The organism is Enterobacter sp. E1, from assembly GCF_016809815.1.
GTDB classification, from domain to species: domain Bacteria; phylum Pseudomonadota; class Gammaproteobacteria; order Enterobacterales; family Enterobacteriaceae; genus Enterobacter; species Enterobacter adelaidei.
On sequence record NZ_JAFBJM010000011.1, the window covers coordinates 1 to 57395 of the forward strand.

The 57395-nt window shown below is 54.7% G+C and carries 55 protein-coding genes (1 of these 55 running past the window's edge); 39 read left to right on the forward strand and 16 right to left on the reverse strand.

Features of this window, described 5'->3' with window-relative positions; translation table 11 throughout:
- The first annotated feature begins 349 nt into the window (after window positions 1-349).
- Window positions 350-1303, forward strand: coding sequence for a nickel/cobalt transporter (locus JGF26_RS19760; protein ID WP_028017884.1), 954 nt, complete (start codon window positions 350-352; stop codon window positions 1301-1303).
- Window positions 1304-1337: 34 nt separating this feature from the next.
- On the opposite strand, the gene proP is transcribed toward JGF26_RS19760, so the two are convergent.
- Window positions 1338-2840, reverse strand: a complete 1503-nt coding sequence (gene proP / locus JGF26_RS19765) for a glycine betaine/L-proline transporter ProP (protein ID WP_028017885.1) — start codon at window positions 2838-2840, stop codon at window positions 1338-1340.
- Window positions 2841-3488: 648 nt separating this feature from the next.
- Between proP and kdgT the strand changes: the two genes are divergently transcribed.
- Entirely contained in the window at window positions 3489-4481 is a 993-nt protein-coding gene (gene kdgT, locus JGF26_RS19770; protein ID WP_134708635.1) for a 2-keto-3-deoxygluconate transporter, read from the forward strand.
- Between the two features lie 58 nt (window positions 4482-4539).
- On the opposite strand, the gene JGF26_RS19775 is transcribed toward kdgT, so the two are convergent.
- A complete protein-coding gene (locus JGF26_RS19775; RefSeq protein WP_028017887.1) occupies window positions 4540-5415 on the reverse strand; it encodes a diguanylate cyclase regulator RdcB family protein in 876 nt (291 codons plus the stop codon).
- A complete protein-coding gene (gene crfC / locus JGF26_RS19780; protein WP_134708634.1) occupies window positions 5412-7766 on the reverse strand; it encodes a clamp-binding protein CrfC in 2355 nt (784 codons plus the stop codon). The genes JGF26_RS19775 and crfC overlap by 4 nt, the downstream gene beginning before the upstream one ends.
- 595 nt (window positions 7767-8361) lie before the next feature.
- Here crfC and JGF26_RS19785 point away from each other — a divergent pair.
- The 16 genes from JGF26_RS19785 to phnP all read left to right on the forward strand — a co-directional run bounded on the left by JGF26_RS19785 (window position 8362) and on the right by phnP (window position 20075).
- On the forward strand, window positions 8362-8697 hold the full coding sequence (locus JGF26_RS19785) for a zinc ribbon domain-containing protein YjdM (RefSeq protein WP_028017889.1): 336 nt from the start codon (window positions 8362-8364) through the stop codon (window positions 8695-8697).
- Window positions 8698-8777: 80 nt separating this feature from the next.
- The gene (gene yjdN, locus JGF26_RS19790; protein WP_134708633.1) at window positions 8778-9215 is read left to right on the forward strand and encodes a VOC family metalloprotein YjdN; all 438 of its coding nucleotides are present in this window, start codon (window positions 8778-8780) and stop codon (window positions 9213-9215) included.
- 135 nt (window positions 9216-9350) lie between these two features.
- Window positions 9351-10139 (forward strand): phosphonate ABC transporter ATP-binding protein, encoded by a 789-nt coding sequence (gene phnC, locus JGF26_RS19795; RefSeq protein WP_108089428.1) that lies wholly within the window; start codon window positions 9351-9353, stop codon window positions 10137-10139.
- Window positions 10140-10163: 24 nt separating this feature from the next.
- Complete coding sequence (gene phnD, locus JGF26_RS19800) at window positions 10164-11180, forward strand: phosphonate ABC transporter substrate-binding protein (protein ID WP_134708632.1); 1017 nt, start codon at window positions 10164-10166, stop codon at window positions 11178-11180.
- Between the two features lie 115 nt (window positions 11181-11295).
- The gene (phnE, locus tag JGF26_RS19805) at window positions 11296-12075 is read left to right on the forward strand and encodes a phosphonate ABC transporter, permease protein PhnE (protein WP_028017893.1); all 780 of its coding nucleotides are present in this window, start codon (window positions 11296-11298) and stop codon (window positions 12073-12075) included.
- A 20-nt stretch (window positions 12076-12095) separates the two neighbouring features.
- The gene (phnF, locus tag JGF26_RS19810) at window positions 12096-12821 is read left to right on the forward strand and encodes a phosphonate metabolism transcriptional regulator PhnF (RefSeq protein ID WP_134708631.1); all 726 of its coding nucleotides are present in this window, start codon (window positions 12096-12098) and stop codon (window positions 12819-12821) included.
- Window positions 12822-13274, forward strand: coding sequence for a phosphonate C-P lyase system protein PhnG (gene phnG / locus JGF26_RS19815; RefSeq protein ID WP_134708630.1), 453 nt, complete (start codon window positions 12822-12824; stop codon window positions 13272-13274).
- Complete coding sequence (gene phnH, locus JGF26_RS19820; RefSeq protein ID WP_134708629.1) at window positions 13271-13855, forward strand: phosphonate C-P lyase system protein PhnH; 585 nt, start codon at window positions 13271-13273, stop codon at window positions 13853-13855. Before phnG ends, phnH begins: the two co-directional genes overlap by 4 nt.
- Window positions 13855-14919 (forward strand): carbon-phosphorus lyase complex subunit PhnI, encoded by a 1065-nt coding sequence (locus JGF26_RS19825; protein ID WP_134708628.1) that lies wholly within the window; start codon window positions 13855-13857, stop codon window positions 14917-14919. The genes phnH and JGF26_RS19825 overlap by 1 nt, the downstream gene beginning before the upstream one ends.
- Window positions 14912-15757, forward strand: coding sequence for an alpha-D-ribose 1-methylphosphonate 5-phosphate C-P-lyase PhnJ (phnJ, locus tag JGF26_RS19830; RefSeq protein WP_134708627.1), 846 nt, complete (start codon window positions 14912-14914; stop codon window positions 15755-15757). The genes JGF26_RS19825 and phnJ overlap by 8 nt, the downstream gene beginning before the upstream one ends.
- On the forward strand, window positions 15754-16509 hold the full coding sequence (gene phnK, locus JGF26_RS19835; RefSeq protein WP_014068565.1) for a phosphonate C-P lyase system protein PhnK: 756 nt from the start codon (window positions 15754-15756) through the stop codon (window positions 16507-16509). The genes phnJ and phnK overlap by 4 nt, the downstream gene beginning before the upstream one ends.
- Window positions 16510-16518: 9 nt before the next feature.
- Window positions 16519-17199 (forward strand): phosphonate C-P lyase system protein PhnL, encoded by a 681-nt coding sequence (phnL, locus tag JGF26_RS19840; RefSeq protein WP_134708626.1) that lies wholly within the window; start codon window positions 16519-16521, stop codon window positions 17197-17199.
- Complete coding sequence (gene phnM, locus JGF26_RS19845) at window positions 17196-18332, forward strand: alpha-D-ribose 1-methylphosphonate 5-triphosphate diphosphatase (protein WP_134708625.1); 1137 nt, start codon at window positions 17196-17198, stop codon at window positions 18330-18332. Before phnL ends, phnM begins: the two co-directional genes overlap by 4 nt.
- Window positions 18329-18880: a ribose 1,5-bisphosphokinase gene (gene phnN / locus JGF26_RS19850; protein ID WP_028017901.1), complete on the forward strand. Its 552-nt coding sequence runs from the start codon at window positions 18329-18331 to the stop codon at window positions 18878-18880. Before phnM ends, phnN begins: the two co-directional genes overlap by 4 nt.
- Window positions 18873-19307, forward strand: coding sequence for an aminoalkylphosphonate N-acetyltransferase (phnO, locus tag JGF26_RS19855; RefSeq protein ID WP_049007717.1), 435 nt, complete (start codon window positions 18873-18875; stop codon window positions 19305-19307). Before phnN ends, phnO begins: the two co-directional genes overlap by 8 nt.
- Before the next feature lie 9 nt (window positions 19308-19316).
- Window positions 19317-20075 (forward strand): phosphonate metabolism protein PhnP, encoded by a 759-nt coding sequence (gene phnP / locus JGF26_RS19860; protein ID WP_134708624.1) that lies wholly within the window; start codon window positions 19317-19319, stop codon window positions 20073-20075.
- Between the two features lie 45 nt (window positions 20076-20120).
- Here phnP and yjdP read toward each other — a convergent pair whose 3' ends face one another.
- Window positions 20121-20444, reverse strand: a complete 324-nt coding sequence (gene yjdP / locus JGF26_RS19865) for a DDRRRQL repeat protein YjdP (RefSeq protein WP_028017904.1) — start codon at window positions 20442-20444, stop codon at window positions 20121-20123.
- Between the two features lie 69 nt (window positions 20445-20513).
- Window positions 20514-20963 (reverse strand): bifunctional allose-6-phosphate isomerase/ribose-5-phosphate isomerase RpiB, encoded by a 450-nt coding sequence (gene rpiB, locus JGF26_RS19870; RefSeq protein WP_134708623.1) that lies wholly within the window; start codon window positions 20961-20963, stop codon window positions 20514-20516.
- Window positions 20964-21312: 349 nt separating this feature from the next.
- Between rpiB and alsR the strand changes: the two genes are divergently transcribed.
- The 6 genes from alsR (at window position 21313) to alsK (ending at window position 27406) form a co-directional block, all read left to right on the forward strand.
- A complete protein-coding gene (gene alsR / locus JGF26_RS19875; RefSeq protein ID WP_134708622.1) occupies window positions 21313-22203 on the forward strand; it encodes a D-allose utilization transcriptional regulator AlsR in 891 nt (296 codons plus the stop codon).
- Window positions 22204-22268: 65 nt separating this feature from the next.
- Window positions 22269-23204 carry a D-allose transporter substrate-binding protein gene (gene alsB / locus JGF26_RS19880; protein WP_134708621.1) on the forward strand — a complete coding sequence of 312 codons (936 nt, stop codon included), beginning with the start codon at window positions 22269-22271 and terminating at the stop codon, window positions 23202-23204.
- Between the two features lie 76 nt (window positions 23205-23280).
- Window positions 23281-24813 carry a D-allose ABC transporter ATP-binding protein AlsA gene (alsA, locus tag JGF26_RS19885; protein ID WP_134708620.1) on the forward strand — a complete coding sequence of 511 codons (1533 nt, stop codon included), beginning with the start codon at window positions 23281-23283 and terminating at the stop codon, window positions 24811-24813.
- Window positions 24792-25772, forward strand: a complete 981-nt coding sequence (gene alsC, locus JGF26_RS19890) for a D-allose ABC transporter permease (RefSeq protein WP_134708619.1) — start codon at window positions 24792-24794, stop codon at window positions 25770-25772. Before alsA ends, alsC begins: the two co-directional genes overlap by 22 nt.
- 10 nt (window positions 25773-25782) lie before the next feature.
- Window positions 25783-26478 carry a D-allulose 6-phosphate 3-epimerase gene (gene alsE / locus JGF26_RS19895; RefSeq protein WP_134708618.1) on the forward strand — a complete coding sequence of 232 codons (696 nt, stop codon included), beginning with the start codon at window positions 25783-25785 and terminating at the stop codon, window positions 26476-26478.
- On the forward strand, window positions 26462-27406 hold the full coding sequence (alsK, locus tag JGF26_RS19900; protein WP_134708617.1) for an allose kinase: 945 nt from the start codon (window positions 26462-26464) through the stop codon (window positions 27404-27406). The genes alsE and alsK overlap by 17 nt, the downstream gene beginning before the upstream one ends.
- Here alsK and JGF26_RS19905 read toward each other — a convergent pair.
- Window positions 27360-29639 (reverse strand): hybrid sensor histidine kinase/response regulator, encoded by a 2280-nt coding sequence (locus tag JGF26_RS19905; RefSeq protein ID WP_134708616.1) that lies wholly within the window; start codon window positions 29637-29639, stop codon window positions 27360-27362. The genes alsK and JGF26_RS19905 overlap by 47 nt on opposite strands.
- A 125-nt stretch (window positions 29640-29764) precedes the next feature.
- On the opposite strand from JGF26_RS19905, the gene JGF26_RS19910 reads away from it, so the two are divergent.
- From JGF26_RS19910 to JGF26_RS19935, 6 genes are read left to right on the forward strand one after another with little or no spacing between them, the layout of a single operon-like run.
- Window positions 29765-31285, forward strand: coding sequence for a sugar ABC transporter ATP-binding protein (locus JGF26_RS19910; RefSeq protein WP_134708615.1), 1521 nt, complete (start codon window positions 29765-29767; stop codon window positions 31283-31285).
- Entirely contained in the window at window positions 31282-32277 is a 996-nt protein-coding gene (locus tag JGF26_RS19915) for a COG4158 family protein (protein ID WP_049007722.1), read from the forward strand. Before JGF26_RS19910 ends, JGF26_RS19915 begins: the two co-directional genes overlap by 4 nt.
- A gap of 30 nt (window positions 32278-32307) precedes the next feature.
- Entirely contained in the window at window positions 32308-33249 is a 942-nt protein-coding gene (locus tag JGF26_RS19920; RefSeq protein ID WP_134708614.1) for an ABC transporter substrate-binding protein, read from the forward strand.
- Between the two features lie 49 nt (window positions 33250-33298).
- The gene (locus JGF26_RS19925) at window positions 33299-33985 is read left to right on the forward strand and encodes a D-lyxose/D-mannose family sugar isomerase (protein ID WP_028017909.1); all 687 of its coding nucleotides are present in this window, start codon (window positions 33299-33301) and stop codon (window positions 33983-33985) included.
- Window positions 33986-33995: 10 nt separating this feature from the next.
- Complete coding sequence (locus JGF26_RS19930) at window positions 33996-34856, forward strand: ketose 1,6-bisphosphate aldolase (protein ID WP_028017910.1); 861 nt, start codon at window positions 33996-33998, stop codon at window positions 34854-34856.
- Window positions 34856-35860, forward strand: coding sequence for a carbohydrate kinase family protein (locus JGF26_RS19935; RefSeq protein WP_028017911.1), 1005 nt, complete (start codon window positions 34856-34858; stop codon window positions 35858-35860). Before JGF26_RS19930 ends, JGF26_RS19935 begins: the two co-directional genes overlap by 1 nt.
- On the opposite strand, the gene JGF26_RS19940 is transcribed toward JGF26_RS19935, so the two are convergent.
- Window positions 35857-36588: a response regulator transcription factor gene (locus tag JGF26_RS19940; RefSeq protein ID WP_049007725.1), complete on the reverse strand. Its 732-nt coding sequence runs from the start codon at window positions 36586-36588 to the stop codon at window positions 35857-35859. The genes JGF26_RS19935 and JGF26_RS19940 overlap by 4 nt on opposite strands.
- 256 nt (window positions 36589-36844) lie before the next feature.
- On the opposite strand from JGF26_RS19940, the gene fdhF reads away from it, so the two are divergent.
- From fdhF to JGF26_RS19955, 3 genes are all read left to right on the forward strand, one after another.
- Window positions 36845-38992, forward strand: a complete 2148-nt coding sequence (gene fdhF / locus JGF26_RS19945; protein WP_080351377.1) for a formate dehydrogenase subunit alpha — start codon at window positions 36845-36847, stop codon at window positions 38990-38992.
- Window positions 38993-39312: 320 nt separating this feature from the next.
- A complete protein-coding gene (locus JGF26_RS19950) occupies window positions 39313-39465 on the forward strand; it encodes a Hok/Gef family protein (protein ID WP_134708613.1) in 153 nt (50 codons plus the stop codon).
- Between the two features lie 121 nt (window positions 39466-39586).
- The gene (locus tag JGF26_RS19955) at window positions 39587-40261 is read left to right on the forward strand and encodes a tetratricopeptide repeat protein (RefSeq protein WP_134708612.1); all 675 of its coding nucleotides are present in this window, start codon (window positions 39587-39589) and stop codon (window positions 40259-40261) included.
- Window positions 40262-40298: 37 nt separating this feature from the next.
- On the opposite strand, the gene gltP is transcribed toward JGF26_RS19955, so the two are convergent.
- Window positions 40299-41612 carry a glutamate/aspartate:proton symporter GltP gene (gene gltP, locus JGF26_RS19960; protein ID WP_014830305.1) on the reverse strand — a complete coding sequence of 438 codons (1314 nt, stop codon included), beginning with the start codon at window positions 41610-41612 and terminating at the stop codon, window positions 40299-40301.
- A gap of 423 nt (window positions 41613-42035) precedes the next feature.
- Here gltP and acs point away from each other — a divergent pair, with 423 nt between their 5' ends.
- The 3 genes from acs to actP all read left to right on the forward strand — a co-directional run bounded on the left by acs (window position 42036) and on the right by actP (window position 46033).
- Window positions 42036-43994, forward strand: coding sequence for an acetate--CoA ligase (gene acs / locus JGF26_RS19965; RefSeq protein WP_028017917.1), 1959 nt, complete (start codon window positions 42036-42038; stop codon window positions 43992-43994).
- A 78-nt stretch (window positions 43995-44072) separates the two neighbouring features.
- Entirely contained in the window at window positions 44073-44387 is a 315-nt protein-coding gene (locus JGF26_RS19970) for a DUF485 domain-containing protein (protein ID WP_114979528.1), read from the forward strand.
- Window positions 44384-46033: a cation/acetate symporter ActP gene (gene actP / locus JGF26_RS19975; RefSeq protein WP_108089409.1), complete on the forward strand. Its 1650-nt coding sequence runs from the start codon at window positions 44384-44386 to the stop codon at window positions 46031-46033. The genes JGF26_RS19970 and actP overlap by 4 nt, the downstream gene beginning before the upstream one ends.
- A 33-nt stretch (window positions 46034-46066) precedes the next feature.
- Here the strand turns inward: actP and JGF26_RS19980 are convergent, their stop codons facing one another.
- Together JGF26_RS19980 and JGF26_RS19985 are read right to left on the reverse strand one after the other, a co-directional pair.
- Window positions 46067-46756, reverse strand: a complete 690-nt coding sequence (locus JGF26_RS19980; RefSeq protein WP_014830302.1) for an LrgB family protein — start codon at window positions 46754-46756, stop codon at window positions 46067-46069.
- Complete coding sequence (locus JGF26_RS19985; protein ID WP_049007728.1) at window positions 46749-47159, reverse strand: CidA/LrgA family protein; 411 nt, start codon at window positions 47157-47159, stop codon at window positions 46749-46751. The genes JGF26_RS19980 and JGF26_RS19985 overlap by 8 nt, the downstream gene beginning before the upstream one ends.
- A 101-nt stretch (window positions 47160-47260) precedes the next feature.
- Between JGF26_RS19985 and JGF26_RS19990 the strand changes: the two genes are divergently transcribed.
- Window positions 47261-48148 (forward strand): LysR family transcriptional regulator, encoded by an 888-nt coding sequence (locus JGF26_RS19990; RefSeq protein ID WP_028017921.1) that lies wholly within the window; start codon window positions 47261-47263, stop codon window positions 48146-48148.
- A 74-nt stretch (window positions 48149-48222) separates the two neighbouring features.
- On the opposite strand, the gene JGF26_RS19995 is transcribed toward JGF26_RS19990, so the two are convergent.
- The 4 genes from JGF26_RS19995 to soxR all read right to left on the reverse strand — a co-directional run bounded on the left by JGF26_RS19995 (window position 48223) and on the right by soxR (window position 53060).
- Complete coding sequence (locus tag JGF26_RS19995; protein WP_028017922.1) at window positions 48223-49869, reverse strand: Na+/H+ antiporter; 1647 nt, start codon at window positions 49867-49869, stop codon at window positions 48223-48225.
- Window positions 49870-50019: 150 nt separating this feature from the next.
- Window positions 50020-51369 (reverse strand): guanine/hypoxanthine transporter GhxP, encoded by a 1350-nt coding sequence (gene ghxP, locus JGF26_RS20000; RefSeq protein WP_028017923.1) that lies wholly within the window; start codon window positions 51367-51369, stop codon window positions 50020-50022.
- 294 nt (window positions 51370-51663) lie between these two features.
- Window positions 51664-52335, reverse strand: coding sequence for a glutathione S-transferase (locus JGF26_RS20005; RefSeq protein ID WP_134708611.1), 672 nt, complete (start codon window positions 52333-52335; stop codon window positions 51664-51666).
- Between the two features lie 266 nt (window positions 52336-52601).
- Window positions 52602-53060 (reverse strand): redox-sensitive transcriptional activator SoxR, encoded by a 459-nt coding sequence (gene soxR / locus JGF26_RS20010; RefSeq protein WP_023331806.1) that lies wholly within the window; start codon window positions 53058-53060, stop codon window positions 52602-52604.
- Between the two features lie 97 nt (window positions 53061-53157).
- Here soxR and soxS point away from each other — a divergent pair, with 97 nt between their 5' ends.
- The gene (soxS, locus tag JGF26_RS20015; protein WP_013095071.1) at window positions 53158-53484 is read left to right on the forward strand and encodes a superoxide response transcriptional regulator SoxS; all 327 of its coding nucleotides are present in this window, start codon (window positions 53158-53160) and stop codon (window positions 53482-53484) included.
- Window positions 53485-53490: 6 nt separating this feature from the next.
- On the opposite strand, the gene JGF26_RS20020 is transcribed toward soxS, so the two are convergent.
- Both JGF26_RS20020 and JGF26_RS20025 read right to left on the reverse strand, forming a co-directional pair.
- Window positions 53491-55056: an EAL domain-containing protein gene (locus tag JGF26_RS20020; RefSeq protein ID WP_028017925.1), complete on the reverse strand. Its 1566-nt coding sequence runs from the start codon at window positions 55054-55056 to the stop codon at window positions 53491-53493.
- Between the two features lie 340 nt (window positions 55057-55396).
- Window positions 55397-56800 carry a sensor domain-containing diguanylate cyclase gene (locus JGF26_RS20025; protein ID WP_108089415.1) on the reverse strand — a complete coding sequence of 468 codons (1404 nt, stop codon included), beginning with the start codon at window positions 56798-56800 and terminating at the stop codon, window positions 55397-55399.
- A 490-nt stretch (window positions 56801-57290) separates the two neighbouring features.
- Here JGF26_RS20025 and JGF26_RS20030 point away from each other — a divergent pair, with 490 nt between their 5' ends.
- Window positions 57291-57395 carry the 5' end (the start) of a YjcB family protein gene (locus JGF26_RS20030; RefSeq protein ID WP_028017927.1) on the forward strand. It continues 177 nt past the right edge of the window, so the window shows 105 of its 282 coding nt (coding positions 1-105); the start codon lies at window positions 57291-57293; its stop codon lies beyond the right edge, outside the window.

The window sequence follows — 57395 nt, forward strand, 5'->3', positions numbered from 1 at the left end:
TGCAACGCGGCTTTCAGCTCACCGTTGCGAGGTGGCGTATATTACGCTTTCCTCTTTCAGAGTCAACCCGTTATTTCAGGATTTTTTCTCTTCAACCGACCGGGTTGTTTGTGAAGTGATTCACATCTGCCGTGTCGATGGAGGCGCATTATAGGGAGTTCTCCGCAGGCCGCAACCGAAAAGTTGCAAAAAAATGACTGACTGCTGCATTCCCCAGCAAAACCCCGCTTTATACCTTTTTACACACAGAGTTATCCACAATTGCTCATAGATCCTGGCGTGATCCTGCGAACCGAGGAGGAAGATCAACTATACTAGCGGCAAATATTCTCCTCCGCAGGCCACCTTCATGACCACACAACGCCTCACCCGTGACTGGCGTATCCCCACAGCAGGACTGATTTTGCTGGCGATCCTCTTTGCCGGTTTTACCCTGCATACGCACTGGAATGCCTTTATCCAGTGGTGCCTGGCCACGCAAATTACGCTGCACCGTTATCTGGTGATGTATTTGCTGCAGCTTAATAACCACCAGTACAGCGGCGGATTATGGCTATTAACGGGGGCTTTCCTTTATGGCGTTCTCCACGCCATTGGCCCCGGGCACGGAAAGTTCATCGTGACGACCTACCTGACTACAAATAAGGAAAGCGAGCTGGCCGCCCGGGTTGTCCCTTTCCTTGGCAGCCTGATGCAAGGCGTCAGCGCCATTCTTTTTGTCTTTATTCTGGCAGTCGGGTTTAACCTCGCGTCAGGGGATATCAGTACCAGCCGCTGGTATGTTGAGAAGATAAGCGCAGTACTCATTGGCGCATTTGGTGCATTTATCATTTACCAGTCGCTTAAGAGCCTGCGTCCGCACAGGATGACTATTTCAACCATCAAGCCCCTCCATCAGCATGACGAACACTGTGGCTGTAGCCACCATGGTGTGGGAGCGAATCTGACACAAGGTGACTGGAAAACCCGCCTGGGTGTGATTCTGGCAATTGGCGCGCGCCCGTGTAGCGGGGCAATCATGATCCTGATGTTCTCGAACGCGCTGGGCATAGTCACCTGGGGGATGGCCGCAGTAATGACCATGTCTCTGGGAACGGCACTCTCTATTATGGGACTTTCACTGGCAGTACGTTACGCCCGTGAGCGCACAGTGGCCTGGTTTGGAGGAAGCGCCTCACTAAAATGGCTGGTACCGGTAGTCAAAATAGCCGGAGGGATAGTCCTGATCCTGTTCGCGACGATCCTGTTCCTGACAGTGATCCCCATCAGCGCCAATGGCGACTACATCGCCGCCGGATGCTAATAAAAGAAAACCCGCCGTTGGCGGGTTTCATTTATTACTCGTTGATGCGTGGATGCTGATCCACGAGTCGGGAGCGTTTTTTCTGCAGTTCTTCAATCTCTGCGTCAATATCCTCAATCTTCTGCTCTACATTATCGTAGTGCTCACGCAGGATCTCTTTCGCTTCCTGAATATCGGATGCGGCAGGCGTCGCCCCTTTCAATGGACGATTTGCCGTCTCCTTCATAGCAATACCGGTAATCAAACCAATCACCGCAATCACCATCAGGTAATAAGCAGGCATCATCAGGTTCTGCGTACTCTCCACCAGCGAGGCGGCAAGGGTCGGGGTCAGACCGGCAATCAGCACCGAAATGTTAAAAGCTGCGGCCAGCGCACTATAGCGAATGTGTGTCGGGAACATCGCGGGTAATGTGGAGGCCATCACCCCAATAAAGCAGTTGAGGATCACTGCCAGCATCAGCAGACCCGCGAAAATCAGCCCCAGTACATTACTGTTAATCAGAATGAATGCCGGGATTGCCAGGGCAAACAGACCAACACTCCCCAGGATAATAAACGGTCGACGGCCAAAGCGGTCACTTAACAGACCCATAATCGGTTGCACAAACAGCATACCGACCATAATGGCGATAATAATCAGCACACCGTGATCTTCCGAGTAATGCAGGTTATGCGACAAATAGCTCGGCATATAAGTCAACAGCATGTAGTAGGTGACGTTGGTAGAAATAACCAGACCAATACAGGTCAGCAGGCTGCGCCAGTGCTTAGTGGCAATCTCTTTGAACGACACCTTCGGACCTTCCTGCAGCCCTTCACGGTCACCCTGTTCCAGTTTTTCGACGTGCTGCTGGAATGCTGGGGTCTCTTCAAGCGCATGACGCAGGTACAGACCAATGATCCCCAGCGGCAAGGCCAGGAAGAACGGGATACGCCAGCCCCAGTCGAGGAAATTATCTTCCCCTACCACAGTTGAAATCAGTACTACTACGCCCGCGCCCATGACAAACCCGGCAATCGAGCCAAAGTCCAGCCAGCTCCCCATAAAGCCACGCTTACGGTCCGGGGAATACTCTGCGACGAAGATCGAAGCACCGGTATACTCCCCACCCACGGAGAAGCCCTGGGCCATCTTACATATCAGCAGCAGAATCGGCGCCCAGATCCCGATCGTGGCATACGACGGGATCAGGCCGATACAAAACGTACTGATCGACATAATGACGATGGTGATGGCAAGGATCTTCTGGCGACCATATTTATCGCCGAGCATACCGAAGAACAGGCCGCCCAGCGGGCGAATCAGGAAGGGAACGGAAAACGTACCCAGTGCGGCAATCATCTGCAGGCTGGGGTCAGCCCCGGGGAAGAACACTTTACCTAACGCATAGGCCACAAAGCCGTAGACACCAAAATCGAACCACTCCATCGCATTACCGAGCGAAGCTGCGGTAATGGCTTTACGCAATTTTGCGTCATCAATGATGGTGACGTCGCGAAGTGTGATGGGTTTAATCTTTTTCCTTCTCAGCATAACTATCCTCGTAGACTCGGCCCTGTCTGTTTCACAGTCCAGTTTGCGTTCTGTGAACCATGGGATCCGCTCCATGCGAATCGCCTTATTCAAGCGTAGCAGGTTTACTTACATTGACGTTTTACGTCGATACAACCGAACCTGTTGACGCCTGTCTGGGCAGTTAATGACCTTTTTACCCTACCAGCGTTTATATTTGTGATCAACTTCACACTAATTTGCGCATAAGGTCAACTGAGTTAAGTTTTTGTCAATTAGCGCCAATAAGACCTTCCTCATTCCCCCTACAAGAATATCCTCACGCGCGTCATTATTTCTTTTGTAACGGAAAAACAAACCGCATTAATTCACATTAGATTTACATAACTCCGCCCATCAAGAACCCATCCGAAAATTTACATTGAATATGTGACAAAGATAACTAAAACATCGTTTTGTTTTTGTTGAATCAACATTCCATTGATCGCATGATAAATCCAAATACAACGTTACATGTGTTTTCAAACATGGCTAAACGAGAACACACGTTTATTTTTTGCTGCATGGCTATCGAAATAAATTCACGAAAAAAAATTCAATTTATTGAATTTATTGAATTATTTTTAGCGATTATCACCCGTTTCGCGGGATCAGATGTGAGGGTTATATATGAAGATTAAGGCCACGATAGAACGCATACCTGGCGGCATGATGCTGGTTCCGCTGGTACTGGGTGCCATCCTGAATACCCTGGCTCCTGATACCGGAGCCTATTTTGGTGGTTTCACAAAAGGAATGATAACCGGCACCGTTCCCATTCTGGCAGTCTGGTTCTTTTGTATTGGAGCATCCATTAATTTGCGGGCAACGGGTACCGTATTACGTAAATCCGGTACGCTGGTGATAACCAAAATAGCAGTCGCCTGGGCTGTGGCAATGATATGTGCAATGTTCATTCCGGAGAATGGAATTCAGACCGGGTTCTTCGCTGGTTTATCAGTTCTGGCAATTGTCTCTGCGATGGATATGACCAACGGTGGATTGTATGCCAGCCTGATGAACCAGTATGGAACGAAAGAAGAGTCGGGGGCATTTGTACTGATGTCTCTGGAATCCGGCCCGCTGATGACGATGCTGATTCTGGGGTCTGCTGGCCTGGCATCATTTGAACCCCACCACTTTGTCGGCGCGATCCTGCCATTCCTGATCGGTTTCGCCCTGGGTAACCTGGATCACGACTTGCGTGACTTCTTTAGCAAAGCCACTCCAGTACTGATCCCGTTCTTTGGTTTCGCGTTGGGTAACACCATCAATCTGAATGTCATTCTCGATACAGGCCTGCTGGGTATTGTGCTGGGCGTGGCTGTCATCATCATCACCGGTATTCCGCTGATTATTGCCGACCGCGTGATTGGAGGAGGAAACGGAACGGCGGGTGTCGCCGCCTCTTCAGCCGCAGGTGCGGCGGTAGCAAACCCGGTGATCATTGCCCAAATAAATCCGGCCTTCAAACCGGTGGCCGCGTCAGCGACGGCACTGGTTGCTGCCAGCGTGATTGTTACCGCGATCCTGGTGCCCATCATCACGGCGCTGTATGCAAAACGTTACGGAAATAGGCAAGAGTCCCAGCCTGAACCGAAACCAATAGAAATGAATCATTAACACATCACATCTGCCCCCCTTTTCCCTGTGGGGAAAGGGGGGCAGATGTGTAAGGGATTCACCCAAAAATCTCTTCCATCATCCCATCCACCAACCGTTTTGCCGAACAGAGCCTCGGCATACCCAGCGCGACAGTTTGCCAGTTTTGCGTCACTGACCAGCTCACAGGATGCTTATCTGCCTGGCACCAGTCACCCAACCAGCCCAGCATATCTTTATGATCGATCAATCCTGGAGAAGCAGGCGTCGTTAACCACTGGTGATAAAAATGGCGGGTAGAGGGAGACGCATTGATGCCTTGCGCCAGATAGTTCGCCGCCATGCTGCGTAAGTTATCCTTGAGCATTGCCGACACATCTTCATTGGCCAGGCGACATGCGTCGCCAAATGCCCCCCAGCGCAGTTCTTCCAGGACGACAAAGCAGCGCCCGGCCAGAGACCAGCCATCATAGAGCCCGGCTCGCCAGCGGGTAAAAATTTGCTCACTGTGCTCACCCGCCTGCACCGTTAATCCGCGTTGGGTCAGCGCCTTTTCTTTATAAGCTGCACGTTGGGTAAAATGAGAGGAGAGTTCAGCGTACTGCTGCATCAGGCCCGGTGATTGCGGAGCCCGCGGGTGAGTCTGCTGACGCAGCGCCATCAGTTTATCGGCCATCAGCGTCAGCGCGAGATGACCGGGGTCAAGCATACCGGCCAGTTTTTCTGCCAGCCCAAGGCGCAACGCCGCATTTTCATTGAGCATTCCTGCCATTGCCCAGGGCCGTAGCCGGGTATGCGTCATGATCTCCTGAGTCAAACGCTCACGAAACTGCAGCTGTTGTGGTCCCTGGTGGGGATGACGCGGCGCATCGACACCCTGCACCAGATCGACCATAAATTTTGGATTAATACACTCCAGCGTTCTCCCGGGACCGTCCAGTAGTTGTGTTGTCATGGTTGCTCTGCCGCGAATAGAGTTTGAATGTCATCGCGTAACAGTCGGGTATCTTCCTGAATCCACGTCGCAGTAGTAATACTTTGCTTCAACAACTGGCAGAGCGCTCGGGTTGAATGCTCATTTTGTTGACGCACTGCGAGGCTATCACGCAAGCTTTCCTGTAACCCGGTCAGGCATAACGAAAATTCTGCAAAGAACGTTGCCATTCCTGCCGTAACAGAGACATCGACCTGCGCGGATAAAGCTTTACGGATTTGTTCACAAAACTGCTCAATATGTTGCTTAAATTTGTCATGTAGCTGTGCAATATCGATAACATAACGCGTGCGCGTTTCGACGTAATCATCCCAACCCCAGCCGGGGTTATTGAGCCAGCGAGAGACCGTTTCACGCATGCTACTCCCGCCAGATGATTGGCCTGCCGGAGTGTTATCCTGCGCAATGGCATCGTTAAACAGCGCCCGCGTGTTGAAGTTAAGCTGGTTAGCCTGAAACGCCGGGAAGCTAATCCGTGCGCGAAAACCGGCATGGCTCAGATGTTCTTTAATACGCGTTTCAATAGGCCGCATCGCTTCATTCAGTGAACGCGCAAGCGTAGACTCCAGCTGATCAAAACGTAACGCCAACTCCCGACAGATCTTCGTCTGCGCATCCAGCATGACCAGCTCGCAGGAGGAACGGATTTTACTCAGCACAATCTGCGCCTGTCCCTCATCTTCCAGCGTCAGCTGTTTAAGCGCTTCCGGTTCATCGCGACGAAGATTCAGCGGATCAATCCCGGCCAAATCAAGAATATTGGGACGGCTAAAAACATGACCAATCGCCTGCTGAAGCGCACTTTTCTGCAACGCCATAAAGTCATCCGTTGCATTCAGCGCCTCCTCGACTTCATGTTTCACTTCATCGCTGACCACCTGCTGACGCGTCTGCAGCTGCGCCATATCCTCTTCAATTCGCGTAATGTTAAGTTCGAGTTCCTCAAAGGCCACAGTCAGCCCCTGATAACGAAAATCGAGATACTCCCGGGCATTTTGCGCGTAGTTTAGAAGCTTATGCGACGCCGAACGCAGCGCAAATAACGACGCATTGGCATAAGCGGCGTAAATCAGTTTGCGTATCGGTTGTTCAAATAACGAGTCTTCCCACAACAGATCGGCGGCATGACGAATATGGTCGATATCATCCAAATCCGCTGTACGCCAACGACGCCCAAGGGCAGCTTCTGCAAAATCCTGAACCCAGGGCTGCTCCTGGTGATCCGGCAGTTGTCCGTGGGTAATCATCTCGTAGCGGGCGCGGTTCGCCAGATACGCCCACATTGATGAAACAGGATAGATCTGCCCGGGCGAAATATTGCCTTTCATGAGCGTGCCAGAGATCATCGCCCTGATCTGTTCTTCATCGTCGCTATTACGATCTTTCTGATCGAATTTATTGACCAGGGCATACAACGGCACTGATTTTCCCGCGACCGAAATAGCCTGGCGGACCTCTTCATCAGAAATAGATTTAAGCTGGGTGTAATCCATCACTGCCAGCACTGCCGATGCACGGGACAACTGCTCGCTAAGCATTTTTTGCAGATGCGGTTGCCCGGCCTCATTAGGCCCTGGGGTATCGAGCAGCGTCAGCTGACCGAGGTGGGCATCCAGACCCGCAAGATGTACGAACTCTACTTCGATCACCGGAATGTGTTCGATAGCCGCGTACTCAGAGAAGGGAAATTCGACACCCAGCGCCAGGGAGAGTCTGACGAGGTCATTGAGGCTTTTCAGACAATGAAATATCGGCTGCGCGCCCAGGTGATGCTTCTCAAAAGCTTCCCCTTTTTCAATTCGCTCCAGCAGCATATTCATGTCTTTATCAATTTCCAGACGCTGAGCCAGTTTCCCACGATCGTTATCGCAGAGCTTTTTCTGTAGCAGTCGGATCAAATCATCAATCGGCGAGACATGAGAGAAATGCAGTACAGGCTCCTTCTGACCCGGTGTATGACGGATCAATGTCGGTAGCGCTGTCATCGGACGATTGCGGTTCGGCAACACTTCCGTGCCCACAATCGCATTAATAGTGGTCGATTTCCCCGCTTTCATGGTACCAACAATAGCCAGAACCATTTCCAGACGCGTTATTTTCCGTAATTCATTATTCAACATTGCCTGCTGTGCTTCGACACCGCGCGCACTAAAATGCAAAGGCAAGACGTTGTTCTTTTCACCCGTAATCGCCGCCGTGGTGCTCTCCAGCATCGCCGTCGGCACTGATTTCAGCGTATCGAGATTTTGCAGGGCAAGCTGTAACAAACGCTCTGCTTCCTGGCTTAATTCAAAAATGGTCTGTGTGTGCATGATAAAAGCCTTTCCTTAACGCAAATTTATTACTTTTATTAAGCCACTGGTTTTTATTATGTTGTTCAGGCTTATATGATCACGTGTGGAAAACATGTTCGCCGAAATATAACTGATTGATGCTAATCAGAAATAATTCACTATCCTTGCATGGCGTGTGAAGCTCTCCTCCTGGCCTGACGGCCAAAAGAAAAAAGCGTAGCCCATTTTTAAGAAGCTTCAGGATATATCATCGTTATTTACCCACCTAAAAAGAGAGGTAATGCGTCACCACCATAAGATATGAATGGCGGGGAAGTCCGGAGATAAATAACAATGTGTTGCTTCACCTTATCCGAAATGAAGGAGCGTAGCAATTTGCTGCAATAAAATATTCGATATATTTAACGCCATTTCTTCCCACCGTGTTAATGGCATAAGCATCGCTTAACTGACTGACAGGAAATGTCACTCGCTATACACTTTTTGCATTTTTTTAATCAACAATGTCACCGACAACCGTGTGGATTTGCGCTATACTTGCCGCCTTTTTCGGCGCACTGCCGTCATTTAGCTGGCACTTTCCAGCGCGTTAACACTTTTTGAGGATACCGATATGCAACTCCCACACTGCCCAAAATGCAATTCTGAATACACCTATGAAGATAATGGCATGTTTATCTGCCCGGAATGCGCCCATGAATGGAATGATGCCGAGCCATCACACGATGCCGATGCACTTGTCGTAAAAGATGCGAACGGCAATCTGCTGGCGGATGGCGACAGCGTCACCGTGATTAAAGATCTGAAAGTGAAAGGCAGCTCTTCCATGCTGAAGATTGGTACCAAAGTGAAAAATATCCGTCTGGTTGAAGGCGATCATAATATCGACTGCAAAATTGACGGCTTTGGCCCGATGAAACTGAAATCTGAATTCGTGAAAAAGAACTGATTGACCTGCCCGGTGGCGCTTCGCATACCGGGCATTCAGGAACTACACTTAACGAGCTTTTCTTACGTGAGGTAAAGATTATGCCGTTAAGTCCCTACATCTCATTCGCCGGTAACTGCGCAGAGGCCACCGCCTTCTATCAGCAAGCCGTCGGTGCCGAGCTCCTCTATAAAATCACCTTCGGCGAAATGCCAAAAAGCGATAACAGCGAAGAAGGCTGTCCGTCCGGTATGCAATTTCCGGATTCGGCGATCGCTCACTCTAACGTCCGCATTGCGGGCAGCGATATCATGATGAGCGACGGGATGCCGCCGGGCAGCAACGCACAGTACGCGGGTTTCACGCTGGTACTCGATACCCAGGACGTCAATGAAGGCAAGCGCTGGTTCGACAACCTCGCCGCGGGCGGGAATATCGAAATGGCCTGGCAGGAAACCTTCTGGGCACACGGTTTCGGTAAAGTCACCGATAAATACGGCGTGCCGTGGATGATTAACGTCGTTAAACAGCAGCACTAATTTTCGGGCGGGGGCGTTCTGCCTCCGCCTGTCATCAAACTCCGCTCAACTCTTCAAACTCCCGCAACCCAGACTTAACCCAAATGTCACATTGATGCGCCAGCATGAGGCCACATTTATCGTGAGGCCCAGCATATGCAAACTGTCATCCGCGTCGAGAAACTGAGCAAGACCTTTCATCATAACAAGGCTCTGCATGCCGTTGATCTGACCGTTCAGCAGGGTGAAATGGTGGCACTGCTGGGGCCATCCGGTTCAGGTAAGTCCACCCTTCTGCGCCACCTGAGCGGCCTTATTACCTGCGATAAAGCACCGGAAAGTCACGTCGAACTGCTGGGTAACACCGTCCAGCGCGCGGGCCGTCTGGCGAGTGATATCCGTAAAAGCCGCGCGCAAACAGGCTATATCTTCCAGCAGTTCAACCTGGTGAACCGCCTGACGGTGCTGGAGAACGTCCTGATTGGCGCACTCGGCAGCACGCCGTTCTGGCGCACCTGTCTGCGCTGGTTTTCCCCTTCTCAGAAACAACAGGCGTTGCAGGCGCTGACTCGCGTTGGCATGGCGCATTTCGCCCACCAGCGTGTCTCCACCCTGTCCGGTGGTCAGCAGCAGCGCGTGGCGATTGCCCGTGCGCTGATGCAAAAAGCCAAAGTGATCCTGGCCGATGAGCCGATTGCCTCGCTCGACCCGGAATCCGCGCGCATCGTGATGGAAACCCTGAGAGACATTAACCAGAACGACGGCATCACCGTGGTGGTGACGCTGCATCAGGTGGATTACGCCCTGCGCTACTGCGAGCGCATTGTCGCGCTGCGTCAGGGGCACGTGTTCTTTGATGGCGCAAGCCATCAGTTTGATAACGACCGTTTTGACCATCTCTACCGCAGCATTAACCGCGTCGACGAGAACGCGCAGGCTGCATAACCCAACCCGATCCGAGGAAAGTACATGAGCTACAAAGCCGTTGCCGCACTGGCCTTTACCAGTATGTTCAGCATCAGCACCCTGTTAAGCCCTGCGTACGCGGAAGAACAGGAAAAAGCGCTGAACTTCGGCATTATTTCGACGGAATCACAGCAGAATCTCAAACCTCAGTGGGAACCGTTCCTGAAAGATATGGAAACCAAACTGGGGATCAAGGTGAACGCCTTCTTCGCGCCGGATTACGCCGGCATCATCCAGGGGATGCGCTTTAACAAAGTGGACATCGCCTGGTACGGCAACCTCTCTGCGATGGAAGCAGTCGATCGCGCGAACGGCCAGGTCTTTGCCCAGACCGTTGCGGCAGATGGCTCCCCGGGTTACTGGAGCGTGCTGATCGTTAATAAAGACAGCCCAATCAATAACCTCAACGACATGCTCGCCAAACGCAAAGATCTGACCTTTGGTAACGGCGACCCGAACTCCACCTCTGGCTTCCTGGTCCCTGGCTATTACGTCTTTGCCAAGAACAATGCGTCTGCCAGCGACTTTAAGCGCACCGTCAACGCCAGCCACGAAACCAACGCGCTGGCTGTGGCGAACAAGCAGGTGGATGTTGCCACCAACAACACCGAGAACCTCGACAAGCTGAAGACGTCCGCGCCGGACAAGCTGAAAGAGCTGAAGGTTATCTGGAAATCACCACTGATCCCGGGCGACCCGATTGTGTGGCGTAAAAACCTCTCCGAAAGCACCAAGGACAAGGTGTACGACTTCTTCATGAACTACGGCAAAACGCCGGAAGAGAAAGCCGTGCTGGAACGTCTGGGCTGGGCGCCGTTCCGCGCCTCAAGCGACCTGCAACTGGTGCCGATTCGCCAGCTGGCGCTGTTTAAAGAGATGCAGGGCGTGAAGGATAACAAAGGTCTGAAGGACGAAGAGAAGACCAGCAAAGTGTCTGAAATTCAGGCCAAGCTGGAAGACCTGGACCGCCTGACTGCGGCGCTGAGCGCGATGACCAGCGTGAATAAAGCGGTTCAGTAACTCAAGTCCCCTCTCCCTTGAGGGAGAGGGTTAGGGTGAGGGGGAAATGCGCACGCTGATGCCCTCACCCCGGCCCTCTCCCACAGGGAGAGGGAGAACAGATAAAGGAGCCAACATGCAAACCATCACCCTCCCGCCGCCGAAGCGCAGCTGGTTCTCGCTGATAAGCTGGGCCATTCTGCTGGCGGTGCTCGTTATCTCCTGGAAGGGCGCGGAAATGGATCCGCTCCTGCTCTTCAAAGACGCGGGCAACATGGCAACCTTCGCCGCCGACTTCTTCCCGCCGGACTTCAGCCAGTGGCAGGATTACCTTGGCGAAATGGCCATCACCCTGCAAATCGCCGTCTGGGGTACCGCCCTTGCCGTCATTCTCTCCATTCCGTTTGGCCTGATGAGCGCCGAAAACATCGTACCGTGGTGGGTTTATCAGCCGGTGCGTCGCCTGATGGACGCCTGCCGCGCTATTAACGAAATGGTCTTCGCCATGCTGTTCGTGGTGGCTGTTGGACTTGGCCCGTTTGCCGGGGTAATGGCGCTGTTCATTCATACCACCGGCGTGCTTTCCAAACTGCTTTCAGAAGCGGTTGAAGCCATCGAGCCCGGCCCGGTTGAAGGCATCCGCGCGACTGGCGCCAACAAAATCGAAGAGATTCTGTACGGCGTGCTGCCGCAGGTGATGCCGCTGCTGATCTCCTACTCCCTGTACCGCTTCGAGTCCAACGTCCGCTCCGCCACCGTGGTGGGCATGGTGGGCGCTGGCGGCATTGGCGTGACGCTGTGGGAAGCGATTCGCGGTTTCCAGTTCCAGCAAACCTGCGCCCTGATGGTGCTCATTATCATCACCGTCAGCCTGCTGGACTTCCTCTCTCAACGTTTGCGTAAGCACTTCATCTGAGAAGCGAGGCTTTGATTTCTATGCACTTATCCAGACATCCGACCAGTTACCCTACCCGCTGGCAAGAAATTGCGGCAAAGCTTGAAGTGGAACTGCGCATGCACTATCGCTGCGGGGATTACTTGCCTGCCGAGCAACAGCTTGCCGACCGTTATGAAGTGAACCGTCATACCTTGCGCCGCGCCATCGATCAGCTGGTCGAGCGCGGATGGGTTCAGCGCCGTCAGGGCGTGGGCGTGTTGGTGCTGATGCGCCCGTTCGACTACCCGCTCAACGCGCAGGCGCGCTTTAGCCAGAATCTGCTCGATCAGGGCAGTCACCCCACTAGCGAAAAACTGCTGTCGGTGCTGCGCCCGGCCTCCAGTCACGTGGCTGACGCACTGGGCATTCAGGAGGGCGACAACGTGGTGCACCTGCGCACGCTGCGCCGGGTTAACGGCGTGGCGGTTTGCCAGATAGACCACTACTTCGCCGACCTGAGCCTCTGGCCGGTGCTGCAACACTTTTCCAGCGGCTCGCTGCACGACTTCTTGCGCGATGCCACCGGTATTGCGCTTAAGCGCACCCAGACGCGCATCAGCGCCCGCCGCGCGCAGGCCAAAGAGAGCAAAGTACTGGAGATCCCCAACATGGCCCCGCTGCTCTGCGTGCGCACCCTTAACCACCGTGACGGTGAGATCAACGCAACGGAATACTCCGTCAGCCTGACCCGCGCCGACATGATTGAATTCACAATGGAGCATTGAATGCACTTTGATACCTCCACCCGCCAGCGCTGGATGCGCGTGCTCGCTCATAGCCAGCCTGCCGCGCTGCGTGGCCGCATGAATGCGCTCAGCCTGACGCCAGATTACGAAGCCATCCGCGCGCCGGAGATTGGCCTGGTGCAGATCCAGGCGCGCATGGGCGGAACCGGTGAACGCTTCTTTGCCGGAGACGCCACGCTCACCCGCGCCGTCATTCGCCTGAGCAGCGGCACGCTGGGTTACAGCTATGTGATGGGGCGCGATAAAGCGCACGCTGAACGCTGCGCGGTTATCGACGCCCTGTTGCAGGAACAACCTCATTTCCAGTCATTAATGGAAACCCTTATTGCCCCGCTGGAAGCCGACCGTGCCGCACGCCTTGCCGCGCGCCAGGCCGAAGTCAACACCAGCCGGGTCGACTTCTTTACGCTCGTTCGCGGAGACAACGCATGACGCTTCAACCCGCTTTTACCCTGGCCGTCCAGGATGCCCAACACAGTTTTCGTCGCCTGCTGAAAGCCATGAGCGAGCCGGGCGTTATCGTGTCGCTGCATCAGCTTTCACAGGGCTGGCTGCCGCTAAACCTGGCCACCACCAGCGTGCTGCTGACCCTTGCCGATAACGACACCCCGGTGTGGCTATCTGGCCGGATGTCGAACGACATCGCCTGCCAGAACCTGCGTTTTCACACCAATGCCACGCTGGTCGAACAGCCGCATCAGGCAGTCTTTGCGGTGGCAGATGAGCAGATAAGCCACGAGCAGCTCAACGCCCTGAGCGAAGGCAGCGCCGTGGCCCCGGAAACCAGCGCCACGCTGATTTTGCAGGTCTCCAGCCTGAGCGGCGGGCGCATGTTACGCCTCACCGGAGCGGGGATCGCCGACGAGCGCATGGTCGCGCCACAGCTGCCGGAGTGCATCATCCATGAACTGACCGAGCGCCCGCACCCGTTCCCGCTGGGTATCGACCTGATCCTGACCTGCGGCGAGCGCCTGCTGGCGATACCGCGAACCACCCATGTGGAGGTGTGCTGATGTACGTCGCCGTTAAAGGGGGCGAAAAGGCGATAGCCGCCGCCCATTCGTTGCAGGAGCACAGACGACGGGGTGATGAGCAGCTTCCTGAGCTGAGCGTTGCCCAGATAGAACAACAGCTGAATCTGGCCGTCGACCGGGTGATGACCGAAGGCGGTATTGCAGACCGCGAGCTGGCGGCGCTGGCGCTGAAGCAGGCCAGCGGTGATAACATCGAAGCCATCTTCCTGCTGCGCGCCTACCGCACCACTCTTGCCAGACTGGCGGTAAGCGAGCCGATTAATTCAGCCGACATGCGCTTAGAGCGCCGCATCTCGGCAGTATACAAAGATATCCCCGGTGGCCAGCTGCTTGGCCCGACCTACGATTACACCCACCGCCTGCTGGATTTCACACTGCTGGCCAACGGTGAAACGCCTTCCCTGAACACGACCGAACCGCAGCAAGATGCCGCCCCGCACGTCTTTAGCCTGCTGGCACATCAGGGGCTGGCAAAAGCTGAAGAAGACACTGGCAGCACGCCAGACGACATCACCCGTACACCGCCAGTGTATCCGTGCTCGCGCTCCTCGCGTCTTCAGCAGCTGATGCGCGGCGACGAAGGTTATCTGCTGGCGCTCGCTTACTCGACGCAGCGCGGTTACGGGCGCAACCACCCGTTCGCGGCAGAGATTCGTAGCGGCTACATCGACGTTGAAATTGTGCCAGAAGAGCTGGGTTTTGCGATAAACGTCGGCGAACTGTTGATGACCGAATGTGAAATGGTCAACGGTTTTGTGGCACCGGAAGATGAAGATCCGCACTTCACGCGCGGCTACGGCCTGGTGTATGGCATGAGCGAACGCAAGGCAATGGCCATGGCGCTGGTCGACCGCGCGCTGCAGGCCCCGGACTACGGTGAACACATCTCCGGCCCGGCACAGGACGAAGAGTTCGTGCTGGCCCACGCGGATAACGTTGAGGCCGCAGGCTTTGTCTCGCACCTCAAGCTGCCGCACTACGTTGATTTCCAGGCCGAACTGGAACTACTGAAACGCCTGCAACGGGAGCGCGAAAATGGCTAACTTAAGCGGCTACAATTTTGCTTATCTGGATGAGCAAACCAAACGTATGATCCGCCGCTCTATCCTGAAAGCGGTGGCAATCCCGGGCTATCAGGTACCGTTCGGCGGCCGCGAAATGCCGATGCCCTACGGCTGGGGCACCGGCGGTATTCAGCTTACCGCCAGCGTGATTGGGGAAGCGGATGTACTGAAGGTCATCGACCAGGGGGCGGACGACACCACCAACGCCGTGTCGATTCGTAACTTCTTCAGGCGCGTGACGGGTGTTAACACCACCGAAAAAACCGAAGATGCCACGCTGATCCAGACCCGTCACCGCATTCCAGAAACGCCACTCACCGAAGATCAAATCCTGATTTTTCAGGTCCCTATCCCTGAGCCGCTGCGCTTTATTGAGCCGCGTGAAACCGAAACCCGCACCATGCACGCCCTGGAAGAGTACGGCATCATGCAGGTGAAGCTGTATGAAGATATAGCCCGTTTCGGCCATATCGCCACCACCTACGCCTACCCGGTGAAGGTGAACGGTCGCTACGTGATGGACCCGTCGCCGATCCCGAAATTCGATAACCCGAAGATGGACATGATGCCTGCGCTGCAGCTATTCGGTGCCGGGCGTGAAAAGCGCATCTACGCCGTGCCGCCCTACACCCGTGTGGAGAGTCTCGACTTCGATGACCACCCGTTTACGGTGCAGGAGTGGGATGAGCCGTGTGCCATCTGCGGTTCGAAACACAGCTATCTGGACGAAGTGGTGCTGGATGACACGGGCAAACGGATGTTTGTCTGCTCCGACACCGATTTCTGCCGCCAACAGAGCGAGGCGAAAGGCCAATGAAACCGCTGCTTTCGGTCAACAACCTGACCCACCTTTATGCGCCTGGCAAAGGCTTCAGCGATGTCTCTTTTGAGCTATGGCCGGGGGAAGTGCTCGGGATCGTCGGCGAGTCCGGCTCGGGCAAAACCACCCTGCTTAAGTCCATCTCTGCGCGCCTGACACCACAGAATGGCGACATTTTATATGAAGGCCAATCTCTGTACGGCATGAGCGAAGCCGAACGCCGCCGCCTGCTGCGCACCGAATGGGGCGTGGTGCATCAGCACCCGATGGACGGCCTGCGCCGCCAGGTATCTGCGGGAGGCAACATCGGCGAGCGCTTGATGGCCACCGGCGCGCGCCATTACGGCAATATCCGCGCCACGGCGCAACACTGGCTGGAAGAAGTTGAAATCCCTGCCTCGCGTATCGACGACCTGCCGACAACATTTTCCGGCGGCATGCAGCAACGTCTGCAAATCGCCCGCAACCTGGTCACCCATCCGAAGCTGGTGTTTATGGATGAACCCACCGGCGGGCTGGACGTCTCCGTGCAGGCGAGACTGCTCGATCTGCTGCGCGGCCTGGTGGTAGAGCTGAACCTCGCGGTGGTGATTGTGACCCACGATCTGGGGGTGGCGCGCCTGCTGGCGGACCGTTTGCTGGTAATGAAACAAGGTCAGGTGGTGGAAAGTGGGTTAACCGACCGGGTACTCGACGATCCCCATCATCCGTACACCCAGCTGCTGGTGTCGTCGGTATTGCAGAATTAAGAGGCCAACATGATCCGCGTGCAAAACGTAAGTAAAACCTTTGTGCTCCACCAGCAAAACGGCGTGCGCCTGCCGGTGCTGCAAGATGCGTCACTTGAGGTCAGCAATGGCGAATGTGTGGTTCTGCATGGTCATTCAGGCAGCGGTAAATCCACCCTGCTGCGCTCGCTTTACGCCAACTATCTGCCGGACGAAGGCCACATTCACATCCGTCACAATGACGAGTGGGTGGATCTGGTGCAGGCCCCGGCACGCAAGGTGCTGGAAGTCCGCCGCTCAACGATCGGCTGGGTGAGCCAGTTTCTGCGGGTAATCCCGCGGATCTCCGCCCTGGACGTGGTGATGCAGCCGCTTCTGGATCTTGGCATGCCGCGTGAAACTTGCGCCGCCAAAGCCGCCAGCCTGCTGACGCGCCTGAACGTCCCTGAGCGCTTGTGGCACCTTGCGCCATCGACCTTTTCCGGCGGCGAGCAACAGCGCGTGAACATTGCGCGCGGGTTTATCGTCGATTACCCGATTTTACTGCTCGATGAACCCACCGCCTCGCTCGACAGCAAAAACAGCGCGGCGGTGGTGGAGCTGATCGAACAGGCTAAAGCGCGCGGCGCGGCGATCGTCGGGATCTTCCACGACGAAACCGTGCGTTCGCGCGTGGCAGACAGACTGCATCCAATGGGGACCCACGCATGATTATCAATAACGTCAAGCTGGTGCTGGAAAATGAAGTGGTTGGCGGCTCCATTGAGATCCAGGACGGGGTGATCCGCGCGTTCGCCGAAACCCTGAGTCGCTCCCCAGAAGCCATGGACGGCGAAGGCGGCTGGCTGCTGCCGGGGCTGATCGAGCTGCATACCGATAATCTGGATAAGTTCTTCACCCCGCGCCCGAAAGTGGACTGGCCCGCCCATTCGGCGATGAGCAGCCACGACGCGCTGATGGTCGCCAGCGGCATCACCACCGTACTGGATGCGGTAGCGATTGGTGACGTGCGCGACGGGGGCGATCGTCTGGAAAATCTGGAGAAGATGATTAACGCCGTGGAAGAGACGCAAAAACGTGGTCTCAACCGCGCCGAGCACCGCCTGCATCTACGCTGCGAACTGCCGCATCACACCACCCTGCCGCTGTTTGAAAAGCTGGTCGGTCGTGAGCCGGTCTCGCTGGTGTCACTGATGGACCACTCCCCAGGGCAGCGCCAGTTCGCCAATATTGAGAAATATCGCGAATACTACCAGGGCAAGTACTCTCTCACCGATGCTGAGATGGCCCGCTACGAAGATGAGCAGCTGGCGCTGGCAGCACAGTGGTCGCAGCCGAATCGCCTCTCCATTGCTGCGATGTGCCGGGACCGCAACATCGCGCTGGCCAGCCATGATGACGCCACCCATGAACATGTACTCGAATCTCATCAGCTTGGTAGCGTGATCGCCGAATTTCCCACCACATTTGAAGCAGCTGAAGCCTCCCGTAAGCACGGCATGAACGTGCTAATGGGCGCGCCGAACATTGTGCGCGGCGGCTCGCATTCCGGCAACGTGGCGGCAAGCAAGCTCGCCTCACTTGATCTACTCGATATCCTCTCCTCCGATTACTACCCCGCCAGCCTGCTGGATGCGGCATTCCGGGTGGCGGACGACGAGGGCAACAGATTCACGCTGCCGCAGGCCATTCGTCTGGTGACGAAAAACCCGGCATCGGCGCTGAATTTTCAGGATCGTGGAGAGATTGCCGAAGGTAAACGGGCGGATCTGGTGCTGGCCCACCGTAAAGGTGAGCATATCCATATCGACCACGTCTGGCGTCAGGGAAAACGGGTATTCTGATGGGAAGACTAATCTGGCTAATGGGGCCGTCCGGCTCCGGTAAGGACAGCCTGCTGTCCGCGTTAAGGCAGCGGGAACACCCGCAACTGCTGGTCGCACACCGCTATATTACCCGCGCGGCGAATGCCGGAAGTGAAAATCATATTGCCCTGAGTGAGCAGGAGTTTTTCACCCGCGCTGGGCAAAACCTGCTGGCGCTCAGCTGGCACGCTAACGGTTATTACTACGGGGTTGGTATCGAGATAGACCTGTGGCTACACGCGGGTTTCGACGTGCTGGTCAACGGTTCGCGTGCACACCTTCAACAAGCGCGCGCCCGATATGAAGCCGCCCTGCTGCCGGTCTGTCTGCAGGTTTCACCCGATGTCCTGCGCAGCCGGTTGCAGAGCCGGGGGCGCGAATCAGCCCGTGAGATAGACCAGCGGCTTGAGCGCGCGGCGCGTTATACCCCGTCGGAATGTCATATCCTCAATAATGACGGAAGTTTGCTACAGTCTGTCGATACCTTTTTATCGCTGATCCGTCAGAAGGAGAAACAGCATGCCTGACTGCCAGCTTCGCCCCGCCACCGCCGACGATGCGGCGATGGTTTACGCTCTTATCTGCGAGCTAAAACAGGCTGAGTTCGATCATATGGCCTTTCACACCGGTTATCTTGCTAATCTGCAAGACCACAATATGCGTTATCAGCTTGCCGAGCTGGACGGGCAGATCGTCGGCATGATTGGCCTACATATGCAGTTTCACCTGCATCACGCACGCTGGATTGGCGAAATCCAGGAGCTGGTGGTGATGCCGCAGGCGCGTGGTCACAAAGTGGGGAGCCAACTCCTGGCCTGGGCAGAAGACGTCGCACGTCAGGCGGGAGCGGAGTTAACCGAGCTTTCCACCAGCGTAAAACGCGTGGATGCCCACCGTTTTTATGTCCGTGAAGGTTACACACAGAGTCATTTTCGATTCACCAAACCGCTGTAGAGGTATGCGATGAGTCTGACGATCACGTTAACCGGCACCGGCGGTGCCCAGCTGGTTCCGGTATTTGGCTGCGACTGCGCGGCGTGTCGCCGGGCGCGTTTGCAGGATAGCTATCGCCGTCGTCCGTGCAGCGCGGTGGTCAAATTCAATGAAGCCATAACCTTGCTGGATGCCGGTATTCCGCACCTGATGGACGACTGGCCGGCAGGCAGCTTCCAGCAGTTTTTGCTCACCCATTACCATATGGATCACGTTCAGGGGTTATTCCCGCTGCGCTGGGGAGTGGGGGCGACCATTCCTGTCTATGGTCCGCCGGACGACGTGGGCTGTGACGACCTGTTCAGGCACCCGGGGCTCCTGGACTTCAGCCATACAGTGGAACCGTTTGTGATGTTTGAGCTACAAGGGCTGCGGGTCACACCGTTGCCGCTCAACCACTCGAAACTGACCTTCGGGTATTTGCTGGAATCGGCCCACAGCCGCGTGGCCTGGCTATCGGATACCGCCGGATTGTCGGAAAAAACGGTGAAGTTCCTGCTTAACAACCAGCCGCAGGCGATGATTATCGACTGCAGCCACGAACCGCGCGATGAAACGCCGCGAAACCATTGCGACTTAAATACCGTAATTGCATTAAACGAGACGATTGGCTGCCCGCAAGTGATCCTGACGCACATCAGCCATCAGTTTGACGTGTGGATGATGAATAATCCGCTTCCGGAAGGGTTTGAAGCGGGGTATGACGGCATGGTGTTGGCGCTGGATTAGTTTTTCACTCTCTCCCGTGGAGAGGGTGAGGGCAACAGGCCGCACTTACCCTCGGTCGTAATCGTCTTCTAACCTGCGCTCATCCTCTTCTAACCGACGGCGATCGTCATCCAACTGACGCTGACGCTCGTCTAAACGGCGGCGTCTGTCTTCAAGCTGCCGACGACGGTCGTCGTACTGTCGACTGTCGATCTGACGGCTGCGGTCATAACGTTCGTCGTCATCGCTGCTTCGGCTACTGCTGGGGTTATAGGCGTCATTGATCGCCTGCTGAATATTGCCAATGGCATCATCAACAATATCGGCGTGAGCCAGTTGGCTGGTGAGTGACAGCAGACCAAATAACAGAGCAGTTGAGTAACGTTTCATAAGGCCAGACTCGCAGGTTAACTGGCTTTACAGTAATAAACGGCAAACGAGAGAGGTAGCGGAGGAATCTCAATTCTTCTCGCGTTCAATCGCCCCTATCGCCTCCACCCGCATCTGGTGCCGTCCCCCTTCAAACGCCGCATCCAGCCACGCATCAACGATCATTTTTGCCAGTTCCAGACCAACCACGCGCGAGCCAAAGGCCAGTACGTTGGTGTCATTGTGCTGACGCGAAAGCTGCGCGGAGTAAGGTTCGCTGCAGACTACCGCGCGAATGCCGGGAAATTTGTTGGCGGTGATGGAGATCCCCACCCCTGTGCCGCAGATCAAAATGCCGCTCTCCGCTTCTCTCGCGATAACAGCCTGCGCCACCGCGCTGGCGAAATGCGGGTAATCGGTTCGCTCTGGCGACCAGGTGCCTTTATCCAACACCTCAATTCCCCGAGCGCGCAGGTGCGCCAGAATGTCCTCTTTCAGGATAAAACCGACGTGGTCGCAGCCAAACGCAATCCTTCTCATATATGCCCCTCAGTAGGTTAACTTTACGAACCCGATGAGAGTTGTGATTTAAGACCGGCTTTTTGTGCAATAAAACCACAAAACCATCGAGTTCTGTGCGTGTTCTACACCGGTGCTTTTCCCTTTTCAAGCGCATAATAAGTGAAAACGTCCCTCTCCACGCAAAGCAAAAAAAAGAAAATACGGGTAATTAATTGATTTATAGCGATATTCTCAATCACTTATAACGCAAAACTTCACAATACTAAAAACTTTATGAATTTATAATTATTGTGAAGTTGACAGCATATTTCCCAGGGTGAATGTGGTGATATAGTGTCGTCTTCATTTTTAAGGACAAAAGAGAGCGATGAGCCAGTCAGAATTTGAAAAAGAGCAGCCTAATGGCATCGGCCTGGCACCGTACCTGCGCATGAAGCAGGAGGGGATGACCGACAACGAAAGCCGTATCGTTGACTGGCTGCTTCAGCCAGGCAATCTGCGCGGCACCCCGGCGATCAAAGATGTGGCCGAGGCGCTGACGGTTTCAGAGGCGATGATTGTCAAAGTTGCGAAACTGCTGGGGTTCAGCGGCTTTCGCAATCTGCGCGCCGCGCTGGTGAACTATTTTTCCCAGTCTGAACAGGTACTGCCTGCCGAACTTGCTTTCGATGAAGCGCCACAGGACGTGGTCAATAAGGTGTTTAACATTACGCTGCGCACCATTATGGAAGGCCAGTCGATTGTGAACGTCGATGAAATTCACCGCGCGGCGCGTTTTTTCGCCCAGGCGAATCAGCGCGACCTGTACGGCGTGGGGGGATCGAACGCCATTTGTGCCGATATCCAGCACAAGTTTTTGCGCATCGGCGTGCGCTGCCAGTCCTACCAGGACGCGCACATTATGATGATGTCTGCATCGCTGCTGAAAGAGGGCGATGTGGTGCTGGTGGTCTCGCACTCCGGGCGCACCAGCGATGTAAAATCGGCCGTTGAGCTGGCAAAAAAGAACGGTGCAAAAATTATCTGTATTACCCACAGCTACCATTCGCCTATTGCCAAATTGGCTGATTATATTATTTGTTCGCCAGCACCAGAGACTCCCTTATTAGGGAGAAACGCCTCCGCGCGTATATTACAATTAACATTATTAGATGCTTTATTTGTTTCCGTGGCCCAACAGAATATTGAACAGGCCACATTAAATATGCAAAAAACCGGCGCTATTGTGGATTTCTTCTCCCCTGGCGCACTGAAGTAAAAATAAAAGGTTGATCCCACATTCGTGGGATCAACAAAAATGTACCCTACATTGAGAACACTGCTATGAATAAATATCTGAAATATTTCAGCGGCGCCGCTATGGGCTTAATGTTATCCACCAGTGCGTTTGCTGCAGCAGAATATGCCGTCGTATTAAAAACGCTCTCGAATCCATTTTGGGTGGATATGAAGAAAGGGATTGAAGATGAAGCGAAAACGCTCGGCGTGAGCGTAGATATTTTTGCCTCGCCTTCCGAAGGGGATTTCCAGTCGCAATTACAGCTTTTCGAAGATTTGAGTAATAAAAAATATAAAGGTATCGCGTTTGCCCCACTTTCTTCCGTCAACCTGGTCATGCCCGTAGCGCGCGCCTGGCATAAGGGGATTTACCTCGTCAACCTCGATGAAAAAATCGATATGGATAACCTGAAAAAAGCGGGCGGCAACGTGGAAGGATTTGTGACTACGGATAACGTCGCCGTGGGCGCTAAAGGGGCGGATTTTATTATCGATAAGCTCGGTGCCGAAGGCGGTGAAGTGGCGATCATCGAAGGTAAAGCCGGGAACGCATCCGGTGAAGCCCGCCGTAACGGTGCGACGGAAGCCTTCAAAAAGGCCAGCCACATCAAGCTGGTTGCCAGCCAGCCGGCTGACTGGGATCGCATTAAGGCGCTGGATGTGGCAACGAACGTATTGCAACGTAACCCGAACCTGAAAGCCTTCTACTGCGCCAACGATACGATGGCGATGGGCGTGGCGCAGGCGGTGGCCAATGCGGGCAAGCTCGGCAAAGTGCTGGTAGTGGGGACCGACGGTATTCCGGAGGCGCGCAAGATGGTCGAAGCCGGGCAGATGACCGCCACGGTAGCGCAGAACCCGGCGGATATTGGCGCTACGGGCCTGAAGCTGATGGTTGATGCGGCGAAAACCGGTAAGGTGATCCCGCTGGAAAAAGCACCGGAATTCAAGCTGGTGGATTCGATTCTGGTGACGAAATAATACCGACTCGGTGCGGCCTGGTGCCCTCACCCCAACCCTCTCCCACAGGGAGAGGGAGTATTAATAAGGAGTTAACATGGTCACGCCATATATATCAATGGCGGGGATCGGCAAATCCTTTGGTCCGGTTCACGCATTAAAATCGGTTGATTTAACTATATATCCCCACGAGATTCACGCCTTATTAGGGGAGAATGGTGCCGGTAAATCAACCTTAATGAAAGTATTGTCGGGAATACATGAACCGACCAAAGGCACCATTACTATTAAAGAAACAAAATACGACAAACTCGATCATAAACTGGCGGCTCAGCTCGGTATTGGCATTATTTATCAGGAACTCAGCGTAATTGATGAATTAACGGTACTGGAGAATCTCTATATTGGCCGCCACCTGACGAAGAAAGCGTTTGGCGTCAGTATTATCGACTGGAAAGAGATGCGTATTCGCGCAGCGATGATGTTATTGCGCATCGGGCTAAAAGTGGATTTAGATGAAAAAGTGGCAAATTTATCTATCAGCCACAAACAGATGCTGGAAATAGCCAAAACCCTGATGCTCGACGCCAAAGTAATCATCATGGATGAACCCACCTCCTCGCTCACCAATAAAGAGGTGGATTATCTGTTCCTGATCATGAACCAGCTGCGCAAAGAGGGAACGGCGATTGTTTATATCTCTCATAAGCTTGCGGAGATTCGCCGCATCTGCGACCGCTACACGGTCATGAAAGACGGCAGCAGCGTGTGCAGTGGCATGGTGAGTGACGTGTCGAACGACGACATTGTGCGCCTGATGGTGGGCCGCGAGCTGCAAAACCGCTTTAACGCCATGAAAGAGAGCACCGGTAACGTTGAGCGCGACACGGTGTTCGAGGTGAAAAACGTCACCAGCCGGGACAAGAAAAAGGTCCGCGATATTTCATTCAGCGTGAACCGAGGTGAAATCCTCGGCTTCGCAGGGCTGGTGGGCTCTGGCCGCACCGAGCTGATGGACTGCCTGTTCGGCGTGGATAAACGCAGCAGTGGTGAAATCCGTCTTAACGGCAAAACCATCTCCCCGCGCTCGCCGCTGGATGCGCTGAAAAAGGGCATGGCCTACATCACCGAGAGCCGCCGGGAAAACGGTTTTTTCCCGAACTTCTCTATCGCCCAGAACATGGCGGTCAGCCATAGCCTGAAAAACGGCGGCTACAAAGGGGCGATGGGGCTGTTCCGGGAAAGCGAGGAGCGCAAAACTGCCGAAGCGCAGCGACAGCTGTTGGCGCTGAAATGCCATAGCATCGAGCAAAACATCACCGAGCTTTCCGGCGGAAATCAGCAAAAGGTGCTGATTTCCAAATGGCTGTGCTGCAACCCGGAAGTCATTATTTTTGATGAGCCCACCCGCGGCATCGACGTCGGTGCGAAAGCCGAAATCTACAAGGTGATGCGCGGTCTTGCCGACGAGGGCAAGGTCATCATGATGGTGTCATCCGAACTTCCTGAAATTATCGCCGTCTGCGACCGCATCGCCGTGTTCTGCGAAGGGCGACTCACGCAAATCCTGACCAATCGCGACAACATGAGCGAAGAGGAGATCATGGTATGGGCATTACCACAAGAGTGAAAGGCGATATGGCCGAGAAGAAGCCGTTTAACTTCGCGCTGTTCTGGGACAAGTACGGCACCTTTTTCATCCTCGCGATCATCGTGGCCATCTTCGGCACGCTGTCGTCGGAGTACTTCCTGACCACCAACAACATCACCCAGATTTTTGTTCAAAGCTCGGTGACGGTATTAATCGGGATGGGCGAGTTTTTTGCCATTCTGGTGGCGGGCATTGACCTCTCCGTCGGCGCAATCCTTGCCCTCTCCGGCATGGTCACCGCCAAGCTGATGCTGGCGGGCGTCGACCCTTTCCTCGCGGCGCTGATTGGCGGAGTGCTGGTCGGCGGTGTGCTCGGGGCCATCAACGGCTGTCTGGTGAACTGGACTGGGCTGCATCCGTTCATTATCACCCTCGGCACCAACGCTATTTTCCGCGGTATTACGCTGGTGATCTCCGACGCCAACTCGGTGTACGGCTTTTCGTTCGAGTTTGTGAACTTCTTTGCCGCCAGCGTGTTAGGCATCCCCGTTCCGGTGATTTTCTCGCTGATTGTGGCGGTGATCCTGTGGTTCCTCACCACCCGGATGCGGCTCGGACGCAATATCTACGCCCTCGGCGGCAACAAGAACTCGGCTTTCTACTCCGGCATCGACGTGAAGTTTCACATTCTGGTGGTGTTTATCATCTCCGGCGTGTGCGCAGGGCTGGCAGGCGTGGTCTCTACCGCGCGTCTGGGGGCGGCGGAGCCGCTGGCCGGAATGGGCTTTGAAACCTACGCTATCGCCAGCGCCATTATCGGCGGCACCAGCTTCTTCGGCGGCAAAGGCCGCATCTTCTCGGTCGTCATTGGCGGGTTAATTATCGGCACCATCAATAACGGACTTAACATTCTCCAGGTTCAGACCTATTACCAGCTGGTGGTGATGGGCGGGTTGATTATCGCCGCTGTCGCCCTCGATAGACTGATCAGTAAGTAAGGAATCCACCATGAAAATCTCTCCCTCTTTAATGTGTATGGATCTGCTGAAATTCAAAGAACAGATCGAATTCATTGATCAGCACGCGGACTACTTCCATATCGACATCATGGATGGTCACTTTGTCCCGAACCTGACACTGTCGCCGTTTTTTGTCGGCCAGGTGAAAAAGCTGGCGACCAAGCCGCTGGACTGCCACTTGATGGTGACTCGCCCGCAGGATTACATCAGCCAGCTGGCGCAGGCAGGGGCCGATTTCATCACCCTGCACCCGGAAACCATCAACGGTCAGGCGTTCCGGCTGATTGAAGAAATCCGCCGCCACGGCATGAAGGTCGGCCTGATCCTCAACCCGGAAACCCCGGTCGAGGCGATGAAATACTATATTCACAAAGCCGAAAAAATTACCGTGATGACCGTTGATCCGGGCTTTGCCGGGCAGCCGTTCATTCCGGAAATGCTGGATAAAATTGCTGAACTGAAGGCCTGGCGTGAGCGCGAAGGGCTGAGTTATGAAATTGAGATCGACGGCTCCTGCAATCAGGCCACCTATCGCAAGCTGATGGCCGCCGGGGCAGACGTGTTTATCGTCGGCACCTCTGGCCTGTTCAATAACGCAGAGAATATCGACGAGGCGTGGCAGCAGATGGCGCGTCAGATCCTGTCGGCCAGAAACGAGGTAATACCCCATGCAAAAACAGCCTGACGTGGTCGCCGGAGTGGATATGGGGGCGACCCATATTCGCTTCTGCCTACAGCGCGAAGACGGCACCGTGCTTCACTGCGAAAAACAGCGTACGGCGGATGTGATTGCGCCCGGCGTGGTGCAGGGCGTGGCGGCACTGATTAACGCCCAGCTTCGGCGCTATCAGGTGCGTTGTCGTGGGCTGGTGATGGGCTTTCCGGCCCTGGTGGGTAAAGACAAGCGCACCATTATATCGACGCCCAACCTGCCGCTGCAGGCCAATACGCTGCACGGTCTGGCAGATCATCTGGAGGCCACCCTGTGCTGCCCGGTGGAGTTTTCCCGCGACGTTAACCTGCAGCTCTCGTTTGACGTGGTGCAGCATCATCTTCAGCAGCAGCAGGTGCTGGCGGTCTATCTTGGTACGGGGATGGGCTTTGCCATCTGGCTGAACGGCGCGCCATGGACCGGGGCGCACGGCGTAGCGGGAGAGCTGGGGCATATTCCACAGGGGAAGATGTCCCTTCGCTGCGGGTGCGGCAACGCCGGATGTCTGGAAACCGTCTGCTCCGGCATCGCCCTCAAGCAGTGGTACGAGCAGCGGCCGCGGGATTACGCAATGGGCGAAATCTTTACCGCCGCCCGCAACGAACCCTTTGTGCAGCAGTTGCTCGCCCATGCCGCGTGCGCCATTGCCACCAGCGTCAACCTCTTCGATCCGGATGCGGTCATTCTCGGCGGCGGCGTCATGGATATGCCCGATTTTCCGCGCGACGCACTGATTGCACAGATTAAACAGCATCTTCGCCGTCCGCTGCCCTATGACGCGGTGCGTTTTATCGCGGCATCGTCGTCGTCCTTTAACGGGGCGCAGGGCGCAGCGGCGCTGGCCCGCCGGCAGTTTATGCCATCACCTTGCGCAATGCCTGCGCCAACTGTACACGGCTGAACGGCTTGCGCAGGAGCGGGACGTCCGGCAGCTGAGGGTTATGCGCCGGACGTAGATCCTGTCCGCTCACCAGCAGCACCGGAAGCTGCGGGTAGCGGGTGCGTACGTGGTTAATCACCTCCGCGCCGCTTAAGCTGCCGGGAAGCATTAAGTCGCTGATGAACATGCCGATATCCGGTGAGACCTCCAGCATTCTCAACGCCTGCTCACCGTTCTCCGCCTCCAGCGTCAGATAGCCAAGCTGGTGCAGCTGCTCGCACAGGGTCTGACGAACATCCGCCTCATCTTCCAGCACCAGCACCAGCCGCTCGCTATCACCGGCGGCGGTGGCAGAGAGCACTTCATCCTCAGACATAACGGGCAGCATCGAGCGCGGGAGGTGAAGCCGAACGGTCGTCCCCTGCCCCGGCGCGCTTTCAATCTCTACGCGACCACCTGACTGGCGGACAAAGCCGTAGACCATCGACAGACCTAACCCACTCCCGCTTCCGGTCTGCTTAGTGGTGAAGAACGGTTCAAAGACCCTGGATTTCACCTCCTGCGACATACCGCTGCCGCGGTCAATCACCTCCAGCGCCACCATATCCTGCCTGCGCCCGTCGCTACGGGTGACGCGCTGATTCCAGGTACGGATCTTAATCACCCCGCTTTGCCCTTCCATCGCATCGCGGGCATTCATCACCAGATTGATGATGGCGTTCTCCAGCTGGCTGACGTCTATCCATGCGGGCCAGGCGGGGGATTGCGCTTCAATCTCCAGCGTCAGGGTCGCAGGCAAGGAGTGGAGCATGAGTTCCCTGAGGTTTTCCAGCAGCGGTTTCATCTCGACCGCGTGCGGCGTCAGGGATTGCTTACGGGAAAACGCCAGCAGGCGCTGAGTGAGGAGTGCACCGCGTTCGGCAGCCTTCAGTGCCCGGGTGATACGCGGCGCATCTTTTGATTCCGGATCGGTAAGCTCAAGACTGCCGATGATCACCGCCAGCAGGTTATTAAAATCATGCGCCAGCCCACCCGTCAGTTGTCCAACGGCTTTCATCTTCTGGCTGTGCAGCAGTGCCTCTTCCAGCCCCTGACGCTCAATGCGGTCGATCTCCATCTGCGTGGTTTTCTCTTTCAGCAGACGCGTGGTGTGCTCAAGTGAGGCGGTGTTGCGGGCAAAAACGTTAAACGCACGCGCCAGCTCACCCAGCTCATCACGCCGTTGCAGCGCAGGGACAGAAACATCCTGTTCGCCATGGGCGAGACGCGACATCGCCCGGGAAATGGCCGTCAGGTTTGAGGCCAGATTGCGATAGATATACCAGCAGGCGCATCCGGTGATGATCAGCGCCAGCACGGCGAAAATGCTGATAAATACGCTGATAGATTGCAATTCGTGATGGCTCTGGGCCGTGCGAAGCCGGGAGGCTTGCGCCACCTGTTCGACGTACTGATTAATATCACTGTTGAGGATCGCTACCAGCGCCTTGATGTGGAACATATACCAGCTTATCGCCAGATCGCTTTCTTCCAGTTGCTTCGACAGCGGCGCGAGCTTACGCAGTTCGTCGTTAAAATCGGGCAGGACGCCATTAACCACCGGCTGCGCCGCACTCCGCGGCAGCGTTGCCGTCACCGCATCCAGCTGCTGCACCGTGGCGCGCGGCGAGGGGGTGTCGATAGCGGCGATAATCAGCCTGTCCATCTCCATTAGCTGCTGTGCATCCGGGATATTACTGTCGTAACGACGATTGATATCCTGCAAATGCCGTAAGTAGCTCTGACTCTGATACAGCGAGCTCAGCAGCGCATTACGTTCCAGATGGCGTCGCTGCCCGCGTTCAAGCATCTCCGTCACGCTCTGCTGTAATTCATTGCTTCTCTGAATAATTCGCGCCACCAGCGCCGGTTCCTGCTGCGCCAGTGGCGCATCAGCAAGCTGTTCCAGCGAGTGACGCAGTGCCATTTGCGTCTGCTTCAACCGGTCAGCTTCGCCTTTATATTCCAGCGCCCCTACGACTTGCGAAAGCCTCACCGCCGCCGTTGCCACGCTGGCGGTATCCCGTGCGAGATTCATACTGCCGGTCATGTCATCCAGCGTTTGCTGTTGAACCTGCTCCTGGATCTGGCTGGCGTGACGGAAGCCGAGCACCGCCACACCGCTGACCATGAGCGTCACGGCGACCACCAGCAGATTGAAAATCAGCAGGCGACCACGGGCGCTGGCAAAAAACGGGGGGCGGTGTGATGACATGTTAGCTCCGTAACTGTGATCGACATTAGCTATTCATAACTATGACAAATATGAACGGCTTCTGACATTTTGCATTTACGCACCTGTGATGAAGTGCAGATATCGACATTCACAGGAGATCCGCCATGAGCAGAACCCCGGTATTAGAGATGCGTCACATTGCCAAGACGTTTGGCAATTTCCGCGCGCTCAAGGGTGTGGATTTGACGGTCTTCCCCGGTGAGATCCACGCGCTGATGGGTGAAAACGGCGCGGGAAAAAGCACGCTGATGAAGATCCTCGCGGGAGCCTATACCGCCACCAGCGGTGAGATCCTGATCGACGGTCAGCCGTTTCACATCAAGGGGCCAAAAGATGCGCTGGCCGCAGGCATTACCCTGATTTATCAGGAGATGCAGCTGGCACCCAATCTGACCGTCGCCGAAAACATCTTCCTCGGCAGCGAGCTGTCTCGGGGCGGGCTAGTACAGCGTAAAGAGATGGCTGCCCAGGCGCAGGCAGTGATTGAGCGCCTTGGCGCACATTTTAACGCCACCGACCTGGTGATGAAGCTGACCATTGCCGAGCAGCAGCAGGTGGAAATAGCCCGCGCACTGCACCGCAACAGCCGCATTCTGGTGATGGACGAACCCACCGCGGCCCTCTCCTCACGAGAAACCCATCGCCTGTTTGAGCTGATTCTGCGCCTGCGCGATGAAGGAATGGCCATTATCTATATCAGCCATCGGATGGCGGAAGTGTACGAACTCTCCGACCGCGTCAGCGTTCTGCGTGACGGGCAGTACGTCGGTAGCCTGACCCGCGACAAACTGAACGCCTCTGAGCTGGTGAAGATGATGGTCGGTCGCCCCTTAAGCGATCTGTTTAACAAAGAACGGGATATTCCACTCGGCAGCCCGCGTCTCAACGTTCACCACCTCACCGACGGTAAAAAAGTACAGCCTTGCAGCCTGCAGGTACGTTCAGGGGAAATTGTCGGTCTGGCGGGCCTGGTGGGGGCTGGCCGCTCCGAACTGGCACAACTGATCTTCGGCGCGCGCAAAGCCACAGGCGGCATGATTGAAGTTGATGGCGAGCCGGTAGTGATCCACTCCCCGCGTGCGGCAATTGAAAACGGGATCGGTTTTCTCACTGAAAACCGCAAGGAACAGGGGTTGTTCCTGGAGCTGGCGGCGCAGGAGAACATCACCATGGCCACGCTGGAGCGCGACGCAACCTTCGGCATGCTTAACCGCAAAAAAGCACAGTCCATTTCCGATGACGCCATCGCCCTGCTTAACATCCGCGTGCCCCATTCTCAGGTGCGCGCAGGTGGGCTATCAGGCGGTAACCAGCAAAAACTGCTGATCTCCCGCTGGGTAGCAATCGGCCCGCGCATTCTGATTCTGGACGAACCAACACGCGGCGTGGACGTCGGCGCGAAAAGCGAGATCTACCGCATCATGAACCAGATGGCGCGCAAGGGCGTGGCGATTTTGATGATCTCCAGCGAACTGCCGGAAGTGGTGGGCATGAGTGACCGGGTGTACGTCATGCGTGAAGGCAGCATTGCGGGTGAACTCCACGGGCATGACATCTCTCAGGAAAACATTATGACGCTGGCAACCGGCGTGAACGACACTCATCATCAGGCGGTGCAATCATGACAACTCCTACCCATCCGCAGCAGGTGGCGAAATCCGCCTCCGCCAAAAAAATGCTGATGAGCGATCTGATGCAAACGGTCGGTATTTTGCCGATTTTAATCCTGATTGTGGCGGTATTTGGTTTTATCGCCCCTAACTTCTTCACCGAGAGCAATCTGCTCAACATTACCCGTCAGGCCTCGATCAACATCGTGCTGGCGGCAGGGATGACATTCATCATCTTAACCGGCGGTATTGACCTCTCCGTAGGCTCGATTCTGGGTACCACGGCGGTAGCGGCGATGGTGGTCTCGCTTATCCCTGAATTTGCGATGCTCTCCATTCCGGCCGCGCTGATGCTCGGCATGGTGCTGGGCCTGTTCAACGGTGCGCTGGTGGCCTTTGCCGGGTTGCCGCCCTTTATCGTCACGCTCGGGACCTATACCGCGCTGCGCGGCGCGGCCTATCTTCTGGCCGACGGCACAACGGTCATTAACTCAAACATCAATTTTGAGTGGATCGGTAATAACTATCTCGGCCCCATTCCCTGGCTGGTGGTGATCGCCCTGGCAGTGATTGCGGTGTGCTGGTTTATCCTGCGCCGCACCACGCTTGGGGTTCACATCTATGCGGTCGGCGGCAACATGCAGGCGGCACGACTGACCGGTATTAAAGTCTGGATGGTGCTGCTGTTTGTATACGGCATGAGCGGTCTGCTCTCTGGCCTGGGCGGGATCATGAGCGCATCGCGACTTTACAGCGCCAACGGCAATCTGGGCATGGGTTACGAGCTGGATGCAATCGCAGCAGTGATCCTCGGTGGTACCAGCTTTGTCGGCGGGATCGGCACGATCACCGGCACGCTGGTAGGTGCGCTGATCATCGCCACCCTCAACAACGGCATGACGCTAATGGGCGTCTCCTACTTCTGGCAACTGGTGATCAAAGGGGCGGTGATCATCATTGCGGTGCTGATCGACAAATACCGTACCCGACACCATCAAAGTGCATAACAACAATACCCTACAAGCGAGGAAGAAAAGATGCGTTTGAAACCGTTAGTGACCGCGCTCTGTGCTGGCGCACTGCTTGCCGCAACGCCGTTTGCGCAGGCGAAAGATTTGAAGTCCATCGGTGTGACGGTGGGTGACCTGGCTAACCCGTTCTTCGTGCAGATCACCAAAGGTGCCGAGCTGGAAGCGCGCAAACTGGCGGGGGATAACGTTAAAGTCACGCTGGTCTCCAGCGGTTACGATCTGGGTCAGCAGGTGGCGCAGATCGACAACTTTATTGCCGCCAAAGTGGACATGATCATCCTTAACGCGGCGGACTCCAAAGGTATCGGCCCGGCGGTAAAACGCGCGAAGGACGCCGGGATCGTGGTGGTCGCGGTTGACGTGGCAGCGGAAGGGGCAGATGCCACCATCACCTCCGATAACACCCAGGCAGGCGAAATGGCCTGTAAGTACATAACCGACCGCCTGAAAGGTAAAGGCAATGTGGTGATCATCAACGGGCCACCGGTGTCAGCGGTACAGAACCGCGTGGAAGGTTGTCAGACAGAATTCAAAAAACATCCGGATATCAAGGTGCTCTCAGATAACCAGAACGCTAAAGGCAGCCGTGAGGGTGGGCTGGAAGTGATGACCTCCTTACTGGCCGCCAATCCGAAGATCGACGGCGTGTTCGCGATTAACGATCCCACCGCGATCGGTGCCGATCTGGCAGCCAAACAGGCACAACGCAGCGAGTTCTTTATCGTTGGCGTGGATGGTAGCCCGGACGGTGAAGAAGCGCTGAAGCGGGAAAACTCCCTGTTTGTGGCGACCCCAGCGCAAGATCCGCAGGTGATGGCGGCAAAAGCGGTGGAGATCGGCTATGACATATTACAGGGCCAGCCTGCACCGAAAGCGCCTGTGCTGATCCCGGTGACGATGATCGATAAAAAGAATGTCGGAACCTATAAGGGATGGACGGTTAAGTAACCCTTTCCCCTCTCCCACCGGGAGAGGGGACTGTTTTCAAGGAGTCCCCATGAAACGCTCCGACATCAACGAAATCCTCGGCCACACGCGGCAGTTTTTCTCCATGCACGATGTGCACCTCCCCCCTTTTGCCAGCTTTCCGCCAACAAAATGGCAGCAGCTTGACCAGACCGCATGGCAGGAAGTGTTCGACCTCAGGCTCGGCTGGGACGTGACGGCATTCGGTGGCAACAATTTTGCCGCCCAGGGCCTGACGCTGTTTACTCTGCGCAATGGCTCCCCCAACGGGGTGCCGTATGAAAAATGCTACGCAGAAAAAATCATGCACGTGCGAGACGGCCAGGTCACGCCGATGCATTTCCACTGGCGCAAGCGGGAAGACATCATCAACCGGGGCGGCGGAAATCTGATCATAGAGTTGTGGAATGCCGGAGGGCATGAAGAGACCGAAAATACCGATGTTACGGTCACCGTCGACGGCTGTCGACAGACCCACGCGCCCGGTAGCCAGTTGCGCCTCACACCAGGGGAAAGCATCTGTCTCACGCCCGGCCTGTATCACAGTTTCTGGGGCGAACGCGGGTTTGGCGACGTTCTGGTGGGCGAAGTGTCATCCGTGAACGATGACGAACACGATAACCATTTTCTGCAGCCCATCGCGCGCTACAACAGTATTGAAGAAGACGAACCGGCGGTACTGGTGTTGTGCAACGAGTACAGCCTGTTTCGGATTTAAGGAGTGAATGATGCCATTGATTTCTCTTGCCGACGGTCTTGAGCACGCCAGAGAGCACCGCTACGCACTGGGTGCGTTTAACGTACTCGACTCCCATTTCCTGCGTGCGTTGTTTGCCGCCGCCAGGCAGGAACGATCGCCGTTTATCATCAACATCGCCGAAGTGCATTTTAAGTATGTGTCGCTGGATTCGCTTGTCGAAGCGGTGAAGTTCGAGGCCGCTCGCCACGATATTCCCGTGGTCCTCAACCTCGACCACGGTCTGCACTTCGAGGCAGTGGTGCGCGCCCTGCGTTTGGGGTTCAGTTCGGTGATGTTCGACGGCTCCGCGTTGAGTTACGAGGAAAACATTCGCCAGACGCGGGAAGTCGTGAAGATGTGCCACGCGGTGGGTGTTTCGGTGGAGGCTGAGTTGGGCGCGGTTGGCGGTGACGAAGGCGGCGCGTTGTATGGGCATGCGGATGAAGCCTTTTATACTGATCCGCAACTGGCACGCGAATTTGTCGATCTGACGGGTATTGATGCCCTGGCCGTCGCCATTGGTAATGCACACGGCAAATACAAAGGCGAGCCGAAACTAGACTTCCCACGCCTGGATGCGATTCGCCAGCAGACGGGTCTGCCGCTGGTGCTGCATGGAGGTTCCGGGATTAGCGATGCCGATTTTCGTCGCGCCATCGAACTGGGCATTCATAAAATCAATTTCTACACCGGGATGTCGCAAGCGGCTCTGTCCGCCGTTGAGCAGCGTATGGCAAAACGCCAGCCACTTTATGACGAGTTTGCCGAACTGTTGCTGAGTATAGAAGAGGCGATTTCCGATACGGTCGCAGAACAGATGCGCATCTTTGGCAGCGCGGGGCAGGCATAATGGAACGCAAAGGGATTATCGCTGCGGGCAATATGCTGGTGGATCACGTCCATCAGATCGTGCAGTGGCCAGAACGCGGCTGGCTGGCAGAAATTACCCACAGCGAACGTTCCACCGGCGGCGCGCCGCTCAACGTCCTTCTGACGCTGGCGAAAATGCACGTTGGCCTGCCGCTGCAGGCCGTGGGACTGATTGGTGAAGATAGCGACGGGGACTACATTCTGGCAATGCTCGACCAGTACCACGTCAACCGTCAGCGCGTACAGCGCACCACCTTTGCACCGACCTCCATGTCGCAGGTCATGACCGATCCCAGCGGACAGCGCACCTTTTTCCACTCGCCAGGGGCAAACCGTCTGCTGGATCTTCCCGCCTTCGATCGTTTAGACGGATCGATGAAGATCTTCCATCTCGGTTATTTGCTGTTGCTCGACAGCCTGGACATGCCCGATGACGAGTTTGGCACCCGTAGCGCGCGGCTGCTGGCGCAAATGCGCGAGCAGGGGTATGAAACGTCGCTCGATCTGGTGTCCCGCAAGGGCGACCCGCGCTACCAGCCACTGGTGCTCCCTGCCCTTCGCCATCTCGATTATCTGGTGATTAACGAGCTGGAAGCCGGAGAGTTTAGCGGGCTGGAGATGCGTGACGAGCATGATGCACTGCACATTACCCATATTGCCCAGGCCGCTTCTCAACTGCTGGCATCTGGCGTTCGTCAGCGCGTGGTGATCCACTGCCCGGAAGGCGCATGGGGTGAAGCGCCGGGTGAGCAAGGCCGCTGGATCCCGTCATGGTTGCTGGAACAGGAACAGATCATCGGCAGCGTTGGCGCGGGAGATGCCTTTTGTGCGGGCTTTTTATACGGCTGCCATGAATCGTTGTCGCTAACGGACAGTATTTATCTGGCACACGCCTGCGCGCGGGCAAGCCTGCTGGCCGCCAATGCGATTGACGGCGCGAAAACGCTGGCCGAGTTGCAGCTGTTTATTAAAGAGAATACCTAGGCCGCTTTTTCGCTGTGAGAGACGTCGGTGGCAAAAACGTAGCCCAGTCCACGGATGGTTTTAATGAGTGCAGGCTGGTGCGGATTGGCCTCGATTTTCCGTCGCAGGCGCATGATTAACACATCAATAGTGCGGTCAAAGACCTCGGCGCTTTCGCTGTGGGTCAACTCAAGCAATTGATCACGGCTCAGTACCCGGCGAGCATTTTGCGTGAGTGCCAGCAGCAAGCCGTACTCGCCCTGTGTTAAGGGTACGGTGTTACGGTTAGGATCGCTCAGTTCACAGCGCGCGGTATCCAGCGTCCAGCCGTTAAAGGTAACCCCCTCTACACTCGGCACGGGAACGTCTGCGGCCAGCACGCCCGTGCGACGCAGCACGGCTTTAACGCGGGCGACCACCACGCGCGGGTTAAACGGCTTGCCAATATAATCGTCGGCCCCCATCTCCAGCCCCACCACCACGTCTGACTCACTGCCCAGCCCGGTTAACATGACCACCGGTAGCGCCGGACGCTGCTTTTGCAGCTGCAGCAAAACCTGCAGACCGTTGATATCCGGCAGCATCATATCCAGCAGAACCAGGGCAATATTCGGCTCCTGATGAACACGGTTCAGGGCATCCTGGCCGTTATGGCAGACCAGCACACTAAAGACGTGCTCACTCAGCACATCCTGAAGCAGTTCGCAGACTGCAATATCGTCATCAACCACCAGAATCGCCGGTTTCATCGCATGCTTCCGTCAGGGGATTATTTTAAGTCTGAACCATTCTGCCGTCGGCTCCAGTCAAATAGTTTTTTCAGTCACGAAAATTCAACCCATGTCACATCCGCTGCCCTGTCGACACGTCAATTTTGACGATTGGCTGCTTTTCGTCAGGGTTTTCACTGCAAATGGGCCGTAAAGTCTGGGTATACCCATATAAAAAACATGGCATAGAAGCTGCATAGTGGGTGCGAAAGATTCGATTAACTGGAGCAGACTGATGAAAAAAGTCGTCACGGTTTGCCCTTATTGTGCCTCAGGTTGCAAAATTCACCTGGTGGTCGATAACGGCAAAATCGTCCGGGCGGAGGCCGCGCAGGGGAAAACCAATCAGGGCACGCTGTGCCTGAAAGGTTACTACGGCTGGGATTTTATTAACGATACTCAAATCCTCACCCCGCGCCTGAAAACCCCTATGATCCGCCGCGAGCGCGGTGGCAAGCTGGAAGCCGTCTCCTGGAATGAGGCGCTGGATTACGTCGCCTCACGCCTGAGTGCCATTAAGGCCAAATACGGCCCTGATGCCATTCAGACCACCGGTTCCTCACGTGGGACGGGAAATGAAACGAACTATGTAATGCAGAAATTCGCGCGCGCCGTTATTGGTACCAATAACGTCGACTGCTGCGCTCGCGTCTGACACGGCCCATCGGTTGCAGGTCTGCACCAGTCGGTCGGTAACGGCGCAATGAGTAATGCGATCAACGAGATAGATAATACCGATCTCGTGTTTATTTTCGGCTATAACCCTGCGGATTCTCACCCTATCGTCGCGAACCATGTTATTCGCGCCAAACAGAATGGGGCGAAGATCATCGTCTGCGATCCGCGCAAAATTGAAACCGCGCGCATTGCCGATATGCACATTGCATTGAAAAACGGTTCGAACATCGCGCTGTTGAACGCAATGGGGCACGTCATTATTGAGGAGAACCTGTACGACCAGGCGTTTGTCGCCACCCGTACGGAAGGCTTTGACGAGTACCGGAAAATTGTCGAAGGCTATACGCCAGAGTCGGTAGAAGCGATAACCGGCGTTAGCGCGCAGGAGATCCGCCAGGCGGCACGGATGTATGCCGGGGCGAAAACCGCCGCGATCCTGTGGGGCATGGGCGTGACCCAGTTCTACCAGGGGGTGGAAACCGTGCGTTCTCTGACCAGCCTCGCCATGCTGACGGGGAATCTGGGTAAGGCGCACGTTGGCGTCAACCCGGTACGTGGTCAGAATAACGTGCAGGGCGCGTGTGATATGGGTGCACTGCCGGATACTTATCCGGGCTATCAGTACGTGAAATTCCCGGAGAACCGCGCCAAGTTCGCGAAGGCCTGGGGGGTGGAAAGTCTGCCGGAACACACCGGGTATCGCATCAGCGAGCTGCCGCACCGCGCGGCGCACGGCGAAGTGCGTGCGGCCTACATCATGGGCGAAGATCCGCTCCAGACCGACGCCGAGCTGTCTGCGGTGCGCAAAGGGTTTGAGGACCTGGAGCTGGTGATTGTCCAGGATATCTTTATGACCAAAACCGCGGCAGCGGCGGATGTGATTCTACCGTCAACGTCCTGGGGTGAGCATGAAGGTGTCTATACGGCAGCAGACCGTGGCTTCCAGCGCTTCTTTAAAGCGGTAGAGCCGAAGTGGGATCTGAAAACGGACTGGCAGATCATCAGCGAAATCGCCACACGCATGGGCTACCCAATGCACTACAACAACACTCAGGAGATCTGGGACGAGCTGCGTCATCTGTGCCCGGATTTCTTTGGTGCCACTTACGAAAAAATGGGTGAACTGGGGTATATCCAGTGGCCGTGCCGGGATGAGTCAGAGGCTGATCAGGGCACGTCGTATCTCTTCAAAGAGAAATTCGACACCCCGAACGGACTGGCACAATTCTTCACGTGTGACTGGGTCGCCCCTATCGACAAACTCACCGATGAGTATCCGATGGTGCTTTCCACCGTGCGTGAAGTTGGCCACTACTCCTGTCGTTCCATGACGGGCAACTGTGCCGCGCTGGCGGCACTGGCGGATGAACCAGGCTATGCGCAGATCAACACCGCCGACGCTGACCGTCTCGGTATTGAGGATGAAGCGCTGGTGTGGGTGAACTCTCGTAAAGGCCGAATCATTACTCGTGCGCAGGTCAGCGACCGTCCTAACAAAGGTGCGGTCTATATGACCTACCAGTGGTGGATTGGTGCCTGTAACGAGCTGGTGACGGAGAACTTAAGCCCGATAACTAAAACGCCGGAGTATAAATACTGCGCCGTCAACGTGGAGCCAATTGCGGATCAGCACGCTGCGGAACAGTATGTCATCGACGAATATAACAAGCTGAAAGCCCGACTGCGCGAAAGCGCAATGGGTTGAAGCTGTTAATTCATCAGTGAATAAAGGGAGTGAGATATTCACTCCCTTTTTATTTCCGCTTAAAGCATTCGAAATATCAATTATTATTCTGGAAAGCCGCTCGCAGAAATAATGTAATTTACGCAAACAAGAATTACATCTTTGCATTTTAATTCAGAGGGATAAGATGTGCGGCGGGTGCTTAAGACTTTCTGTCTTGAGCATTGTTGAGGGACAGAAAGTGGAAAGCCCCGGGAAATCGTCATTTACCCGAGGCTACCCCTCAACACCAACAGGTTGAGAGTAGCCTCTTATTCTAGTTTTCACAAGGAGTAAAAGGCATGACGCCATTAAAAACTGCGTTAGGCATTGTCTTTATTATTTACCTGACGATAGTGATATTTACCTTTATTAATCGCGGTAAGTTATGCGAACTCACAATAAAGAGTGAACATCAGGAGGTGGCGGCGAAATTAGCCTGCAACGCAGGCTAACCTCTTCGGGCGGAGCGACGGTTCCGCCCGGCTTGTCGGATGCTGAGGTCTTAATGCACCCATTTTTTTCTTCTGTCACCGCGATTATACTGCGCGGCATGTACCAAGATGATAAGAATCCATGAAACACATTTTCCTGTTGTTGTTAGTTTTTACGTCGCTTGCCCGTGCCGATGAGATTGGCAGCCAGTATAAAAAGCAAGCTGAAGCGGGTGATGCCCGCGCCCAGTATTATCTTGCCGATACGTACTTCAGCTCTGGCGACAGCAAACAGGCGGCGCTGTGGGCAGAGAAAGCGGCAAAAGGGGGCGACGTCGATGCGATGGCGCTGTTGTCACAAATCCAGTTTACGCAGGGTGATTACGCGCAGGCTAAAGCACTGGCCCAGCAGGCGAATATCGCAGGCAGTAAACGGGGTGCGATCATGCTGGCACGCGTGCTGGTCAACACCCAGGCAGGCAAAACCGACTATCCACAGGCCATCAAACTGCTGCAAACGGCAACCGAAGATATCGACAATGACTCGGCGGTAGATGCGCAACTGCTGCTGGGTTTGATTTATGCCAACGGTGTAGAAGTGGCTCAGGACGATGTTCAGGCGGCATCATGGTTTAAACGCAGTTCAGCACTTTCACGTACGGGCTACGCCGAGTACTGGGCTGGAATGTTGTTCAGACAGGGTGAGAAAGGCTTTATCACCCCCAATAAACAGAAAGCGCTGTACTGGTTGAACCTGAGTTGTACTGAAGGGTTTGATACGGGATGCGAAGAGTTTGACGCGTTGAGCGGGGAGTAAACATTGCCGGGTGGCGCAGGCCACCCGGCTTTTTACATTATTGGTCAGCCGTCTTATCAAAACGACCCAGCACCTCGCGTTCATACGCCAGCGCTTTTTTACGGTCGAATTTGTGTTCCCACTTGGCAATCACCAGCACCGCCAGCGCATTACCCACCACATTCAGCGCCGTACGCGCCATGTCGAGGATACGGTCAACACCGGCGATGAATGCCAGGCCTTCCAGCGGGATCCCGACGCTACCCAGCGTTGCCAGCAGCACCACGAACGAAACGCCCGGTACGCCTGCGATACCTTTTGAAGTCACCATCAGGGTCAGCACCAGCACGATCTCCTGCCACAGCGACAGGTCAATCCCGTACAGCTGAGCGATGAAGATCGCCGCAATACTCTGATACAGCGTAGAGCCATCCAGGTTAAAGGAGTAGCCGGTTGGCACCACGAAGCTGGTGATCGACGCCGGTGCGCCGTAGGCTTCCATCTTCTCAATAATACGCGGCAGCACGCTCTCAGAGCTTGCCGTGGAGTAGGCCAGAATCAGCTCATCTTTCAGGATACGAATCAGGATCCAGATGCTCAGCCCGCACAGACGCGCCACGATGCCCAGCACCACCAGCGCAAAGAACAGGATGGCGAAGTGCACCAGAATCACCAGCTTCGCCAGCGGCCACAGGGAGGCGAAACCGAAATTCGCTACGGTCACAGCAATAAGTGCAAACACCCCAACCGGCGCATAGCGCATCACCATGTGAGTCACTTTGAACATGGTTTCAGAGATTGAGCGGAACACCGTCACCAATGGTTCACGGTGTGTCGCAGGCAGGGAAGAGAGACCCAGACCAAACAGCACCGAGAAGAAGATGATAGGCAGCATCTCACCCTTCGCCATAGACGCCACGATGTTGGTCGGAACCAGCGACAGGATTGTGCCCATCAGTCCATGCGCATGGCTCTGCACATCAGCAGTTGTGCTTTGGTATTTCGAAATATCCACCGTCGCGAGTTGCGACATATCAATCCCGGAGCCTGGCTGGAACACATTCGCCATCGTAATGCCCAGGATAATGGCAATCGTCGTGATCACTTCGAAATAGATAATGGTTTTCGCCCCGATACGGCCTAACTGTTTCGCATCGCCGACGCCCGCAATACCGACCACCAGCGTCGAGATCACAATCGGTACCACAATCATCTTGATCAGATGAATAAAGATATCACCTGCTGGCGAGAGCAGGTTCGCAATCAGCCATTCGCGACTGTCACTGTGATAATGGAGGTAACTGCCCAGCAAGATGCCCAGCACAAGGGCTAGCAAAATTTGCCAGGCCAGGCTGACTTTAACGTTTTTCATAGAAACTGACTTCCTCAATGAAGCTCCCTGATCACTCAAACTGCATGAATATGGAGCCATACTGAAAGGGTATGAATTGTGTTGCGTTGGTTTATGGGATTTTTTAACGCGGCGTATGAGTATCATTTGCACGGTATGTTGCGCAAGCCTTAAAGAACGATGCGTTTCACTACAAAAAGTTGCTATGACGCGAGTTTGTGACAATCCCGATAAATAACCTTTTGTTATAAAAACGCTTTTTTATGTTAATTTGTGAATAATCGGCTCGCTAAATTATTTTTCTTCAAAGTTTCATTCGCTCATTTTTCATACTATTCAAACAATGCGTGATCTGCCGCCCAAATAATAAACAAAGCTTGTAAAGCCCCTACAATTAACGTTTTTGCGACATATTATTAACATCTTACAAGGAGAAAAAAAGCCATGAGCCAAATACACAAACATGACATTCCCGCAAACATTGCGGACCGTTGCCTGATCACCCCGGAGCAGTACCACGAGAAATATCAGCAATCTATCAACAGCCCGGACATCTTCTGGGGTGAACAGGGTCATATCCTTGACTGGATCAAACCTTATCAGAAGGTGAAAAACACCTCCTTTGCGCCAGGCAACGTCTCCATAAAATGGTATGAAGATGGCACGCTGAACCTGGCGGCGAACTGCCTTGACCGTCACCTTGCCGAGCGCGGGAACGAGACGGCAATCATCTGGGAAGGCGATGATGCCTCACAGAGCAAACACATTACGTACAAAGAACTGCACCGCGACGTGTGCCGTTTCGCCAACGTCCTGCTGGAAAAGGGCATTAAAAAAGGCGATGTCGTGGCTATTTATATGCCGATGGTACCCGAAGCGGCGGTTGCCATGCTGGCATGCGCGCGCATCGGTGCGATCCACTCCGTCATCTTCGGCGGCTTCTCGCCAGAAGCGGTTGCCGGTCGTATTGTCGATTCAAATTCTAAACTGGTGATCACCGCCGATGAAGGCGTGCGCGCTGGTCGCAGTATTCCGCTGAAGAAAAACGTCGACGAAGCGTTGAAAAACCCGAACGTGAAAAGCGTCAGCAACGTTGTGGTGCTCAAGCGTACCGGCGGTAAGATCGACTGGAAAGAAGGTCGCGACCTGTGGTGGAGCGATTTGATTGAAAAAGCGAGCGACCAGCATCAGCCGCAAGAGATGAATGCGGAAGATCCGCTGTTCATTCTTTACACCTCCGGGTCGACCGGCAAGCCGAAAGGTGTGCTGCACACCACCGGCGGCTATCTGGTCTATGCGGCCACTACTTTCAAATACGTCTTCGACTATCACCCGGGTGACATTTACTGGTGTACCGCCGACGTGGGCTGGGTCACCGGACACAGCTACCTGCTGTACGGCCCGCTGGCCTGCGGTGCCACCACGCTGATGTTTGAAGGTGTACCAAACTGGCCGACGCCAGCGCGTATGTGTCAGGTGGTCGACAAACACAAGGTCAACATTCTCTATACTGCGCCAACGGCGATCCGTGCGCTGATGGCAGAAGGCGATAAAGCCATCGAAGGTACTGACCGCTCTTCCCTGCGTATTCTTGGTTCTGTGGGTGAGCCTATCAACCCGGAAGCCTGGGAGTGGTACTGGAAGAAGATCGGTAACGAGAAATGCCCGGTGATGGACACCTGGTGGCAGACCGAGACCGGCGGCTTTATGATCACCCCAATGCCAGGTGCGACCCAACTGAAAGCGGGTTCTGCAACGAACCCATTCTTCGGCGTACAGCCTGCCCTGGTGGATAACGAAGGTCATCCGCTTGAAGGGGCAACCGAAGGCAACCTGGTGATCACTGACTCCTGGCCAGGTCAGGCGCGCACGTTATTCGGCGATCACGAACGCTTCGAGCAGACCTATTTCTCCACCTTTAAAAACATGTATTTCAGTGGCGATGGCGCGCGTCGCGATGAAGATGGTTACTACTGGATAACCGGGCGCGTGGACGATGTGCTGAACGTCTCCGGCCACCGTCTGGGCACCGCCGAGATTGAATCTGCACTGGTGTCTCATCCGAAGATTGCTGAAGCCGCCGTGGTAGGTATCCCGCATAACATCAAAGGCCAGGCGATTTACGCCTATGTCACCCTGAACCACGGTGAAGAGCCGTCGCCAGAGCTGTATGCCGAAGTGCGCAACTGGGTACGTAAAGAGATTGGCCCGCTTGCCACACCGGATGTTCTGCACTGGACCGACTCGCTGCCGAAAACTCGTTCAGGCAAAATTATGCGCCGTATTCTGCGCAAAATCGCGGCCGGGGACACCAGCAATCTCGGTGATACCTCAACGCTCGCGGATCCTGGCGTGGTGGACAAACTGCTCGAAGAGAAGCAGGCCATCGCAATGCCTTCGTAACCCCCTCACCCTAACCCTCTCCCGCAAGGGAGAGGGAACAATAAAACCTCCCCTACCAATACTTCTGGAGACTCTGTGATGAATAACGATATTTGTCAGCAGATAGAGAATAGTGCGCACTACAGGGAGCTCGTCGATAAACGGCAACGGTTTGCCTTCTTCCTTTCCATCATCATGCTGATTATCTACGTCGGCTTTATTCTGCTTATCGCCTTTGCCCCACACTGGCTCGGCACCCCGCTACACGAGGGGACCAGCGTCACGCGCGGGATCCCCATTGGCATTGGCGTGATTGTGATTTCATTTGTGCTGACAGGCGTGTACGTCTGGCGCGCGAACGGTGAATTCGATCGTCTTAATAAAGCGGTACTGCGAGAGGTAAAAGCATCATGAAGCGAGTCCTGACGGCGCTAGCCGCCACACTTCCCTTTGCCGCCCACGCGGCGGATGCCATTACCGGCGAGGTACAGCGCCAGCCAACCAACTGGCAGGCGATTGTGATGTTCCTGATTTTCGTCCTGCTGACGCTGTACATCACGTACTGGGCGTCGAAACGCGTGCGCTCCCGTAACGATTACTACACTGCGGGCGGCAACATTACCGGTTTCCAGAATGGACTGGCGATTGCCGGCGACTTTATGTCCGCGGCCTCGTTCCTCGGCATCTCTGCCCTGGTGTATACCTCAGGCTACGATGGTCTGATTTACTCGCTCGGCTTCCTGGTCGGCTGGCCAATCATTCTGTTCCTGATTGCTGAACGCCTGCGTAACCTGGGACGCTACACCTTTGCAGACGTCGCATCTTATCGCCTGAAACAGGGGCCGATTCGCACCCTCTCAGCCTGTGGCTCGCTGGTGGTGGTTGCGCTGTATCTGATTGCGCAGATGGTGGGCGCGGGTAAATTGATCGAACTCCTGTTCGGCCTGAACTACCACGTCGCAGTGGTATTGGTTGGCGTCCTGATGGTGATGTACGTCCTGTTCGGCGGCATGCTGGCAACGACCTGGGTGCAGATCATCAAAGCCGTACTGCTGCTGTTCGGCGCCAGCTTTATGGCCTTCATGGTGATGAAACACGTTGGGTTCAGCTTCAATAACCTGTTTACCGAAGCGATGGCGGTCCACCCGAAAGGTGAAGCCATCATGAGCCCGGGCGGTCTGGTGAAAGATCCGATTTCAGCCCTTTCGCTCGGTCTGGGTCTGATGTTCGGTACTGCAGGTTTGCCGCACATCCTGATGCGTTTCTTCACCGTGAGCGATGCACGCGAAGCACGTAAGAGCGTTTTCTACGCCACCGGTTTCATGGGTTACTTCTATATCCTGACCTTTATCATCGGCTTTGGTGCCATCATGCTGGTGGGGGCAAACCCGGTGTTTAAAGATGCGGCAGGTGCGCTGATTGGTGGTAACAACATGGCGGCGGTGCATCTGGCCGACGCGGTGGGCGGTAATCTGTTCCTCGGCTTTATCTCCGCCGTGGCCTTCGCTACCATTCTTGCGGTGGTTGCAGGGCTGACGCTGGCAGGTGCGTCTGCGGTGTCACACGACCTCTACGCCAACGTCTTCCGTAAAGGCGCGAGCGAACGTGATGAGCTGAAGGTTTCCAAGATCACCGTGCTGGTGCTGGGTGTGGTCGCTATTCTGCTGGGCATTCTCTTTGAGAAGCAGAACATCGCCTTTATGGTGGGGCTGGCCTTCTCGATCGCGGCAAGCTGCAATTTCCCGATCATCCTGCTCTCCATGTACTGGTCAAAACTGACCACCCGTGGGGCGATGATTGGTGGCTGGCTGGGACTGCTGACGGCGGTGATCCTGATGATTCTGGGCCCAACCATTTGGGTGCAGATACTCGGTCACGAGAAAGCTATCTTCCCGTATGAATACCCGGCGCTGTTCTCTATTGCCGTGGCGTTTATCGGTATCTGGTTCTTCTCGGCCACCGACAATTCGCCGGAGGGTAACCTGGAACGCGAGAAATTCCGCGCCCAGTTTATTCGTTCGCAAACCGGCCTGGGCGTTGAGCAGGGTCGCGCGCACTAAGCCTTTCCTCCCCGGTCACTCTGGCCGGGGAATTTAGAACATCACCCACGCCACCAGCGGCGCAATCAGTACCATCACCACGCCTGAGAGCATCATCACCAGGCTCGCCACGACGCCCTCCTGCTGACCCAGCTCATAGGAACGTGCCGTGCCCGCACCGTGCGACGCCGCGCCAAAGCCCGCGCCTTTCGCCATCCCTTCCCGAATAGACAGCCGCAGAAACAGCATATCGCCCACCGCCATGCCGAAGACGCCGGTGACAACAACAAACAGCGCCACCAGATCCGGCTGTCCGCCAAGCGGTTTGGCCGCGGCCAGCGCAAATGGTGTCGTCACCGAACGTACCGCCAGGCTGCGCTGAATTTCATCGGGCAGCGTAAACAGCCGCGCCAGCCAGACCGAGCTACAGACCGCCACCACCGTGGCGGTGATCACGCCTGCACTGAGTGACATCCAGTGGCGTTTGATAATCGCCAGGTTGTCATACACCGGGACGGCAAAGGCGATAGTCGCCGGCCCCAGCAGCCACAGTAGCCAGTGGGATTCGCCAATGTAGTTCTGCCAGGAGATATGACCGAAGACCAGCATCAACACCAGCAGGATCGGCGTGAAAACCAGCGGCATCAGCGGCAGGGCGTGAAAACGGCGATACAGCCGCTTGTTAGCAAAGTAGATCACCAGCGTCGCAATCAGGCACAAGACGCTTATCTGAAAGTTAGTCATGTTTGTGCCTGCTGATTTCAAAGCGATACACTTTATCCACCACCCAGGCGGTCGCCCCCAGCACCATCAGCGTACTCAGCGCGATGACCGCAAAGATGCGCCAGCCATCCACCATCAGCAGTTGCGCATAGTTCACCACCGCCACCACGGCAGGGACAAAGAACAGCAGCATCTCCGCCAGCAGCCAGCGCGCGCCGGCCCGTACCCAATTGAGGGGAATGACGCGACAAAGGATGAGCGTAAGCATCAGCATCATCCCCACCAGGTTGGCTGGCAACGGCAGATGCAACCAGCCGACAAGATATTCGGCAAAAACAAACAGTCCCGCGTAGAGCAGTACCTGAACCGGTACCTGGAGTCGTTGCACAACGGCAGGCGTAACACGGCTTAACGCCACGGCCATGGGGGTTTCCTCAAAAATGAGACGAGGCGCCAGTATAGTGAGCGCACGGTATGGACAGAAATGAATTAAAATCATCAAAGGTATAGTTTCGAGGAATAATCATGGACATAAGAACGCTGCGCTATTTTGTCGAAGTGGTTCGTCAGCAAAGTTTTACCCGCGCAGCGGAGAAGTTGTTTGTTACCCAGCCCACCATCAGCAAGATGCTGAAAAACCTCGAAGATGAACTGAACTGCACTTTGCTGATCCGCGACGGGCGCAAGCTGTTACTGACCGATACCGGGCGCGTCGTCTTTGAGCGTGGGCTGGCAATCCTGGCGGAGTTCCGCCAGCTGGAAGCGGAGCTGGACGATATCAATCATCTGACGAAAGGTGTGCTTCGTCTCGGCATTCCGCCGATGGTAGGGATGATGATGGCCGGGCCGATTAGCCTTTTTCGTCAGCGCTATCCCGGCGTAGAGCTAAAGATTTCAGAGTTTGGCGGGTTAACCGTCCAGCAGGCGGTTATCAACGGCGAGCTGGACGTGGCGATGACCGCCCTCCCCGTTGAGGAAGAGAGTGGCCTGGCGACACTGCCACTCTTCAGCCATCCACTGTGCGTACTGGTTCCCCGCTCCGGCGACTGGCTGAAGAGAGACTCGGTGAAACCCGAGCTTCTCGGCGAACATCCGCTGCTGATTTACAACGAAGACTTTGCGCTCAGCCGCCAGTTGATGACGTTATTTAATCAACACAACGTGAAGCCGCGCATTGCGGTTCGCAGCGGTCAGTGGGATTTCCTGGCCGCGATGGTGCAGGCAGGCGTGGGGATTGCCATCCTGCCACAACCGATTTGCGAGCGTCTGGATAAAAATACGCTGCGCTGGATCCCGCTGGAGAGCAACCTGCACTGGCAGCTGGGGATGATCTGGCGCGAAGGGGTGTATTTGTCGCACAGCGCCCAGGCGTGGCTGGAGTGCTGTGAGGGGTTTTGGATCCCCTCACCCTAACCCTCTCCCACAGGGAGAGGGAACCGATCGAGCACGTAGGCCCGGTAAGCGTAGCGCCACCGGGCAAAAGCGCGTTACTGATTCTCTATCAACAGCGCTTCCAGCAGATCCAGATCGTGCAGCAGCTTTTGCAGCGTTTCGTTACTGATCTGGCGCGTGGCGCGCAGATGGTACAATTCAGCACGCTCTGAACGCAGCGCCGCCAGACGGAACCGGCGTTCGAGGTTCTCCTCCTGCAGCGAACTTTCCACATCGTTACGCCCATCGGCACGGCGACGCAGGTTACCAATCACGCGGGAACTGACTTCCGTCAGCAGCTGATTGTCGATGTTCTCTTCCGCATCGGCGGCCAGACGTTCTTCCATTTTCTGGATTGCCACAATCGCCACTTCGGCAGTCGCCGCACGGGCAATGCGCTCTTCCTTGTGCTGCTGGGTCGAGTCACCGGCGTCAATGTGCTGCAGTAAAATAGGCAACATCACCACGCCAACAAACAGCGAGAACAGAATCACACCTGCCGCCAGGAACACCAGCTCATAGCGCGCCGGGAAGACATCGCCCGTCGGTAGCAACAATGGAATAGAGAGCACACCGGCGAGGGTAATCGCCCCGCGTACCCCTGCGAAGGAGGCAATCAGCAGTTCACGCGTGGTCCACGAGCCGAACTCCATCGGTTTTTTCGTCAGGAAACGCACGCTGAACTTTTTCATCGTCCACAGCCAACCGAAACGCACCAGCATCAACGCCAGGTAGATCAGCACGATATCGGTAAACAGCATCCAGACTTCAACGTTCGGATCGGCCTCGGCCGCCACCAGCGAGGACTCCATAATGCCTGGCAATTGCAGGCCCAGGAGCAGGAACACCATGCCGTTAAAGACAAATTCCAGCATTGCCCAGGTGCTGTTCGCACGCAGACGCATAGCCAACGGTGCGCGACGCATTACGCCGGAACGGGTGATGGTCATGCCTGCCGCCACCGCCGCCAGAATGCCTGACACACCGATATGTTCCGCAATCAAGTAAGAGGCAAACGGCAACAGGAACAGCAGCACGATTTGCGTTGCGGGCTCATCGCCGCCCCAACGGCTGAGGAATCGCAGCGAACGTCCGTACAGCCAGCTCACCACGAAGCCTGCGAGAATACCGCCAATCGCCACCTTGAAGAATTCCAGCGTCGCACCGCCGACGGTAAAGACCATCGTGCCCATCGCAACCGCCACCGCAAACTTCAGGGCGACCAGGCCGGAGGCGTCATTCATCAGCGCCTCACCCTGTAGAATGCCCATAATTTTCTTCGGAATTCGGCCCTCACCCACAATGCCAGAAAGTGCCACAGCATCGGTTGGTGACAGGACGGCGGCCAGCGCAAAAGCGGGAATTAACGGGATACCCGGCACCGCCCAGTAAATCAGAAAACCAATCCCAACCACGGTGACCACCACCAGCGCCAGCGCCAGACCGAAAATCTCTCGCCCGTGCTCAAGGAATTCGCGCGTGGGGGTTTTCCACCCATCTGCAAACAGCAGTGGTGGGATAAACAGCACGAGGAACAGTTCGGGATCGAACTCCACGTGCAGGCCAAACGTCGGCCACGCCAGCAGCGCGCCGATGGCAATTTGCATTAATGGAAGAGGGACCTGAAAGGGCAGTACGCGTGTAACTACCCCAGATAGCGAGACCACAAGGGTCATGATAAGTATTGTGAAGAAGATTTCCATGCGTTCCCTGTTTGCTGTGTTGCTTATGTACTCCGGAAGGCGTCGTGCCTTTTATTCTATCTTCCCCAGAGTAACGCAAAAGGCAACAGGATGAGTCCTGAAAATAAAAACGGGCGGCCTGAGCCACCCGTTTTCGCATCATAGGACAACTTAGATTGCCCAACCACCCGCGTAGAACGCCACCAGCGCAACGGCGATCACCACCGTGCCGATGTTCAGTTTGCGCCACTCGCCAGAGACCAGACGACCAATCACCAGCGATGCAAAACCGATCATAATGCCGGTCACGATGTTACAGGTCAGTACGATAAATACCGCGGTGATGAGGCCGGACATCGCATCCACAAAGTCAGCAAAGTCGATTTTTGCCACGTTGCTCAGCATCAGCAGACCAACGTACATCAGCGCTGGTGCGGTCGCATACGCCGGAACCAGATAGGAGAGCGGAGACAGGAACAGGATCAGCAGGAACAGCACGCCGACGGTGATCGCCGTCAGGCCGGTTTTACCGCCTGCCGCCGTACCCGCTGCGGACTCGATGTATACTGCAGCCGGCGCTGCACCCACCAGACCAGAGAAGACGCTGCTCAGGGAGTCCGTGGTCAGCGCTTTGCCGCCATCAATAATCTGACCGTCTTTATCCAGCAGGTTCGCTTGTCCCGCTACCGCGCGGATAGTACCGGTTGCATCAAACACGGCAGTCATCACCAGCGCCAGCACGCTTGGCAGGATCACCGGGTTCAGCGCGCCGACGATATCCAGGCTACCAATCAGGGAGTTGCCTTTGTCATCGCTCAGCGACGGCATGGCGAAAATCCCGGAGAAGTGGACGTTAGGATCGAAAATCAGGCCGACAATAGAAACCCCGATAATGGTCAGCAGAATACCGCCCGGGACTTTCAGTTTTTCCAGACCGATAATCACCGCCAGGCCAATCAAAGACATAATCACCGGGAAGCTCGCGAAGTGACCGAGCGCAACCGGCAGACCGTCCAGCGGGTTCTTGATGACCAGACCGACGCCGTTGGCGGCAATCAGCAGCAGGAACAGGCCGATACCGATACCCGTACCGTGCGCTACGCCGTGCGGCAGGTTGCGCAAAATCCAGCTACGGATGCCGGTCGCTGAAATAACGGTAAACAGCACACCCATCAGGAACACGGCACCCAACGCAACCGGTACGCTGATGTGTTGACCCAGCACCAGACTGAATGCGGTAAACGCCGTTAGAGAGATGGCGCAACCAATTGCCAGCGGCAGGTTCGCCCACAGCCCCATCACGATGGAGCCCACACCGGCCACAAGGCAGGTAGCAACAAAGACAGCCGCAGGCGGGAAGCCCGCTTTGCCCAGCATGCCCGGCACAACAATGACGGAGTAAACCATCGCCAGGAACGTTGTCAGACCGGCAACAACTTCCTGGCGCACGGTGCTGCCGCGAGCCGAAATTTTAAACATGGCGTCAAGTGAACCGCCAGTACGCGCAGATGGCGTAGACATAGAAAACATCCCCTGAGAGTTTTTTAGAAAGTCCGTAAGCGTGGTGGAGACGCCACTGCCAGCTAAACGTCAAATCCTTGAGTTGCGTTGGTGACGAAAGGGCGTCACATAAAAAGCAAACGTTTAGCTCCGCGCTTACAAACGGGTGGTCAAATTAAGGCAAACGATTATCTAGCCTAATCACCGCCCTTTTCAACTGAACTTTGTCGTTTTTCGCTAAAATTCACTTATGACGCTGAAGAAATAAACAGAGGATGCGCAAACGTTATCGTTTATGCGCAATTTGTTTACATTTCAATCGCCCCCCGGGATAGATAATGGCCCACCTTGTTCCAGCGTTCTTTTCCACCCGGGGCTGTTCTCAACCTTTTTCTTCCATGCCTGAATATGCGGCAGATTATTGATGCCACCACGCGCCAGCAGGGCAAAAATTGGGAAACTCATCTGGATGTCGGCCATGCTGAGCGAATCCCCGGCAAACCAGCTGTTTTCCGCAAGATGTGAGTCAATGAAACGTGCATGGGTTTCCAGCTGACGGTTGAGATAGGCTTTTTGCACTCCCTGTCCCAGCGCTTTGCCCAGCGTTCGGATACCAAACGGTACAGGGGGTTTACCGAGGCTGTTAAACACCAGCCTCATGAGTAACAGCGGCATCAGCGACCCTTCGGCATAATGCAGCCAGAAGCGGTATTGCACCTTATGAGCGGGATCCAAGGGTTTCAACCGAGAGCCGGGATCGTACGTTTCCTGCAAATACTCCAGAATGGCGCCTGACTCCGCCAGAATCAGGCCATTATCTTCGACGACCGGCGATTTGCCCAACGGGTGCACTTTTTTGAGGGACTCAGGAGCCAGCATGTTCTTTTCGCGCTGGTAGTGAATGATCTCATAAGGCAGGGCGAGTTCTTCCAGCGCCCAGATCACACGATGTGAGCGCGACTGGTTAAGGTGATGTACCGTAAGCATGGTTGTCTCCTGTTATTCATACTTTTTAACTATAGAAAATCGAACAACACCGCGAAAAAAATTCGGCTAAAAAACAACCGACGTGGCTGGCGAAATGACGGGGCTTGCATAGAATTAAAGTGTCAGCACAATCCGGAACCTCCCCAACCAGCTCGACATGAGGGGTGCTGATGTCGGGGGAAACCCTCCCGTGAACCAGCGGGATAGAGAGAAAGACAAAGACCGGGAAAAACTAAAGCGCCCTTATGTGGCGCTTTAGTTCTTTATTAATCCTCTTCCAGCAACCGCGCCCCCGTTCCCTGTTCACCCAGCCTGTCGCCCGGGTTACGCAACGGACAATCGCTCCGGGACAAACAGCCGCAACCAATGCAGCCATCCAGCTCGTCACGCAGCGCGACCAGCGTATGGATACGCCTGTCCAGCTCTTCACGCCACTGGGACGAAAGCTCCTTCCACTCTTTCGGGCTCAGCGTGTGACCTTCCGGCAGCACGCCAAATGCCTCGCCAATAGTGGCCAGGGGAATTCCGATTCTCTGCGCAATTTTGATAATCGCCACATAGCGAAGCACATCGCGGGTATAGCGGCGCTGGTTTCCACCGTTACGGATACTCTTGATTAACCCTTTGCTTTCATAGAAGTGGAGCGCGGATACTGCAACGCCGCTTCGCTTTGCCACTTCACCTGGAGTTAACAGCGCTTTAATTCGCGGCAATCTCTTTTCCATAAAACCTCTTTACCTCAAGTTAACTTGAGGAATTATACTCCCCCGCAGAGAAAACGACGAATCAACCAGGAAAGTTGTATCTACAGAGGGGCACCGTATGTCACATCAGCAGATTATTCAGACACTTATTGAATGGATTGATGAACATATCGACCAACCGTTGAACATTGATGTGGTCGCTAAAAAGTCGGGCTATTCGAAATGGTATTTACAGAGGATGTTCCGGACGGTTATGCATCAGACGTTGGGTGAGTACATTCGTCAGCGCAGACTGCTGCTGGCAGCCCAGGCGCTACGCTCAACGCAGCGGCCCATTTTTGATATCGCGATGGATCTTGGTTATGTGTCGCAACAAACCTTTTCCCGCGTGTTCCGTCGCGAATTTGACCGCACGCCGAGCGATTATCGCCACCAGTTGAATTAATCACTATCAATGCAAAGGTTGCTGCTGCCAGGTCATAAACTCCTGGGGCGGCATCGCTTTCGCGAAGTGCCATCCCTGACAGAACTGAACACCGCGCTTCAACAACCAACCGACCTGCTCTGCCGTCTCTACGCCTTCCGCAATGGTTTTAAGCCGCAGGCTTTGTGCCATCTCAATAATATGCTCGGCGATCAAGTGACTGGTGCTGTTGGTCGTCAAGGTGTCGATAAAGGATTTGTCGATTTTGAGGATATCAACGTTCAGCGAATAGAGGTTATGCAGGTTAGAGTAACCCGTCCCGAAATCATCAATTGCGACTTCATAACCTGCCTGACGGAAAGCCTGAATCACCGGTGTGGTTTTTGGCACATCAATAAACCCGCGTTCCGTCACCTCAATCTTGATTTGCTGGGCACGCACGTCATAGTGGCGGGCCTTGTCAGAAATCATGGCGATCAGCCGCGAGGAGTGGAAATCTGTGGCCGACAGGTTAATCGAGATATAGAGGTGCGGATGTGCGGCCAGGAAATGGCCCAGATCGCTGAACACCTCCTCAACAACATAATCCGTTATCCGCTCGCTCATTCCCTCTTTTTCAGCCAGCGGAATAAACTCTGCCGGGCTCATCACCTGTCCGTTAAAACCAGGCCAGCGTAACAACGCCTCAGCCCCCACACACTGATTGTTCTTGATATCAATGATCGGCTGATAGTGCAGGCAAAGCTGGCGTTTGTTCAGCGCCCGTTGCAGCAAGCGCCCAGGGGAATTGAGTTCACGATGGGTACGCGACCATACCAGCAAAATAATAATGCTGCAGATCATCCCCAGTGGCAGCGTCAATGTCGCCTGATGATAAAGCGTTTCATAAAAGCGTTTATTCGATGTTGACACAATAGCCGCAATCGGTCTTTTTGGCGATTTTACGACGGTATAAAAACGGTTATCTTTTTGAAATACCGATTCCTTATCCCGAATCATCGAATTTAATAAAGAAACATTGGCTTTTTGGCTAACGGAAAAGAATGCATTGGTTATCGTGTCGTACACTCCCCATGAAAGGGAATGATCGTTTGACATCACTTCGCTGTACGAAAGCGGATTGACCACCACCACATAATTCCCACGCTGCATATATGTCATTTTATAGCCAGTATAAAATGGGGTATCGCGATAATAATAGATAGCGACATCCGGTTTACGCGTGTAATTGGCGACGGAAATTGAGTAGGGGTGTTCCGGTGTAAAAACGGTCGAACAAAGAAAATTCTGACCTTCGGCATAAATTAAATCGGCGACAAACAGACGGCCACGAACAACGTTCAGCATATATTGACGATGTCCCGGCGTACAAAGTTCGCCCTGGTATTTTACCGCCTCGTCCCGGGCCAGTTCAACCTGTTGAATAACCAGTTCTGTTTTGTCTAAAGCCAGTTCTGCAAAGGTACGTAGCTGAGCACTTGTTTCCGATACGGCTCTTAGCTGGGCAAACCATAGCGCAAGCATCACCGGTAGCATAACTACCATGATGATCCCTACCACCCTGAGCATCTTGCGCCGCGCGCTACGATTCATTTCCCGCCCTATATCCCTGCATGTTGTACGCCTGTAGTAATGAAGGCCGGATGCTTTGCTAAACAGGTGATTACGTTGCATGAATCATGCGAAGTTAGCAACTGACTTTTAGTATTAAAAATCTTAAATTTCGTTATGACGATAATATTTTCCCGTAAGCTAAACTGTAAGTATTCGTTCCGTTTCAATTAAGGAAAATATTTACCCATCCCGTAAGGGATGGTGCGAAGATAACACAACAGAGGATCGTTGATTAAGCCAAACTTTGGACAGCATGAAAAAAGCACAACTTCTTAATGAAATTTCATGCTATTTTTTCGGGTGTATTTTGTTCGCTGATTTATAAATAGCCAGCTGCCACTACCGTTTTTCCCCGTCCCGTACGCTTGGCGTCATATAATGCTTTATCCGCTCGTGTCAGCAATGCCGATGTATCGAACTGATCCCCGCACACCTCCACGACTCCTGCACTAAACGACAGCTCCAGTTTTTTCTCTCCAACCCTCAGCGGTTTGGTTTTCAGCGTGGTATGCAGCCTGGCGGACAGTTGCGCCGCGTCATGACAATGAGTTTGCGCCAGCAGAAGCAAAAACTCCTCCCCTCCCACGCGCCCTAATGCAGAATCTGAAGGGGCTAACTCACGGATACAATCACAAAAGTGAAGAAGCGCCGCATCGCCCACCTGGTGTCCCCACTCATCATTGATTTGTTTGAAAAAATCCAGGTCAAACATCAGAACAGAAAAATGGCTGTTAGGCTCCCGCCTGGCATTTGCGGATTGCGCGAGTTCCAGCTGCTGCAAAATCGCCGAACGGTTAAAACAGCCGGTGAGATCGTCAATAGTGGCTTTCACTTCCAGCTGCTGTTCTGCTTTCTTCCGCTCGGTAATGTCGAGCCCAATATTCAGGATAGAGTTGTCTGGCAACAGAATGTTTGACCACAATACGGTCAACTTCGTACCGTCTTTACGTAGCGGATGCCACTCATACATGTCCTTGAGTGGAGAGACATTTACCGACTCTCTTACCCGACGCCGCTCTTCAGGGTCTGGATAAAACAGCGAGAGTGGATCGGCATGAGCCCCGATCTCCGCCATCGTCCAGCCAAATACTTTTTCGCACTCGGCATTCCACAATACGCAGCGGTTAAATTTGTCGAAAGAGTTCATTAAAACCGGCGCCCGTTCAAACAGAGTCTTATATTGTGTCACGACACGCTGCATTTCCTGTGCAGTTTTCTCGCGGGCAATAATTTCCTCAAAATAGTCTTTTAATTTTTCGACCAGCACCACGACGATATTTTTCAGGATCGGCAGAGAATACAATTTCTCATCGAATGCTAAAAAAAAATATCCCCTGCAATGCCAGTCATGGGTTGAAAGTTTGCATAACACCCCGCTTTGCAATTGCGTATAGCCTGGGTGCTGCGGAGGAAATAAGGCGCGGCCAATATTCTCTTTCCAGTAGATCACCCGCCATGACCGGTGATGCCGCTGGAGCAGGGTACCTGCCAGAAAATCAGCGGCTTCAAAAGAGTGGCAGGCCACCTCACCCGCGCAGACGACACGGTGCAGCCCGTCATTATCATTAACGCTTACCCAGGCCAGGCTCGCCCCCAGCGAGCGATTGATCGTCTCCAGCATTTCTGCCAGTGAACACTGAGTGTGAAGCTGGGGCATCAACTTAGCCAGCGCATGCAAAGCCTGCATGCTGTCATTAACAATCTCACATCGTTTTTTTTTCATCTTTTTGCCGATTATCACGCGATAAACCGGACGCAACTGTCTTCAGGTTCAAAAACCGGTCAGCCAGAGCTGGAGGCTGAAAATCAGCACAACGAAATGAAACGACTGTTGTGTGTAATTAAAAACGGACAAAGAAATAAAAATAATAATAAAATTCAAAAACCTGAAAGGTTAGCTGCGAGTAAATTAATATGTCCACTCAAGCATAATCTATAGGTTTATTGCTGTAAACGTTGTACAACAGGCGCCGTCTTGCAGAGGTTTTGCTATCTCGATGAATTCATTATGAAGAGTAGGGGAAAAGGGTTTCTTAGCCAGCAAAGATATATTTTCTATCTGATACCTATCCATTTCATACAGCTATGAATCCTTCCATTTTCATCATCCTGACACTGGCGAATAAATCATCAAATGTGATATAGTTCACATATCTTATGTAATTAAAAACACTGTTTCATTCAGTGAGTCTGTTTTGTAGAGGATGGGTTTTATGGCAACCATTACTACCAGCATGGTTCTCTTACGCTGGCCGTTGTTGAGTGCGGTATTGATGTTTTTAGCCAGTACGCTGAACATTCAGTTTCGTAAGTCTGAT

Coding starts and splice junctions, on each gene's coding strand:
- JGF26_RS19760 (WP_028017884.1), top strand. CDS start 350: ATGACCACACAACGCCTCACCCGTGACTGGCGTATCCCCACAGCAGGA.
- proP (WP_028017885.1), bottom strand. CDS start 2,840: ATGCTGAGAAGGAAAAAGATTAAACCCATCACACTTCGCGACGTCACC.
- kdgT (WP_134708635.1), top strand. CDS start 3,489: ATGAAGATTAAGGCCACGATAGAACGCATACCTGGCGGCATGATGCTG.
- JGF26_RS19775 (WP_028017887.1), bottom strand. CDS start 5,415: ATGACAACACAACTACTGGACGGTCCCGGGAGAACGCTGGAGTGTATT.
- crfC (WP_134708634.1), bottom strand. CDS start 7,766: ATGCACACACAGACCATTTTTGAATTAAGCCAGGAAGCAGAGCGTTTG.
- JGF26_RS19785 (WP_028017889.1), top strand. CDS start 8,362: ATGCAACTCCCACACTGCCCAAAATGCAATTCTGAATACACCTATGAA.
- yjdN (WP_134708633.1), top strand. CDS start 8,778: ATGCCGTTAAGTCCCTACATCTCATTCGCCGGTAACTGCGCAGAGGCC.
- phnC (WP_108089428.1), top strand. CDS start 9,351: ATGCAAACTGTCATCCGCGTCGAGAAACTGAGCAAGACCTTTCATCAT.
- phnD (WP_134708632.1), top strand. CDS start 10,164: ATGAGCTACAAAGCCGTTGCCGCACTGGCCTTTACCAGTATGTTCAGC.
- phnE (WP_028017893.1), top strand. CDS start 11,296: ATGCAAACCATCACCCTCCCGCCGCCGAAGCGCAGCTGGTTCTCGCTG.
- phnF (WP_134708631.1), top strand. CDS start 12,096: ATGCACTTATCCAGACATCCGACCAGTTACCCTACCCGCTGGCAAGAA.
- phnG (WP_134708630.1), top strand. CDS start 12,822: ATGCACTTTGATACCTCCACCCGCCAGCGCTGGATGCGCGTGCTCGCT.
- phnH (WP_134708629.1), top strand. CDS start 13,271: ATGACGCTTCAACCCGCTTTTACCCTGGCCGTCCAGGATGCCCAACAC.
- JGF26_RS19825 (WP_134708628.1), top strand. CDS start 13,855: ATGTACGTCGCCGTTAAAGGGGGCGAAAAGGCGATAGCCGCCGCCCAT.
- phnJ (WP_134708627.1), top strand. CDS start 14,912: ATGGCTAACTTAAGCGGCTACAATTTTGCTTATCTGGATGAGCAAACC.
- phnK (WP_014068565.1), top strand. CDS start 15,754: ATGAAACCGCTGCTTTCGGTCAACAACCTGACCCACCTTTATGCGCCT.
- phnL (WP_134708626.1), top strand. CDS start 16,519: ATGATCCGCGTGCAAAACGTAAGTAAAACCTTTGTGCTCCACCAGCAA.
- phnM (WP_134708625.1), top strand. CDS start 17,196: ATGATTATCAATAACGTCAAGCTGGTGCTGGAAAATGAAGTGGTTGGC.
- phnO (WP_049007717.1), top strand. CDS start 18,873: ATGCCTGACTGCCAGCTTCGCCCCGCCACCGCCGACGATGCGGCGATG.
- phnP (WP_134708624.1), top strand. CDS start 19,317: ATGAGTCTGACGATCACGTTAACCGGCACCGGCGGTGCCCAGCTGGTT.
- yjdP (WP_028017904.1), bottom strand. CDS start 20,444: ATGAAACGTTACTCAACTGCTCTGTTATTTGGTCTGCTGTCACTCACC.
- rpiB (WP_134708623.1), bottom strand. CDS start 20,963: ATGAGAAGGATTGCGTTTGGCTGCGACCACGTCGGTTTTATCCTGAAA.
- alsR (WP_134708622.1), top strand. CDS start 21,313: ATGAGCCAGTCAGAATTTGAAAAAGAGCAGCCTAATGGCATCGGCCTG.
- alsB (WP_134708621.1), top strand. CDS start 22,269: ATGAATAAATATCTGAAATATTTCAGCGGCGCCGCTATGGGCTTAATG.
- alsA (WP_134708620.1), top strand. CDS start 23,281: ATGGTCACGCCATATATATCAATGGCGGGGATCGGCAAATCCTTTGGT.
- alsC (WP_134708619.1), top strand. CDS start 24,792: ATGGGCATTACCACAAGAGTGAAAGGCGATATGGCCGAGAAGAAGCCG.
- alsE (WP_134708618.1), top strand. CDS start 25,783: ATGAAAATCTCTCCCTCTTTAATGTGTATGGATCTGCTGAAATTCAAA.
- alsK (WP_134708617.1), top strand. CDS start 26,462: ATGCAAAAACAGCCTGACGTGGTCGCCGGAGTGGATATGGGGGCGACC.
- JGF26_RS19905 (WP_134708616.1), bottom strand. CDS start 29,639: ATGTCATCACACCGCCCCCCGTTTTTTGCCAGCGCCCGTGGTCGCCTG.
- JGF26_RS19910 (WP_134708615.1), top strand. CDS start 29,765: ATGAGCAGAACCCCGGTATTAGAGATGCGTCACATTGCCAAGACGTTT.
- JGF26_RS19915 (WP_049007722.1), top strand. CDS start 31,282: ATGACAACTCCTACCCATCCGCAGCAGGTGGCGAAATCCGCCTCCGCC.
- JGF26_RS19920 (WP_134708614.1), top strand. CDS start 32,308: ATGCGTTTGAAACCGTTAGTGACCGCGCTCTGTGCTGGCGCACTGCTT.
- JGF26_RS19925 (WP_028017909.1), top strand. CDS start 33,299: ATGAAACGCTCCGACATCAACGAAATCCTCGGCCACACGCGGCAGTTT.
- JGF26_RS19930 (WP_028017910.1), top strand. CDS start 33,996: ATGCCATTGATTTCTCTTGCCGACGGTCTTGAGCACGCCAGAGAGCAC.
- JGF26_RS19935 (WP_028017911.1), top strand. CDS start 34,856: ATGGAACGCAAAGGGATTATCGCTGCGGGCAATATGCTGGTGGATCAC.
- JGF26_RS19940 (WP_049007725.1), bottom strand. CDS start 36,588: ATGAAACCGGCGATTCTGGTGGTTGATGACGATATTGCAGTCTGCGAA.
- JGF26_RS19950 (WP_134708613.1), top strand. CDS start 39,313: ATGACGCCATTAAAAACTGCGTTAGGCATTGTCTTTATTATTTACCTG.
- JGF26_RS19955 (WP_134708612.1), top strand. CDS start 39,587: ATGAAACACATTTTCCTGTTGTTGTTAGTTTTTACGTCGCTTGCCCGT.
- gltP (WP_014830305.1), bottom strand. CDS start 41,612: ATGAAAAACGTTAAAGTCAGCCTGGCCTGGCAAATTTTGCTAGCCCTT.
- acs (WP_028017917.1), top strand. CDS start 42,036: ATGAGCCAAATACACAAACATGACATTCCCGCAAACATTGCGGACCGT.
- JGF26_RS19970 (WP_114979528.1), top strand. CDS start 44,073: ATGAATAACGATATTTGTCAGCAGATAGAGAATAGTGCGCACTACAGG.
- actP (WP_108089409.1), top strand. CDS start 44,384: ATGAAGCGAGTCCTGACGGCGCTAGCCGCCACACTTCCCTTTGCCGCC.
- JGF26_RS19980 (WP_014830302.1), bottom strand. CDS start 46,756: ATGACTAACTTTCAGATAAGCGTCTTGTGCCTGATTGCGACGCTGGTG.
- JGF26_RS19985 (WP_049007728.1), bottom strand. CDS start 47,159: ATGGCCGTGGCGTTAAGCCGTGTTACGCCTGCCGTTGTGCAACGACTC.
- JGF26_RS19990 (WP_028017921.1), top strand. CDS start 47,261: ATGGACATAAGAACGCTGCGCTATTTTGTCGAAGTGGTTCGTCAGCAA.
- JGF26_RS19995 (WP_028017922.1), bottom strand. CDS start 49,869: ATGGAAATCTTCTTCACAATACTTATCATGACCCTTGTGGTCTCGCTA.
- ghxP (WP_028017923.1), bottom strand. CDS start 51,369: ATGTCTACGCCATCTGCGCGTACTGGCGGTTCACTTGACGCCATGTTT.
- JGF26_RS20005 (WP_134708611.1), bottom strand. CDS start 52,335: ATGCTTACGGTACATCACCTTAACCAGTCGCGCTCACATCGTGTGATC.
- soxR (WP_023331806.1), bottom strand. CDS start 53,060: ATGGAAAAGAGATTGCCGCGAATTAAAGCGCTGTTAACTCCAGGTGAA.
- soxS (WP_013095071.1), top strand. CDS start 53,158: ATGTCACATCAGCAGATTATTCAGACACTTATTGAATGGATTGATGAA.
- JGF26_RS20020 (WP_028017925.1), bottom strand. CDS start 55,056: ATGAATCGTAGCGCGCGGCGCAAGATGCTCAGGGTGGTAGGGATCATC.
- JGF26_RS20025 (WP_108089415.1), bottom strand. CDS start 56,800: ATGAAAAAAAAACGATGTGAGATTGTTAATGACAGCATGCAGGCTTTG.